A 56,423-nucleotide genomic window follows, 5' to 3' on the forward strand; every position below is an offset into this window, starting at 1 on the left:
GCACTCCTTCCTGCGCTTCGCCAACTTCGAGTCCCGCGGCTACGACCTGGGCATCTTCGACCAGGCGGCCCGGCAGTACGCCATGTTCAAGGCGCCGATCGTGCCGATCAAGGGCGTGGACTTCAACCTGCTGGGCGACCACTTCCACCCCATCCTGGTGTTGCTGGCCCCGTTCTACTGGATCTGGAACGACCCGCGGATGCTGGGCATCGTCCTGACGCTGCTGCTGGTGTCCACCGCGATCCCCGTCTACCTGTTCACCCGCACGCGCTTCGGGCACCTCGGCGCCCTGCTCACCGCCAGCGCGATGCTGCTGTGGTGGCCCTTCCAGGCGATCGTCAACTGGGAATTCCACGAGGTGGCCTTCGGCGTGCCGATCATGGCGTGGATCATCTGGGCGTTTGACCGCTCCCGCCACTGGCTGGTCGTCGGGCTCTCGGCGGTGCTCCTGCTGGTCCGCGAGGACATGGGCATCACCCTCGTGGCGGTGGGCATCGTGATGCTCTTCCACAGGCAGTGGGCCAAGGCCGCGCTGCTGGCGGTCTTGGGCCTGGGCGGCTACGTCGTGGTCACCAGCTACCTGATCCCGCTCTTCTCACCCGCCGGCGAATTCACCTATTGGCAGTACACCGCCCTGGGCGCAAGTGCGGGGGCGGCCATCGTCTTCCTGCTCACCCACCCGTTCCAGTCGATCGCGATCCTCTTCGACCACCAGCTCAAGGTGGCGCTGTGGCTGCTGAGCTTCGTGCCGCTGGCGCTGCTGCCGCTGGCCTCGCCGTACGTGATCCTCGGCGCGCCGATGCTGCTGAGCCGGCTCTTCAACGACCGGCTGAACACCTGGGCACCGGTCTACCAGTACGACGCCATCATGGCCCCGATCCTCATTCTCTCCGCCGTGCACGTGCTGGGCAAGCTGATGGACCGCTTCGGCTGGGAAAAAATCCGCATCATCGGCCCGGCCTGGCTGCTGGCATTCGCACTCATCGGCACGCTGTTCTTCCATTCGGTGTTCCCGCTGGGGCGCACGCTCACCGGGGCGAATTGGGCGCCCGGCACGCTGGTCGCCGCCAAGGAGCGGGCCGTGGCGATGATCCCCGACGGCGTGTGCGTCGAGGCGGCCGACACCCTGGTGCCGCACCTGACCAAGCGGACCTACGTGGGCCTGCACGGCGACATCGGCACCGAGCTGTCCAGCTGGATGGTCATCGACTTCAACGAGCAGGAGCTCGGCGGCTGGGATCCGCTGAACCCGCCGCAGGCGCTGGAACGCGCCCACGCCCTGGGCTTCGATGAAGTCGCGCCGATCAAAGACGGCATCCTGGTGCTGCATCGCGACATACCCGTCGACCCCGTCTGCTCCGGCTACCTGCAGCGCTAGCTGGCGCCTCCGCCCAAGGCCGCCGCAGCCGCCGACGCTGCCCGGCAACAACCCGGAAGCCACCTGCCCGGCCGCCGGATGCGGGCCCCTGGCCCCGTGGCCTGCCCCCCCGGGGTCCGCTGCGCAGAAACTGACCCGCTTGGCGTTGACAGCACCCCTTGGGGAGCGGAAACTGGGGAGCAATGAGCCGCTCCGCGGGCCACCACCCCTCGTGCGACTCGGCCTGACAGGGGGGAAACGATGTCGGCGCGTGTTACTGACGTGGCACCGGGCATGGTCCGTGAGGTCACGGTCGTTGAGCGGCCGCCGACATGGCGGGGAACACCTTTTTCACTCTCCTATGTCCACCTCGATCGCGAGGTGTCGGGAACCGAGCTGCTGGAGATCCATCGCTGGGCCTCCCGGGCCCAACTGGAGAACCCCCGGGTCATCTCACCCTTCACCCTTGAATGGTCGTCGGTCTTCCACCCGCGTTTCTACCGCGCCGCCGCCCAGGCGGGCCTAGCCGCGCAGGGAGCCTGGGAACCGGTGGCGGTCAACGCCCGGGACGCCGGACTGCAGAGTCTCTGGCTGGAATCCGTGCTCTTTCTCTCGGCTGTCACCCTCTCGGCAGCCATCGTCCAATCCAGGTTCAGCGAGGGCACCCTGGCCAGCAAGTACGACAGGCTGTGGCAGGCCGGGAGGCTGGCAACGCGGGGGCTGGTTCCCGGCCTGCAGGGCGAACGCCTGATGCAGGACGTGGAGGCGATGGCCAGCGCCCCCGGAATCCCGGACCTCGAGCGACTGCTGGCCATCCGGCGGCGCTTCGAAGAGGTCATTGCCTGTTTTGAGCATCCGGCCCCGGTGACCGGGGTCAACATGGCGCAGACCGCGCTGCCGGCCGGGATGCGAGCCCGCTTCGCCTTCGTCGATGAGCTGAAGGAGCGCATCGGCGGCAAGCTGGTGTGCGTCATCGTCTACGGATCCAGCGTCAACAGCCGCCACTTTGCCGACTACGACCTGGTGCTCGTGGTCGAGGATCCGGAAGCCGTCCTGCGCAGGCTGTACGCGTCCTCGCCAGTTTTCCGCGGCAAGGAACTGAACGTCGGGGTCTATTCGCCCGACGAGCTGTGGCGGATGCAGTGCCTCTCGGGCGACAACCTGGCCGGCTACGGGCTGTGCATCTACGGGGAAGCCCGCGTTCCGGCCAAGCCCGTGGACGACCTGCTCTTGCGGAACCTGAGTTTCGGGATCGTGCGCCAGCGCCAGCAATTGGGAATGATCGCCGCCGCACTGGGCGACACCCCGGATCCGGCGGACGACCGCCGGAACCTGTACGAGTACTTCGCGAAGATTCCGGCCAACATCGCCAAGGGAACCTTCGGTGCCGCGGGCCAGCGCCTTACCAAGGAAGAGGCCCACCAATGGATCGAGTCGGTCTGCGGTTTCCAGACCCCTCGAATGCAACAGCTGGCGGGCACGGGTGAACCCGGACGTGCGCTGGCCGAATCCGCGGTCGCGACGGGTGCGGTGCTCCGTGCCCTGAACGAGCGCTTCAACATAGTCCGCCCGCTCCGGGCATCCAGTTAGGAGACCTCTCCAACCATGACAGCAACAACCCGCAGCACCGCAGCAAGCCTGATCCTCGACCAGTGCCTGGACGTGGAACTCGAGGTGGAACTGGTGGCAACAACGCCAAGCCACGTCGTCTTGAAGGGACAGCACGGGGAAGACATCGTCGTCGACCTCGCGCACCCCCGCTATTCGTTCGTAGAGCAGGTACTGCGACAGGTCGAGTTCGATTTCAAGCGGCTGCCGCTGCTGGTCCTGGGGGACAGCAAGGAGATTCGTCTCCTGACCCCCAAGATCGCCCTCGCGCGGCTGCTCCCGACGTTGTACTCCTTCACGTACAACAGATATGGAGAGGTCAAGGGCACGGAGGAAATTCGTGCGCGGTTCTCAGCGGAGATCTTCCGGAGGATGGCCCTCTCGCCGGGCCCCTACCGCCTCTCGTCGGCCTTTCTGGGCCTGGTGGAGTCGCCCGAAGGGCCGCTGTTGGCCGAACGCCGCGTCGACGTCTGCAACCTGGAGACCAGGGTCAAGCGCTACCACATCGGTTCGCCCATCCACAGGTACCTTTTCACCGAGGAGCATCCGACGGTTGCCGGCCCGGCGCTGCAGCGCTGGGAACGGTTTGCCGAACCGGTCGTCTGCTTCGACTGGCGGCACCCTCTCACCGACCGGGAGGGAAACCGGCTGGCGGACGAACCCCTGCCGGACGACTATGCGGCATTGTGGATTGCCGATGTGCAGCGGGCAAAGTACCTGGCCCGCGAGACCTTTGGCTGGTTGGAGGACTTTTTCCGGACCGGCAGTCTGAAGCTGATCGACATCTGCTTCTTCATCGATCAAGGCGGAGGAACGGTTTTCGGCGAAATCAGCCCCGACTGCATGCGCGTGAGGACCGAGGCATCCGATGACGCGGACGCCCTGGACAAGGACCAATGGCGCAGCGGCGGCGGTCCGGACGATGTCCTGGAACGTTACGCCAGGTTGTACTCCACGCTATTTGATCAGCACCAAACCCAACCCGCCCACATCGCAAAGGAGAAATGATCATGGGCACGTTGACCGTAAAGAACACTCGAACCAAGGTATCCCCCGGCGGCGTCATCACCCTGCCCGTATCCGCGCGCAGGGCCCTTGGCATGAAGCCGAAAGCCGGCGCCCGCGTCACCGTGGCCATCGAGGGAAAGGCAGTCGCCTTGCACCCGGCATCCAAGGACGGCGGGTTCCGGGTTTCGGCACAAGGCCAAATGGAGGTCCGCGGCGACGCGCTGCGCGTTCTCGAGGCGGGTAAGTCCCGGCACTTCTTCATGGAAATCGATGACGAGAAGCAGACCGTGATTCTGCGTCCATGGGACTGAATGCAGGCCTGTGGTCGTCGGTGCCCCACGTCGTGGGCATCGACGGCCACGACGGAACCGGAAAGACCACCATCGCCAAGAACGTCGCCCTGCGCCTGGGATACGCCTACCGGCGCCCGTTCGGCGCGGAACGAGGCCCGGAGCTGGCGCGGGCGGCCGCATCAGGGGACACGGAACTGGTGCTCGGGCTAGGTGCCCGGTTCCTGGCCCAGGCGATGGAGGGCGCAGGGAAGAACGCCCCGATCGTTTTGGACAGGTCCTGGATGACGGTTGCCTCGCTGCTGGACGACGAGGAATTCCGCGAGCACTGGACCCTGTGGATCCCGACGATCCTGTGCTGGGCAGACCTCCCCACGACGCTGGACCGGCTGGGACAGCGCGACGAGCCGGAGGAGTCGACCGGATACCATCTCCATTACATCCAGAGGTACAGGGACATTGCCCAGCTGCTCGGATGCCCCGTCGTTGACACCTCCCGCCAGGGCGAGGATGCCTCGACGGACCAGACGGAACGCCTGGTGCTCGAAATGCTCGGCCTGCCCGGAAGCTAGCGGCCGCCTGACGCGCAACGGCCGGATGGAACCCGGTTTCCCGGCGCCCCATCCGGCCGTTGAGGTGTCAGTCCCCGGCCTGCGCCGCCGCAGCTAGGACTTGGTCCTGGCGTTGTTCCCCAGCACGAAGGAATCCCCCAGACCCTCCAGCGGCCCGGCCAGCGGGTCGTCGACCCCCTCGGCGCGCACCACGTCGCGATCCGGGTTCCGGATGTCCCCGATGATCTTCACGCAAAGGTAGACAAGCATGCCCATGTGCGCGACGATGCCGATCCCGTAGAGGATCTCGATCGTCCAGCTGTCCCCGAAGTACTTCAGCCCGGAGACCCACTTGGCACTCCAGAGCCACACGAACACCCAGTGGAACACCTCGATGCCCTGCCAGATGAGGAACTCGCGCCACTTCGGGCGGGCCAGCACATAGAGCGGGATCAGCCACATCACGAACTGCGGCGAGTAGACCTTGCCCAGCAGCAGGAACGCGGCGACGATCAGGAACGCGAGCTGCGCCATGCGCGGGCGGCGCGTGGAGGTGAGCCCCAACCAGGCGATGCCCAGGCAGGCCAGCCCGAAGAGGCCGTTGGACAGGTAGGACATGGTCGAGCCATCCATCCCGGTCCACACGAACGCCAGCCACATCGAGGAGTTGCCTGCCGGGCGGTCCCCGGAGAAGGTGTAGAAACGGCTCCACTCGTCGAACGCGGTGAGCATGAAGGGAACGTTGACGGCCAGCCAGGCCGCTGCGCCGGAGGCCAGCGACACCCAAAAGTGGCGCATGCGCCCGGTGCGCAGGCACAGCACCAGGATCGCCCCGAAGAGGAAGAACGGGTAGAGCTTCGCGGCGGCTCCCAGGCCCAGCAGCACCCCGGCCAGCACGATGTGCTTGCGGGAGAAGGCCAGCAGACCGGTCATTGCCAGCATCACCGCCAGCAGGTCCCAGTTCAGCTGGCTGGTGAGGATGATGCCCGGGGCCAGCGCCACCATGATCGCGTCCCGGCTGCGGTGCCGCGCCGCATAGGCCACGGCCACCACCACGGCCGCCCAGCAGACGAAGGACACCGCCGAGTTCACGTCGAAGTAGGCCAGCTGGCGCTCGGGGGAAAAGCCGATGCCGGGGATCACCAGGGCGGTGAGCCCCGCCATGATGGCCAGCAGCACGGGGTATTCCAGCGCCTGCTCGGCCGGCAGACCGGTGAAGTACGGGAAGAGCTTGTCGGCCATCCCGCGGGTGCCGAAGAGCTGGGTGAAGTCCGAATAGCACAGGTGCAGGTGCTGTTCGGCGTCGGGCCACCCATTGCTCCTGCACCACTGCTTGGTCAGCACGGCGATGGATGCGCCGATCGCGGTCAGCACCAGCAGCCCGATGATGATCGGGCGCGTGGCCTCACGGGCGTTGAACAGGTTCTTGACCGGTTGCATCACGATCCGGTTGCCTCATTTCTAGGGGTCTTCGGGGGTTTTGGAGGGAGGAGGGGGGGCTATTTCTTGCCCGGCAGCAGCGGCCGGCGGCGGTCAGCGCCGAAGATCGACGCGGTCTTGGGGTCGATGAACACCAGGTAGCCCATGTAGGCCAGGCCGATGGCCGCGGCGAAGAGCCGCACCCAGAGCAGGGAGAACCACTGGCCGATGGACAGCTGGTCCACCACCCCGGAGAGCAGCACCAGCAGGCACAGGATGTACAGGGCCCGTTCCCAGTTCACCGGGTAGCGCCGGCTCAGGGCGAAGAACGGAATCAACCAGAGCAGGTACCAGGGCTGGATGATGGGCGCGAGCACGACGGCGGCGCCCAGCCCGTAGCCGGCGTAGAGCAGCGGGGGCCCGGCCGGGCGGCGGACCGCCAGCCAGAACACGATGGCCAGGGAGGCGAGGCGGAAGACCGAGAACACGATGCCGGCAATGAAGTCCAGGTCCCCGCCCACCAGCGAGCCGAGCCAGCCGGCGAGCATGCCCAGCAACCCGACCGGGGCGTAGGGGAACGCCGCTGATCCGGCGCCGGCCATCGCCGGGATCCAGCCGAACCAGAGCCCGGAGGCCGCCCCCAGCAGCGCCATCACCGCGGTGGCCACGGCCCCGGTGTAGGCCCAGGCGCGGATCTTGCTGCCCGTCCGCGCGTTGCGCGCCACCATCGCCAGGCCCAGGAAGGGCAGGACCAGCACCACGATGGGCTTGATGGCGATGGCCGCGGTGGCCGCGAGGATGCCGGCCAGGTGGCGCTTGCGGGCCACCAGCACGAAGGCCAGCAGGACCCCGCCGACCATCAGCCCGTCGTTGTGCACCCCGCCCACCATGTTCAGCAGGAACAACGGGTTGGCCACGGAGATCCACAGCGGCCACGCCGCATCCCGACCGCCGAGCCTGGCCAGGGCCACCACCGCGTAGGCGCACAGCGCGACCCCGGCCACCGCCACCAGGCGCATGAGCATGACCCCGTATTCGGGCACGCCGCCGGAGACGAAGTAGACGAACCGCGCGTACATCAGGAAGAGCGGGCCGTAGGGGGAGGTGGATTCGGCCCACAGGGAGTCCGAGCCCTGCGCGAACCATCCCGGGAGCTGGGAGACCCAGTCGGTGTAGGGCGAGAGCCCCGCATGCATCAGCCGGCCCTGGCCCAGGTAGGAGTAGACGTCCTTGGAGAGGATCGGGAAAGAAAAGAGCAGCGGGATGGACCAGACCCAGATGGCCTTGGCGATCGAGGCCACCGGGTCGGTGCCCGGCTCCGCGGTGCGCTGGCGCAGCCGCAGCCAGGCACGGAAGAGCAGCATCGAGCCCAGGGCCAGCAGGAGCGTGCAGATGATCACCCCGAGCATCTCCACGCGCAGCGGCAGCAGGTACTTCGAGCGGGCCAGCAGTGATTCCTGCGAACTGGGGATCCACCCCACCCCCCAGGACCCCGCCATGACCATCAGCGAGGCCATCAGCCCCTGGGCGATGGCGATGTCGGGGGTGTTCTCCCCGCCGCCGGTGAGGTGGCGCAGGAACGGGACGCGGGCGCCGCGCTGGCGCAGGGCCTCCAGCGCGCGGGTGGTGCCGGCAAAGCGGCGGCCCACCGCGGCGTCGGGGGAATCCGGGTGTCCGGGGGCGTTGCTCACGGGCCGGGCACCTCGGGGTCGGCCCGCTGACCGGGCTTGGGACTCGGCTTGCCAGGGGTGCCGGGCCTGGTCCGCAGCGGACCGGCACCGCCTCCCAGCCGCGTCGGCAGCGTCGCGACGAAGAGTTTCCTGGTCCGCGGGTCAAGGAACGCCAGATAGGCCATCGCCACCCAGGAGATCCCGGTGGACAGGTGCTTGACCCACGGGTCCAGGTCGGAAAGGAACTGCCAAATGAAGATCTGGTCCGCGGCCCCGAAGGCGATGAAGAAGGCCGTGGTCACGTACACCCACAACAGCTGCCAGTCGTCCCGGATGCCGGTGATGGCGAAGAAGGGCAACAGCCACAGGATGTACCAGGGCTGGATGATCGGCGAGAGTACCACCAGCGCGGAGAAGGCAAGGGCCATGCGCTGGATCAGGTGCGAGGGCTTGCCCTTGAAGATCAACAGCAGCACCAGCGCCACCGAGGAGAGCCGGCCGATGAGCTTGAGGGCCGGCAACAGCCAGTCCGTGGGCAGCCCGATGGTCGACAATGCCCCGGAAAGCAGGGCGTTCAGCGCCCCCACCGGCGCGAAGATGACGGCGCCGGTACCGGTTCCCAGCATGACCGAGAGCCAGCCGAAGCCATAGCCGTTGGCCCAGCCGATGATCGCCATGATGACGGCGACCAGCGAGGCCGTGTAGGCCCAGTAGCGGATCTTGCGTCCCCAGCCGGCATCCGGCCCTGCCCAGAGCAGGCCGATGAACGGCAGCAGGACAATGGTGATGGGCTTGACGCCGATGGACGCGGCAATCAGCACCACGCCGAGCACGCCACGGCGCGTGGCCGCGTAGTAGGTGCCGGCCAGGGCCAGGCCGATCATCAGCGAGTCGTTGTGTGCGGAGGCCACGAAGCTGATCAGGAACAGCGGGTTCGCCACCGAGATCCAGGTGGCCTTGGCGCCGGAGACCTTGTGCAGCGCGGCGAGCTTCGGCACGTAGACCATGCACAGGATCACTCCGGCGAACGCGACCAGGCGGAAGAGCAGCACGGAGGCATCGGGGCTGGTGCCCACCAGCCGGTTCACCCAGTACTCGACGTTCAGGTAGAGCGGGCCGTAGGGCGTCTCGGATTCGGCCCAGGTGATGTCGGCCCCGAGCTGGAACCAGTTGTTCAGGGTGGAGATGCCGTCGACATAGGGATCCTGCCCGGCGGCCACCAGCCGGCCCTGCCCGATGTAGGCGAAGACGTCGCGGGAGAAGATCGGCAGGGCCAGCAGCATCGGGACGCTCCAGGCCCACACTGCCTTCTTTACCGTCCGCAGCGATCCCTCGGGCCAGCCGGCCAGCTGCTGGCCCAGGCGCAGCCAGGCGCGGAACAGGATCCAGCAGCCCAGGGTCAGCACCACGGTCCCGGCAACCACGCCCCAGTAGTCGGTGCGGATGGCGATCAGCAGCGGGTACCGGTTCAGCGGGGAGACGCTGGCAAGCCAGCCGACGCCAAAGGATCCCAGCAGGATCATGATCGATCCGACGGTGCCCTGGATCAACGGGGACAGGTGCGGCCCGCGGCCCGCCCGGCTTGTGGCTCCGGCCGAGGATCGCACTGCTTTCATCTGCGCCCCGCTCCTGATTCGTCGTACCTTGGCTGGATCCACCAGGTGTGTGTTTTCGGCATCTGCGCCGGCCGTGCGGCCGCGCACCGGCGGCGCCCGCAGGCGCGGCCATGCGCGTAAAAATCAAGTCCGATCCTAACACCGCACGCTGGGTTTGCCCGGGAGGCGGGCCCTGGTGCGCGCGAGCTCACATGCAAGGCAGGCCCCAACCGGGAGACCGGTCCCCCGGACTTGCCGCGTGCCGTGAGCCGTGAGCCGGCACCATGGGGCAGGACGCTGTAGCCGCCTTCGCACCGGGCGTGGCTAACGGGTCGCCGCGCCCGGAACTTGCATAGGCTGGGAGCCGGTACATCGAACGAATCCAGAAGTGAGGCAACACCCGTGGGCAGGCGTGCAAAAAGTGTCCGGAATCCGGTGCGCAACCATTCCCTGCTGGGCTGGGGCGTGTTCCTTTCCCTCCTGTTGGGGGTGGCCTGCCCGTTAATGGGCATGAGCACCGTCGCCTCGGTCGCCTTGGCCGGGACCGGGCTGGTCGTCTTCGTGATGTTGTGGCTGCTCAGCTCGTCACGGGACTCCTCCCGGACCTGATCCGCCCCACCCGTCGCCCCCTGGCGTCGCACCGCACGACGCGGTGAACCCGAGAACAATTCCCGCGGTCTCCAGGCGCTGCATTGGGCCGTGCCCGGCGGCGGAGCCGCGGTCGGGCCGGGCGCCATCGGGTAAATTGGGGTCCGTGCCTATTTCAGCTGAAAAAATTGTGTGGATCGACTGCGAGATGACGGGCCTGAGCCTGGAACACGACGCGTTGATCGAAGTTGCGGTCCTGGTGACGGACGCCGAGCTCAACATCCTGGGCGACGGGGTCGACGTGGTGATCAAGCCGCCGGCCGCCGCCCTGGAGCAAATGGGCGACTTCGTGCGCACCATGCACACCGCCAGCGGGCTGATCACCGAGCTTGACGCCGGGCTGGAGATGGCCGACGCGCAAAAGCTCGTCATGGACTACATCCGCTCCCACGCCCCGGAACCCAACAAGGCGCTGCTCGCCGGAAACTCCGTGGGCACCGACAAGAACTTCCTGGCCCGGGACATGCCCGAGGTCACCGAGCACCTGCACTACCGCATCCTGGACGTGTCCACCATCAAGGAGCTGGCCCGCCGCTGGTACCCGCGCGCCTTCTTCCAGGCCCCCGCGAAGACCGGCAACCACCGCGCGCTGGGAGACATCCGCGATTCCATCGACGAACTGAAGTACTACCGGGCCACCGTCATGGTCCCCGCCCCGGGCCCGGATTCCGCATCAGCGAAGGCCACCGCGGCCCGAATCGTCGCGCAAAGGCCAGCTGATTAGGCACTGTGGTGCACAACACATGCAAAAGGGACGCTTTCGAGTTGGCGTTGGACCTCAAAGTATGTGTAAGATAGTTCTCGTTGCCCAGCAGTTCGGAAGTGATTCGGAGCGGCAGGACAGCTAGCCTCAGGGCGAACTTGGTGGGTATAGCTCAGTCGGCAGAGCGTCTGGTTGTGGTCCAGAAGGTCGCGGGTTCAATCCCCGTTACTCACCCCAATGAAGCCGCTCCGGAAGAGATTCCGGAGCGGCTTTTGTCATTCCACGACGCACCACGTCGTTGCACGCAGAGAGGTCCGTACCGGCAGATGGAGCGCAGGATCCCGGACGCAGACCACGGTCATTTCCACAAAATGGCCGGGGATTTCGGCGACCGGGCACTGCAAATCCGCGGCGGGTGCGGCTACATTTTGGAGCATGGAGTTGCGCAGCCGATCCCGGCCACGCATCCCCCGCCGGTCTTCGGCGGAAGCGGCGGGACCAGATGTGAAGACATCACCTCGTCGCTGCCGGCCAGCGCCTGACAGGGCCCCTCCCGGGCCATCCCGCTCCCCCACCCAACAACTCCCACCTGAAAGCCCTAGGAGAAGTCTTGAGCATTCGTCCGGTCACCATATACGGCGAACCCGTGCTGCATACTCGCGCGAAGGAAGTCACCGAGTTCAACGACGAGCTGCGCGAACTGATCGCCGACATGTACGACACCATGGACGCCGCCCACGGCGTGGGGCTGGCTGCCCCGCAGATAGGCGTGGGCCTGCGCATCTTCACGTACGAGTACGAGAATGAGGACGGCGTGGCGCCACGCGGGGTGGTCGTCAACCCGCGTCTGACGCTGTCCAAGGTGTCGCAGTCCAATCCGGACCCGGACGATGACATCGAGGGCTGCCTCTCGGCCCCCGCCCTGAACTTCCCGCTCAAGCGCGCCGAGTTCGCCCGGGTAGACGGTTTCGACGGTGACGGGAACGCCGTCTCCTTCGACGCGACCGGCTGGTTCGCGCGGATCATGCAGCACGAATACGACCACCTGGACGGCTACCTCTACGTCGACAAGCTCAACGACAAGTGGGCCAGGCGCTGGAAGAAGGCCAAGAAGTCCCTCGAATGGGGAGTCCCGGGGCTGACCTGGATGCCCGGCACCGACGAGGACCCGTTCGGCCACTGACGAGCCGGCTCCCGCTTCCTCGGCGCACCCGAGGAAGCGGGAGCCACGCACCAAAAAAGCGTGCCCTGCCTTCCGGAAATCCGGAGGACAGGGCACGCTTTGTGGTTCCCCTGGCGGGGGTCCGTATTAGACGGAGGCAGGCTCGGTCACGGCGATCGCCGGAACTGCCAGTGGGTGGGTGCCGGCCATGGTTTCGATGACACGCACCACCTGGCAGGAGTAGCCGAATTCGTTGTCGTACCAAACGTAGACGACGGCGTTCTTGCCCGTGACGATGGTGGCCAGGCCGTCAACGATGCCGGCACGGCGCGAGCCGACGAAGTCGGACGAGACCACCTCGGGCGAATCGATGTAGTCGATCTGCTTGTGCAGTTCCGAACCCAGCGAGGTCTCACGCAGGAAGTCGTTCAGTTCTTCCTTGGTGGTCGCCGTTTCCAGGTTCAGGTTCAGGATCGCCATGGAAACGTCCGGGGTTGGAACGCGGATGGCGTTGCCGGTCAGCTTGCCCTCGAGTTCCGGGAGCGCCTTGGCGACTGCCTTGGCGGCACCGGTCTCGGTGATGACCATGTTCAGCGCAGCCGAACGCCCGCGGCGCTCTCCCTTGTGGAAGTTGTCGATGAGGTTCTGGTCGTTGGTGAACGAGTGGACCGTCTCGACGTGGCCGTGGATGACGCCGAAGCGGTCGTTCAGGGCCTTGAGCACCGGGGTGATGGCGTTGGTGGTGCAGGATGCGGCGGTGACGATCTTGTCCTCGGCCGTGATGTCCTTGTGGTTGATGCCGTGAACCACGTTCTTCAGGTCGCCCTTGCCCGGTGCGGTGAGCAGCACGCGGGAGACGCCCTTGGCCTGCAGGTGCTGGGACAGCCCTGCCTCGTCGCGCCAGCGGCCGGTGTTGTCCACCACGATGGCGTTGTTGATGCCGAAGGCGGTGTAGTCGACGGTGGTCGGGTCGTTGGAGTAGATGACCTGGATCAGCGTGCCATTGGCGAGGATCGTGTTGTTTTCCTCGTCGACGGTGATCGAGCCGTCGAACTTGCCGTGGACCGAGTCTCGGCGCAACAGGGAGGCGCGCTTGACGATGTCGTCGTCAGAGCCCTTGCGGACAACGATGGCGCGCAGGCGCAGGCCGTAGCCGCCGCGTTCGATGAGGATGCGGGCCAACAGGCGTCCGATGCGACCGAAGCCGTAGAGGACCACATCGGTGGGCTCTGCGTCGGTGGCGCCGGCCTTGCCGACCTTCTCGCCCAGTTCCCCGGTGAGGAAGGCGGTGAGGTCGGTGGAGCCGGATTCGGTGAACTTCTTGTTCAGGCGGCCCAGGTCGATGGCGACGGCCCCGAGGTCCAGGGCCTCAATGGCCTGAAGCAGCGGCATGGTCTGCTCCAGCGGCAGCTCCGCGCCCTCAATGCGGCGCACCACGCGGTGGGCCTTGAGGATGTTGATGGCCGACTGGTTGATCAGCTTGCGGCCATAGATGGAGGTCACCACGTTGTTGTTGCGGTACAGGCGCCCGATCAACGGGATCATGGCCTCGGCGAGCTCTTCGCGCCCGCTCCATTCCTGTAGGGCTTCGACAGACTGCTGGGTCACTGAAAATCCTTCCAAATCAGCCGGCTGGTGATCCTCAAGCCGGTTGTTACCGTAAAAGCACCTTTGCAGAAACGGTTGTTCAGGGGTACCAGGATCTTTCCCCCGTGGAGCACTAGTGCCCGCATCCCATTCTAGTATGCGTCCGCTGGGATCCGCGGCGCAGGCCGGTGAGGTCCCTCACACCCCGCCGCCCGGCGCCCCATCGGGGACCGGGGATACTGCCGGCACGCTTGTATTGCCTTCAACGGGCCTCGCGCCACCATCCCAGGGGTCGACGCCATGTTCGAGCCACGCCAGGGTCTGCCGCCAGAAGTCGTCCCGGTGCCTCTCGTGAAAGAGGCCGAAATGGCCGATGCCTATTTTCCCGTAGGTATGGGGTTCCAGGAAACGGACGGTCATCGGCGCATTCGGCGTGTAGGCCAGGGACCGGGCAACCGCCCGCGGGGAGGCAAAGGGGTCGTCGGTCGGTGCGACCGCAAGGATGGGCGCCCGCAATCGGCGCTGCGCGGCGCGCATCTGCTCCCGTTGGGATGGCGGGGCGTTCATCGTGAAGTCCTTGCGACCGCGCGCCCAATCAAGGGCGACACCCCGGGGCAAGTCCTCAAGCCAGCGCCGGGTCTTCCCCGGGAAGAATCCGCGGCCCAGCGTCAGCAGGGGCATGGCTACATGCCATCGGGCAACGAACCGGGTGCGGTGGCCCTTCGCGTAGTCGCGCCAATGCGCATGCTGCGCACCGACGGTCAGGATGCGGGTGAGGTGGCGGGATTCGGCGGTAAGGCCAACGCCGAATCCGCCGAAGCTGTGGCCGACGAAGTGCAGCGGGAGGTCGGCGTGGCGTTCGCGTGCCCAGGCCAGCGCCGCCTCGATATCCAGCTGGCCCCAGTCGTGCCACCGTGCCCGAAATCCCCGCAGCGACTCGGGGGCGGAGGCGCCGATGCCGCGGTAGTCAAAGGTGACGGCGTTCAAACCGTGCCCGGCCAGAAATGCGGCGTATCGGCGATAGTAGCTCGCGCGAACACCCGTGGCGCAGGCAATGACCACCATGGCCTTGGGCGTGCCGGCGGGAGGGTCGTTCGCTTCGAATAGGTTTCCGTGCAGCACCTGCCCGTCACTGCAGGTGAACTGGATGGGGGTGACCGGCGACGTTGACGTTCGTTTCCGGCCCGGTTCTAGCGCGGGGTCCATGGTTCCTCGGGCGCGTCATCGGATCCGTCGGGCGCTTCGGTACGGGGGTCGGGCGCGTGGTGTGGGAATCCTGCGAGCGGATCCTCGTCTTGACCCTGGGCGGATTCGTGGACCTGACGTTTTTGTTCCTCGCGGGCCTGTTGGGCGGCCGTGCCGGATGGCTGGTAGAAGGAGTTCAAGGCGTCAAAGACTCCCGAGGCTCCGCCGCCGCCTTCGGTGGGGAAGCTGAACTTCGAGGCGGCCCACAGCAAGCCGATGCCCAGCACCGGGATCCCGATCAGCCAGAAAAGCCACTCCATGCCCACAGTCTAGCCGTGGGGGCCATCCTCGCGGCGACGCGAAGACCCCTGCAACTACGGGCTGGTCAGGCGACGAGCAGTCCGCCGGCCGACACCGTCCCTTCCTCGGTTTCGGACGGCATTGCAGCCTCGGCTGCCTCGGCCACCTTGGCAGCGGGGATGTCATGGTCCAGTGCGGTTGCGACGATGGCGTCGAGCGCCTCGATTCGCTCCTTCAAGAGAATGCGGGCCGAAGCCACATCTTCTGCGGCGGCACGAATCAAGTCCAGCTGGTGCATGGCGGTTTCCTTTCGCACGCGTCGAATTCTGCAGGAATGAGTGTATCCAGCCCGTTTCTCGCGATCAACCCGACAGGCGGGTGACATGGCCCTTTTACATCTGGGGGCACGACGCGAAAAAGCCGCTAGTTCCCTGTGGTGGCAAGGGAAGCTGCGGCTTGTGGTGGACGGGATGGCGCGTACGCCGGGTTTTGTGCCGCGGTCGGTTACCCGAATCGCGGTGACGATCATCTATCTAGGAGTGCCGTTGCCGACACCCTCAAGCGGTCCACCCGACTACATTGAGCGAACAACCCAGTAGTCTGTCTGACCTTGCTCCGGGTGGGGTTTACCTAGCCGCTCCGGTCACCCGGAGCGCTGGTGGTCTCTTACACCACCGTTTCACCCTTACCCGCACAAGTGCGGGCGGTCTATTTTCTGTGGCACTGGCCTGCGGGTTACCCCGAGTGGGCGTTACCCACCACCCTGTTCTGTGGAGCCCGGACGTTCCTCGGGCCACTTGCGTGGCACGCGATCGTCTGGCCATCCCGTCCAGCATTCAAGTCTAGTCGCTATTGAACCGTGCTTTGCACCTGACAGGCAGTGAAGTACCGGCTGGTGGACGGTGGCGTAGTCGAATCACGGAATGGCCCGCAGAAAGACTAGGCTAAACCGGTGCTGATTTTGCTTCCGCCCTCCGAGGGCAAAGAACCCGCCGGCAATGGCGACCCCTTCGACGCCGACGCGCTGCAGTTCCCTGAGCTGAACGTGCATCGCCACGAATTGCTGGAGACGCTGGCGCAAGTTTCCCGCGCCGAGGACGCGCTCGAGGTGCTCGGCGTGGGCAAGTCGTTGGTTGCCGAGGTGACGCGCAATATCGAATTGCATACGGAACCCGCGGCCGCGGCGCACACCGTCTACACCGGCGTGCTTTTTGAGGCGCTGGGCTATGAACGACTAGATGCCGCAGCCCGTGTGCGCGCGGATGCAAGCATCCTGGTGATCTCCGCGCTGTGGGGGGCCGTGGGCTTTGCCGATAGGATCCCCGCATACCGACTGTCCATGTCGGTGAAATTGCCCGAGATCGGAAAACTTGCCAGCTGGTGGAAGCCGAAGCTGACGCCGGTGCTCAATGCGCGGGCCGGTGATGCATTGGTGGTGGACTGCCGTTCCAGCACCTATGCCGCTGCCTGGGTCCCACCTGCCACGAACACGGTCAGTGTCTCAGTGTTCCAGCTGCGCGGCGGCGTGCGCAAGGTTGTTTCGCACTTTGCCAAGCACACCCGCGGGGAGTTGGCAGCGCACCTGCTGACCCGTGGTTCCGCGGTGGCGACGCCTGCCGAACTGCTCGAGGCTGCACGGGAACGTTGGGAAGCCGAGCTGGTGGCGGGCACCGCGAAGAAGCCGCACCAGTTGAACATTATCCTGCCCGAGGACCACGCGTTCCGGGCCGTGGGCAGTTAGCCCGTTTCCGGCGCTTGCCGGGCGCATGGGGTCCCACGGGCCGCGGAGGGACCGTGGGCGGCTGACCCGCGCTTCCTAGACGGAGGCGCTGGGCGCCCCCTCGTCGGAGTGGCCCGCGTCGTCTGCCACCATCTCGATTTCAAACCCGGCGTCGTCCTCGAGGTAGGAGGCGTAGTGATCCGGGCCCCCGGCATGGGGGTGGGCATCGGTGAAGAGCAGGGTGAAGCCACGGTCCACGGCGGCGGCCGTGAGCTCATCGACGCGCGTCCGCGAACCCGCGACGAACGCCAGATGATTCATTCCCGGTGCGCGGCGCCGGTGCGCACCGGCGAGTACGTCCGGTCCGGACTCGATGACGATGTAGTCGTGTGCCCCGACGTAGCTGGTGCCCTGCGGCCAGGATTCACCCGCTGTGTAACCAAGTTCCTGGAACAGCCAGCCGAGCGTCTCCCGGGATGCGGCAAGGTCCCGAACCCAGATCTCCACATGGTGAAGGCGGCCGGAACGCGGGTCTGTCACCACGTCGGGAACGCTCTCGGGGACTAGGCTCCCCATTCGGCGCTGCGCACCAAGATGGCGCCGGTGTCGGGACAGAAGACGATTTCATCGGCCGGTGCCGCCTTTATTTCAGCGAGGTCCCCGGCTGCCAGTGCCATGCCGCTGGCTTCCGAGGTGCCGTGGAAGAGGCGGGCGGCACCGATGCCGTTGCGCGTGCGCAGGCGCTCGTAGGTGGAGATGAGCGGTTCGTCGAATGTCGCGGCCAGTTCGGCTCGGGCGCTGCGGGTGCCGGCCAGTTGCTCCTGGAGCTCGGCGACCGCGGCATCGCGCCGGGCCAGGTGCTCGCCGTGTTCCCCGGTTCGGGTGGCTGTGAGCTCCCCGGCGGCTTCGGCCTGGGTCTGGAGTTCCTCCAGCGTGCCCATCAGCTCCAGCTCGGCGTCTTCGAGGCCGTTGCGTCGCACGGTGAGCGAATCGATCTCGTGGGACAAGGCCATCATGTCGCTGGCCGTGCCTGCGTTGGCGTTGATGCGGGCCTGGTCCTTGGCGATGTGGGCGGCGACCTTTTCCACGGCCAGTTCCGAGTCCTTCAGCGCCGCGGCGGCAGCCTCGACCTCCTGCTGGATCTGGACCTGCGCCGCACGGGCCTCCTGCAGGGCGGCCTCCGCGGCGGCAAGCTGGGCGTCGGCGGTGGCCTCGGAGACCTGGCGGGTGAGTTTGGTGATCTCCGAATCGAGCGCGGCCAATTCCAAGAGTCGAAGTTGTTCCGCCGGTGCTGCCTTTGCCATGCTGACCTCCGCTGTGCGCGCCGTGGCGCGGCCGTTCCCAATGTCATTTTCGGCGATCAGTGATCGCCTAGCCACAACAGTAGTCAGTGGCGGAACGGTGCGGTGAATGTGACCCGCCGGAATCGGCCGGCGCTGCGGAAAGGCCACGCCTCCCGCAGCGTCACGGGTGCCAGGCGGGATGCAGTTTCTGGTGCTACGCGGCTGCGGCTTCCGGATGGAAGACCCAGTTCCGCCTGGGTCTTTGCAGTGGATCACGTGACTTGGGTAGCACAACCTGTGGAATCCCGTCCAAGACGCGAATGGTGAAGTGACCCGCGTGCAGGGCGGTGTGGCAGCGAACGCAGAGCAGCAGCCCCTGGCTGACGTCGGTCTTTCCGCCGAGGGAAAACGGCACCACGTGGTGGACCTCGCAGCGGTGGGTGGGCATTGAACAGCCAGGGTTGGCGCACCCGCGGTCGCGTGCCGCGATGGCACGCTTCTGCCCCTTCGTGAAGAAACGGCGCCTCCGGCCCAGGTCCAGGGGCTGGCCCTTGCCACCCATGACCAGGGGCAGGATGCCGCCGTTGCACGCCATGCGGCGCGCTGCGGCCGCTGACACGTACTCGCCGTGCGGCGTCAGGCCCGGCTTTTCCACGGCTCCGGTGAGCGATGCGTAGTCGATCATCACCAGCAGTTCGATGCGCGAGGCCATCGGCATGTCCGGGCCTGCCGGGGCCGCGGGATCCTGCCAGATGCGGATGGCATCCATCAGTGCCTGGGACAGCCGCTGCGCGCGGCGACGGGCGTTGGCTTCGGAGACGGACTCCCCCGGGTACTGGACGCCTGGGAACCCGAAGTCGATTCCGTCGGCTTCGATCCTCGGATCCGTGAACCCGGCCCGCGGGCGCTGCTCCGGCGGCGTGTCCGGGCTGACCGCCCAGTCGGGGATCGGCGGCGCCTCGTATCCGGCCGACGTGTCCTCGGGCGATTGAACGGGATTGCCGATGGCCGATATCGCGGGGCTACCGGCGGATGTGCGGGGATTGTTCAGGTCATCGGCCAGGGTGCTGAGCATTTCGTGGCCCTCGGCATCGGTGGTCAACTCCCACACATAGCCCTTGGGCTTGTGGCCCTGGAAGCGCAGGCCCATGTACCGGGCCGTCTCGGCCTCCTCGCGCTCGACGACGGTGGCCTCCAACTCGATGGCGGCCTGCTTGAGGAACTTGCCCAGCGTGGCCTCGTCGCCCGTCTGCGAGGTTTGGGCGACCCGCTCTTCCAGCAGTTCGCGTGCAGCCTTGGGGTCCGGCAGGGCGTCCAAATCAGGTTGCAGGGCCTCAAGCTTGGCCGCCGCGTTGGCCAGCAGCCGGGGATCCGCGGTGCCACCGGTCAGGACGGCGGCAAGATGCGGGAAACGGGGCGGGAGCGCGGTTCCGTCGGGCCCTCGGTGGTCCATGAGCCGTTGGTTGGTGGTGATGCGGTGCCGGGCCTGGAAATAGCCCAGGTGCAGCTGGGACTTCAGGAATTCAGCCGGATCGTGGTGCAGGGGCTTGCGGTCCGGTCCGGTGACCTGGTCGGCAGGCAGGTTTGCGGCGCCCGCGGCAAAGTCCCCGGGATCCGCCAGCAGCTGGTTGAGTGCGGCCAGCGGCGCCTCGGTAAGGGTGTGGGCCTCGGTGTCCACGCAGGAACCGGCCGCCAGGACCTGGGCGTAGGAACCGGTGCGGTAAATCCGTTCGGAGAGGTGCGCCAACGCGGCGGCGCGCACCGGGGAATTGCCCACCGAGGCCGCGGCATCGTCGACCGCCTTCCGCGTGGCCATTTCCAGGGCGGCCAGCAGGCGCAGCGGATCAACATGCGGTTGCCTGCCCGGGGTGCCCCCGGAAGCTTCCGCCGGTGTCCCGCCAACCGCGCGGAGAACCGTGTCGATGATGCCCTCTGCCGTGTCCATGCCACCATGGTGCGCCGAACCGGACCCGGCCCGCGACCTTCTGCCGCATACCTGTGGACAACGCCGGGACAGACAAAAAACGCGGTGCGCGGCCCCCGCCCCGGTGGATCGGGGAGAAGCTGCACGCACCGCGTTTGATTGGCCTGGCACCGGCGGAACTAGGGGGTGAGAATGAAGTCCCAGGGGTCGGTGTTGATCGCCGAGACGGCGACCTCGACGTCGTGCCCCAGATCATGCAGCACGTTCTTCAGCGCATCGGCGGCGGTGGGCAGCCACAGCCACTCGGAGGCGAAGTGGGAGACGTCAATGAGGTACGGCTTGCCGTTCAGCGCCGCCTCGCGGGCCTCGGAGGCGGGATGGTGGCGCAGGTCGGCGGTGACATAGACGTCGGCCTCGGAGGCGCGGACCGCGTCGAAGAGGGAATCCCCCGCACCGCCGCAGACGGCGACCTTGCGCACGATCCCGGCGCGGTCCCCCGCCACGCGCACTCCCCCGGCCACGGCGGGCATTGCGGAGAAGACGCGGGAGGCGAACTCGTGCAGCTGCAGCGGCTCGGGCAGCATGCCGACCCGGCCGATGCCTTCCTCGGGCAACCCGTCCTTCGAGGGAGCCAGCGGCTGCGTGTCGGTGAGCCCGAAGATGTCCGCCAGCACGTCGGAGACCCCGCCGATGGCGGAGTCGGCGTTGGTGTGGGCGGTGACCAGCGCGCAGCCGGATTCGATGAGCAGGTGCACGGCCTCGCCCTTGAATCCGGTGGCAGCCACGGAGTTCACCGGTCGCAGCAGCAGCGGGTGGTGGGTGATCAGCAGGTCGGTGCCGCGGGCCACGGCGTCGGCGACAACCTCCAGGGTGGGGTCGACGGCGAACATGATGCGCTTGACCTCGCGCTGGGGGCGGCCGACCACCGGTCCCACGGTGTCCCATTCCTCGGCCAGCGAGGCGGGCCAGAGTTCCTCGACGGCAACCAGCACCTGGCCGAGGGTGGGCGTCGAAAGCGCGGCTTCGGCCTGGTCCGCTTCGGGATCCGCGGAACCGGACGGGACAGCTAGCGAGGCGGTGTCGGCGGCCTCGCCCGGGGCGCCGGGAGCGGCGGTCGCGGAAGCGGCGGGGGAATCGTGGCCCGGCGTGCCGGCCGGCGCGTTGGCGCCCGCTGCGGGGACGGCCCCCGCGTCAGGTGCGGCGGGGGTTGCCGCCGCGGTTGCTGTGTCGGCGGAGTCCTGGTCGGCCGAGCCCGGCCCGGAGACGATACGCATGCCGTGGGGCTGCTGCTTGTTGCTCTGCATGCATCTACCGTATCCGCAGCGGCGGGGAATGCCCGCATGCGCGGGAGATGGATTGCGCGCGCGTGCCGCCGGCAGGTCCGGCGCGGCGCGCGGGAATGAAATGGAGGCGGGCGTGCTTGAGTGTAGATGTGAACGACTTCTCAATTTCCAGCACCCCGATCCGCTTTTCGCCCACCGCCCAGGGGCCCGAGGGCCAGGAGCTGAGCACGTTTGTGCTGGCCGGCGGCTGTTTTTGGTGCCTTGATGCGGTCTACCAGCGCACGCGCGGGGTCCATGCGGTGGTCTCGGGCTACACCGGCGGCACAGATCCGGCACCGAACTACCGCAGCGTGTGCGGCGGCAATACCGGACATGCCGAGGCGGTTGCCGTAACATTCGACCCCGCAGTCGTCCCGGCCGAGGTCATACTCGACATGTTCTTCACCACCCACGACCCCACCACGCTCAACCGCCAGGGCTACGACGTGGGCACCCAGTACCGCTCCGCGTTCTTCCCCCTGGATGCCGCGCAGGAGGCGCTTTTCCGCGAAAGCGCGCGGAAGTTCGGCGAGCTGTACCCCGATCCGCTGGTGACCTCCTTCGAGGCCCCGGGCGACTTCTTCGTGGCCGAGGGAATCCACCAGGACTACTACAACCGCTTCCCGGACGAGGGCTACTGCCGGGTCATCATCGACCCGAAACTGGCCAAGGCCAGGAAATATTACGCAACATGGCTCGAGGAACCCGCCGCCGAGCGGTCCTGACTAGGCTTGTACACGAAGCTTCCGGCGCGCCATGGCCTGCCGGGAGAGCGCCGAAACGGCCCCATCCCGCTCCCACACCCAAGGACAAAGGACACCATGTCGAAGATCTACAACGACGTCACGCAAATTGTTGGCCGCACCCCGCTGGTGCGCCTGAACCGACTGGGTGCCGGACTGCCGGGCAACATCGCGGTGAAGCTGGAGTTCTACAACCCGGCCAATTCGGTCAAGGACCGCATCGGCGTGGCCATCGTTGACGCCGCCGAGGCCTCCGGGGACCTGCGCCCGGGCGGCACCATCGTCGAGGGCACCTCCGGCAACACCGGCATCGCGCTGGCCATGGTGGGGGCCGCGCGCGGCTACAAGGTCGTGCTGACCATGCCCGAGACCATGAGCACCGAGCGCCGCGTGATGCTGCGCGCCTTCGGCGCCGAGATCGTGCTGACCCCGGGCTCCGAGGGCATGCGCGGCGCGGTGGAGAAGGCCAAGGAAATCGTCGCCACCACCGACAACGCCATCTGGGCCCAGCAGTTCGCCAACGTCGCGAACCCCGAGGTGCACGCCGCGACCACCGGCCCGGAGATCTGGAACGACACCGAGGGCGAGATCGACATCTTCGTCGCCGGCATCGGCACCGGCGGCACCATCACCGGCGCCGGCCGCTACCTCAAGGAGCAGAAGGCGGGCCTGCAGGTCATCGCGGTGGAGCCGAAGGACTCGGCGATCCTCAACGGCGGCAAGCCCGGCCCGCACAAGATCCAGGGCCTGGGCGCGAACTTCATCCCCGAGGTGCTGGACACCGAGCTCTACGACGAGGTGCTTGACGCCTCGATCGACGACTCGGTCGCCATCGCCCGCGCGCTGGGGACGCAGGAAGGCATCCTCGGCGGCATCTCCGGCGGCGCCGCCGTCTGGGGCGCGCTGGAAGTCGCCAAGCGCGAGGAGAACGCCGGCAAGCTCATCGTCGCCGTGATCCCCGACTTCGGCGAACGCTACATCTCCACGCTGCTCTTCGACGACATCCGTGGCTAAGACAGCAGATCCGTTCGGTGCCGGGCGCGGCGCGCGGGAAACCGCCCCGCCCGCCGGCACCGAGGCGGGCTTCACCCGCGGCACGCCGGCCAGGCGCCGGAATGCCGCACAAACAAAGGCCAAGGTTTGAGATTCCTTTCCCGACTAGCCGAAGACCTGCGCGGGGCCAGTGCACATGACCCCGCAGCCCGCGGCCAGGCCGAGAACTTCCTGGCGTACTCCGGCCTGCATGCGATCTGGATCCACCGGCTGACCCACCGGCTCTGGCAGAACCCCAGGACGCGCTTCCCGGCGCGCCTGATCTCCCAGGCCGGGCGTTTCCTGACCGGGATCGAGATCCACCCGGGGGCGACCATCGGCCGGCGCTTCTTCATCGACCACGGCATGGGCGTGGTCATCGGGGAAACCGCCGAGATCGGCGACGACGTGATGATCTACCACGGGGTGACCCTGGGCGGGCGCTCGCTGGCCAAGGTCAAGCGACACCCGACCATCGGTGACCGCGTGGTCATCGGTGCCGGGGCGAAGGTGCTGGGCCCGATCGTGATCGGTGCCGACTCGGCCATCGGCGCGAACGCCGTGGTGGTCAAGGACGCGCCGGCGGATTCGATCATCACCGGGATCCCGGCGAAGAACCGCCCGCGCACCGCCGAGGAGCACAAGCCCGCGGTGGACCCGGCCGAGTACATCGACCCGGCCATGTGGATCTAGGTCGTTCCGACCAGCAGTTTGCGGCGTCGGTCCCGTTCCCGATTGCGGGGACAGGACCGGCGCTTTTCGTTGAAGGCCCCGACGTTTTTCCGTTTCCGGAGATTCGTTCAGGAACAGGCAAGTCTGCCGTCCCAGTCGCCTGTGCCTATACTGGCCAAAACAACAAGTGACTAGTCGGTTCCGGAAGATCGCTCTACGGGCCTTGGGGGGAAGGAAGCACTATGGGTTTCAGGATGCGCAAATCGTTCAAGATTGCGCCAGGGGTCAGGATGACCGTCACGCCCAAGAGTCTCGGGCTAAGTGCTGGGGTGCGAGGGGCTCGAATCTCCGCGAACTCCTCGGGGCGTGTCACTCGCACAGTGGGGATCCCCGGATCCGGGCTTTCTCATGTGAGCTCTTCTTCGACCGCCGCAGGTCGTAAGCGCGCCGCACCGGGCTCTACGTCAGGCCGCAGCAACATCTCGCCCGAGCCCGCCCGTCCTCCAGCACCTGGGCTCTTCGCACCTAAATGGGAGAAGCTGCTTTTCAGGGCCGTGGCTTCGCGGCCGGATCCTGGCCGTCTTCCAGACATCGGCACCGAATTCGAGCGGGCCCGCCACACTGCCGCATTCTTTGAAGTGCTCGACTTGGCTTGGCCTGCTGGCGACATTGAGCGCGCTTCGGAACTTCTCGGACTGCTGCTGGCCGGAAACTACGATGCCACGTCCGACCCGTTCATTACCAAGTACCTTCCGGGGAGGACCCACTCCGAGATCGCGATCGCAGAAGGCATCACTGTTGAACTGCCCACCAATTCGGAGTTCATCGGACTGTTGCTCGCCGAGACACTACAGCTGCAAGGCATGCTCCAGCGGGCTGTCAACGTTGTCGAAGGACTCGTTCCAAGCACCATCGCAGCGGTCTCGCTCGCCGAGTTGTACATTGAGTTGGGAAGCTGGGACCAAGTAGTCGAGCTGACTGACGGCGTGACCAATCTTGACGAGGCATCCACCTATCTACTGATCCAGCGCGGAATTGCCTTGCGCCATCTGGGGTATGTGGATGCATCCCGTGAGGCATTCAAGGAGGCGCTACGCATGCGTTCACGTCCGGCGGGTCTGCGGCACAGGGCCTTGGTTGAACGTGCCCAATTGCAGCTCACAGCGGGCAAACGCGCCATGGCCCGCAAGGACCTGGAACGCGTTCTTGCCGAGGACAGCAGATACCCGGGACTGGTTGAGCGGTTGGCGGAGCTGGACAGCTGATTCAGCCACAAGGGAGAAGGCAAGGAGCCTCCATCCCGGCATCAATTCCTGCAGCCGGCGTCCGATCACCGGGCAGGGCCGACAGAGTCCAATTGCAGGTGCCGAAGCACGCCCTTGGCGTCTTCCAGATTATGCTTGCGAGCCACCGGTGTTGTTGTGCCCCTGGGTCCCACGGGCCAATACATCGTGGCTCGGACTTCCATGGATCCGCGGCACCGAATGATCAGCCGGCCAGGGCAAGGTACTGGTGGGTGTAGGCGATGGCCATGCCGCCCTCCCCGACCCCTGCGGTCACGCGCTTCACGGAGCCGGAACGCACATCGCCGATCGCGAAGATCCCCGGAACGCTGGTCTCCAGCGCGAACGGGCGCCGCGCCTGATCCCAGCCCGGGGCGTCGGCGGCGTCGGGACCGGTGAGTAGGAAGCCGTGGCGGTCGCGCGCGAGGCGCGCCGGCATCCACCCGGTCACGGCGTCGGCCCCGATCATCACGAACACCGCCGGGGCCTGGCGCATCGTGCTGGTGCCGGTGGCGGAATCCAAGACCACGATCGAATGCAGGGACTTCTCCCCCTGCAGCGCGGTGATCCGGCAATTGGGCTGAACGTGGATGGCGGCGGTGACCTCAATCTGCTCGATCAGGTAGCTGGACATCCGGGCGGCCAGCGAGGGACCGCGCAGCAGCATGGTGACGGTGCGGGCGTACCGGGAGAAGAAGATCGCCGCCTGCCCGGCCGAGTTTCCCGCCCCGACGATGCAGATGTCCTGCCCCTGGGCCAGCGGCGCATCGCTGTGCGCGGCCCCGTAGTACAGCCCGTTGCCCAGGAAGCGCTCGGCACCGGGAAGCTCCAGGGTCCGCCAGGCCACGCCGGTGGCGACGATGAGCGCCCGGGCGGCCAGCACGTCGCCCCCGTCGAGCTCGACCCGGCGGGACTCCGCGTCGATGCCGCAGGCGGTGCGGGTGACCACGATCTCGGCACCCAGCCGGGTGGCCTGGGTCAGCGCGCGCGAGGCCAGGTCGTCCCCGGAGATCCCGTAGGGGAAGCCGGTGTAGTTCTCGATCCGGGTGGAGGTCCCGGCCTGACCGCCGGGGGCCAGCTGCTCAATCACCACGGTTCGCAGGCCCTCGGCCGCGGCGTTGACGGCGGCGGTCAGCTCCGCCGGACCCCCGCCGAGGATCACCACGTCGTAGTCGCTCGCCGCAGGAACCACGTCAAGCCCGACCGCCCGGGCCGGGACGCGCATCGCCGGATCCACGTAGCTGGTGCCGTCGCGCAGCTCGAGCACCGGATAGGCCTGCCCGTCCTCGGGCGCCTCGAGCGTGGTGGTCTCGTAGGCGACGTGGTTGCGGGTCAGGAACGTGGACAGCTCGCGCACCTTTGCATGGCGCCGCGGGCCAATCACGCGGGCCACCGCATCGGGTTTCTCGGCGGCCAGCTGCTGCAGCGAGTCGAGGTAGCGCCGGGCCAGCGAGCCGATCTTCTCCGGGACCGCCGGTGCCATCGCGGCCAGGGTGTAGTAGCCGGCCACGTCGAGCCTGATAATGCGCGTGGGCCCCGCGGCGCGACCGCTGGCAGGGAAGTTGGTGCTCAGGGTCAGCGGGACTTCGCCGAAGAACTGGCCGGGCTTGCGGGTGCCGATGACCCGTTCGATGCCGGCGACGACCTTGGTGACTTCCACCAGGCCCTCGATGACCACGGTCAGGGCGCGTTCGTCGCCCTCGTGCAGGAAGTATTCACCGTCCAGCAGGTGGATGTCCTCCACGGCGCCAGCCAGGTACCCGAGCACCTCGGGGCCCAGCGCGGCAAAGGTCTTGACGGTGCGCAGCTCCTCGATGCCGATCATCGGGAACCGGCCCAGGGAACGCATGCGGGTGCGGTCATTGCGGGTGTTGCGTGTTGCCGGCTTCGGCGCATGCCCCGAATCTATGCCCGCCGAGGAGCGGGGTCAATGAATGGGTGGGCGTCGCTTCCTGCCGGGTGCCTTTAGCACCCGATCCACCCTTGGAGACCAGCTGCCTGCGTGCCGGGGGCCCGGTCCTAGGTGCGGCAGAGGGATACATCCCCCGAGTCGGGGATCGTCGGCAATCGAAACGTGGCCGCGAGCATTGTGTCGTGCCGTGGATGCCGGGAATTTCGGCAGACCGGCGACTGGCCTGATATCGGGGTTGGCAAATGTGCCCCGGGCGGTTCTCCGCAGGCACACCGCGCTGAAGCCACATCGAAGCGGAAGAAGCGCCCACCGAGGACGGTTGGCCGGTGACGGTCGAATCGCGATCAGCGGGATGAAGGGTCAGCTCCGTTGGGGCTTGGTGCGGAAGTGACCGGGCACGAGTCTTTCGCCCCGGTAGTGCGGGCCAATCCAGATTCGCTCGCCGGTGGTCGGGCCCGTCACGGACCGAGTCCCTTTCCCCGGGGCGAGGTCGATCACGGTCGGTTCCGCACCAGCCTCAAGCTCATGGACCCGTCCCCGGTTTGCGCCTTCGAACGCCAGCTTCATCGATTCGATCTCATCCGGTTCGGCGCCGAGCTCCAATGCGTCCTGTGCCCAGTGTGAAACGGCTGCGTTGATTGCACGAAGCCGGTCCACGGCCGCGGCACGCGTGAGCCGAAAAGAGTCCAGGTGATCAAGGAGCTCCAGGACATTTCGGTCAGACACATCCCCGTCGGGAACCAACGGCGTTTCCGATGTCCCGCTTCTGGTGGGGTTGACGTCGAATGAGGGAGACAGGCGCCAACCGCTCTTGTGCCGCAGCAGGCCATGGTTGCGCATGTGGTCGTCGATGTTGTTCACCATGGCCCCGAATGCGGCCCTGCTGAACATTTCGTTGGCATCCTCGGTCGGCGACGCGGATATCAGGGTGATTTCCCGTGCCAGCTTGACATAGTTGGGGTGCTCATAGGTATCCAGTTGAAGCGCTGTCCTGGCACTCATGTAGGGGATCCTGGTTTCCCCCACTCGGTCGAACCGCTCGGTGAGGAATATCTGGCTGTGGGAATTCAGCCGCATCAGCCGGGATGGCTGTACCCGGATGCCGGCTCGTTGCTGCAGCACCATGGCAACCATTTCCCAGAGTTGGACATTGCCACGGTCCGATGTCTTGGGAAACTTGGCCAGCAGCATCGTTCCGTCATCATCACGAATCCAGGCCTTTGGCTGGGCACCTCCAGGAGAGGAACCGGCACCGATGAGCAAACTGTTTCGCTCGTCAATGACGCCGGTCTCTTCGTAGGTTGTTGCTTCGGCAGCCAATTCCGTGACATCACGGATCCCCGCCGATTCACCCCAGGTGGAAAGGAACTTTCCGTTCTCGCGAAACCGCAGTGCCCCCTGTCTGGTCTTGTCGTTGACCATGAGCAGCCTTGAGACCGCGGTGTTGCTTGGCAAGGGGGTTTTCGTGGCTCTTGCCCGAAGCCTGGCCTGTTCATGGAGTAGCCGCTGCCCCCATGCATCCGGGGCGGCGTCCATGAACGAACCAAAGATCTCCCGCCCCATGGTGGGCCGCTGTTCGCCTCGGAGCAACGGCAATTCCGGAGAGATTTCGAAGGAGGACCCCTCTCCGAGCCATGCATCGGCGTAGCTGAACGCTATGTGTTCCAGCGGCGAATGGAGATCGGATTCCACCGCCATGGAGCCGGCCTTGGTGTCGTTGACAAGGACATCGATGGTTCGGATTTCCCTTCGGGAACGACTGGCCATCAGTTTCTCCTAGGAGCTCGTTGACGGCTGAGCATGTAGGCCCGCGCGCGGCCCAGATCCGTATTCAGCGGGTCGACCGCCGCATCGATCCGGTCATTGACACCAAGCACCTTGGCCACCGTCAGAAAGTTTTCCAACTTGCCGCCCGTGCCCTGCTCCAGCTTGATCAAGGTGGAGCGGGAGATGTTGGCCCGTTCGGCGACCAGCTCCTGGGAAAGACCAAGGATGATGCGCCAATCGCGCAGATGCACACCGAGCCGTTCCATTTCCATCATCTTGTCCACCTAACGTAGCTATTTACCAACTCTAGCATTGATAGCGTCTACATATAGCTACATTATTGCGTCAATTCAACTGCCCTACAGGGATGCAGTGCAGAGCCGTGTTTCCTTCAAGACGCCGTGCGGACTGGGAAACCAGAAGGGGCGGAGCTTCCGGAAATACCGGAGGCGCCGCCCCTGTGGGATGGGAACCGAAGACTAGTGGGTGTCTTCGGCTTCGATTTCGGTCTTGTCGCCGCTCCACTGGGTGTGGAACGAGCCCTCGGTGTCAACGCGGTTGTAGGTGTGCGCACCGAAGAGGTCGCGCAGGCCCTGGGTCAGCGCTGCCGGCAGGCGCTTGCGGCGCAGGCCGTCGTAGTAGGCCAGCGAGGAGGAGAACACCGGAACCGGCACGCCGAGCTGGACGGCGGTGGAGACCACGCGGCGCCAGGCCGGAAGCGCGGCGGCGATGGCCTCGGAGAACGCCGGGGCGAAGAGCAGGTTGGCCGGCTTTTCCTCGGCCGCGTAGGCCTTGGTGATGTCGGCAAGCAGCGCGGCGCGGATGATGCAGCCCTCGCGCCACAGGGAGGCGATCTCGTCGAGCTTCAGCTCCCAGTTGTATTCCTTGCCGGCGCTGGTGAGCATGTCCAGGCCCTGGGCGTAGGAGACCAGCTTGGAGGCGAAGAGCGCCTGGCGCACGTCCTCGACGAAGTTCTCGCCGAGCTCGACGGCGACCTCGTGGCCGGCCAGGACCTCCTGGCCGATGGCACGCTGATCGCGCTGCGAGGACAGGCCGCGGGCGAAGACGGACTCGGCGATGGCCGAGGTCGGGGATCCGAGGTCAAGGGCCGACTGCACGGTCCAGCGGCCGGTGCCCTTCTGGCCAGCGGAGTCGACGATGACATCGACCAGCGGCTTGCCGGTCTTGGGGTCAACGTGTGCCAGCACCTCGGCGGTGATCTCGATGAGGAAGGAGGCGAGCTCGCCCTTGTTCCATTCCTCGAAGATCTGCGCCTGGGCGGCCGGCTCGATGCCGGCGCCGGTGCGCAGCAGGTCGTAGGCCTCGCCAATGACCTGCATGTCCGCGTACTCGATGCCGTTGTGGACCATCTTCACGAAGTGGCCGGCACCGTCGGTGGAGATCCAGGCACAGCAGGGCGCGCCGTCGATGGCCTTGGCGGAGATCTTCTCGAGCATCGGGCCCAGGGCGTCGTAGGACTCCCTGGAGCCGCCGGGCATGATCGAGGGGCCGAGCAGTGCGCCCTCCTCGCCGCCGGAAACGCCGACGCCCACGAAGTGCAGGCCCTTGGCCGCCAGGTCTGCCTCGCGGCGGCGGGTGTCAACGAAGTTGGAGTTGCCGCCGTCGATGATGATGTCGCCCTCATCGAGCAGCGGGACCAGGGAGTCGATGACCGAGTCGACGGGGCCGCCGGCCTTGACCATGATCAGCACGCGCCGCGGGGTCTCAAGGTTCTGGACCAGTTCTTCCAGGGTCTCGGTGCGGATGAAGTCGCCCTCCTCGCCGTGCGCCGCCAGCAGTGCGTCGGTCTTGGCAACCGAGCGGTTGTGCAGCGCGACGGTGTATCCGTTGCGGGCGAAGTTCCGGGCGAGGTTTGCGCCCATGACGGCTAGGCCGGTGACGCCAATCTGTGCAGGCATGAAGTCTCCATCGTTGCGATTTTGCTGGGCCGGGCGGATACCGGCACGAAGGAGCGCCGGGCACGGCTCCGTGACTTCTACCCACTTTAGTTTGTCAGGCGTGCCCATTGCCAGAAGAACACGCTTCGTTGCCATAAGTTGCCCCGGAAACACGTGCCTTTTTGCGTGTTCACTGGGGAATTTGCGCACTCGATTGCCGATAGGATTGCCTCATGCCCAATAGCCTGCACCAACAAGCCGTCGACCATCTCGGAAGCCGGATTGTCGACGGATCCCTGCCCGCCGGGGAAGTGATCCTGGCCTCCGAGCTGGAGGGCGAACTGGGTGTCTCCCGCTCGGTGGTCCGCGAGGCCGTCCGGGTGCTGGCCTCGGCCGGGCTGGTGGTTTCCACCAAGCGCGTCGGGATCCGGGTGTTGGCCGCGGAGCATTGGAACCCCTTTGACCCCCTGGTGATCCGCTGGCGCCTGGCCGGCGACGGGCAGGGCGCGCAATTGCGTTCCCTCACCGAGCTGCGCGTGGCCGTCGAGCCCATGGCCGCCGAGCTGGCGGCCGAGCACGCGCCCCCGGAATTCTGCGGAGAGCTGCTGAATGTGGCCGCCCGGATGCGCCATGCCGGCCGCTCCGGGGACCTGGAGGCGTTCCTGGAACTGGACATCCGCTTCCATGCCCTGGTGCTTGCAGCCTCGGGCAACGAGATGTTTGCGAACCTGGCCAATCCAATCGGCGAGACGCTGCGCGGCCGCACCGAACTCGGTTTGATGCCCGAGCACCCCCACGAGGAGGCGCTCACCTGGCACCAGGCCGTCGCCGACGCGATTTCCGCCCACGAGCCGCACCGGGCGCGGGAATCCATGGAACTGATCATGCGCCGCACCAACCAGGAAATCTGCGGCGTCTGGGCCGATCGGCCGCGGCTCTTCCCGCAGCCGCGCCCCTAGCCGAAGCGTGCCATCGACCGATAGGATCCGGGTCTCAAGGGTCGGACTTATCGCGGAGGCAATGTCGTGGAGGGAACCATGCAGAGCGCCCCGGAAGGGGATGGGCTCGCGCATCTTGTCGATTTGATCGGTGCCTTGCGCTCAGCCAGGACGGACTCAAGCCTGCACGCAACGGTGGAAGAGCTTGATGCCGAAGGCCGCAGCATGCGCAGCTACGAGGTGAGGGCCGGGACCGAGCAGGGCACCCACGAGTTCGACTGTACGGGCCGGCGCCCCTCGGACAAGTTTTCCTTTGTATATTCCCCTGGCGAGTCAACGTTGGTCGTCACCGAGGCAGTGGGCGCACCGCACCGCCGCATCAATGTCTTCCGCTTGCCCTCGAGTCCTCCGGTGCTGGGCATGCTCAGCCCGTTGGACCTGCCGATATGGGGCGGACAGTACGACGGGGCACGGGTTACTGAATCCGCAGCTGCCTCGGCCGGGGTGATCCGCCTGGAATTCGGCAACAAGGATGCACCGCGCGAGGCCAGCCAGCGTGGGCATACACTGATCGACTTGGAGCTTGGCGTGGTTGTGGAGTTGGGCTACTTCGGGTCGCGCTTCGTGGCCGGCAATGTACGAACCATCCCGTATCTGCGCGGTCTCTGGCAGTAGGCGTCGAACGGCCCGGGCCGGCACCCGCCGGGCCCGGACATCACGAGGGGAAAAGCCAAGGCGCTGCCCCGGACCCCCTTTCGGGGACCTGGGCAGCGCCTTGGCTTCTTGCGGGTGTTGTGCGATTTCTTGTCGCCCGGATTCCTGCGCCTAGAACCTCAGCAGGACCTTGCCCGATTCCGCGGAGTTCTTCGCCACGGCGAAGGCCTCCAGCGCATCATCGACGCCGAATTCGTGGGTGACGATGGCCGAGACATCGAGCGTGCCGTCGGCGAGGGCCCAGAGCACGTCATCGATCTCGTCGTTGAAGCGGAAGGAACCGACCAGCTCCAGTTCCCGGGTGATCGCCAGGGAGATCAGCGCGGGCTGCTCGCCCGAGGGCAAGAGCCCGACCATGACGATGCGCCCGCCGCGCACCGCGCCGCGGACCGCCGAGGCCAGGCCTCGGTAATTGCCGCTGGCCTCGATGACCACGTCGGCCTCGACGGCGGCGATGGCCTCCACGTCGTCGGCCTTCAGGGTCTCGGTCGCCCCGGCGGCCGCGGCGATTTCCAGCGGACGGTCGAACATGTCGACCGCGATGATCTCGGCGGCGCCGGCGCGCCTGAGCACGGCGACCGCCAGGGCGCCGATGGGTCCGGCGCCGATGACCATGACGCGCTTGCCGGCGACCTCGCCGGCCCGGGAGACCGCGTGCCAGGCGACCGCCGCGGGTTCGGCCAGGGCCGCATCGCGCAGCGAGAGCCCCGCGGGCAGCTCGCGCAGCATGCGCCCCGGCAGGTTCACGGTGCTGGCAAACGCGCCCTCGGTGTGCGGGAAGCGCGCCGCCGAGCCCAGGTAGGTGCAGCCCGGGGACAGGTTGGGCCGGTCCAGCGGGTAGCGTGCGCCGGTGCCGCCCGGGGTGGCCGGGTGCACGGCGACGGAGGTGCCGGCCGCCGGGCCGCTGCCATCGGCCGCGGCCACCGTGACGGTGCCGACGATCTCGTGGCCCAGCACCATGGGTGCCTTGAGGATTGACTCCCCCGCGGCGCCGTGGCTCCAGTAGTGCAGGTCCGAACCGCAGATGCCGCCGTAGGCGATGGCGACCTGGGCTTCGTCCGAAGCCGGGGCGGCCACCGGGATGGTCTCGACGCGCAGGTCGTTTGCCGCGTGGGCGACGACGGCGGTCGCGGTGCTGGTGTTAGACGACAACTGTCATTCCCCCGTCGATGAAGATGGTCTGGCCGTTGACGTAGTTCGAGCCGTCGGAGGCCAGCCAGACTGCAGGTCCGGCCAGGTCGGCCACGGTGCCCCAGCGCCCGGCCGGGGTCCGGCCCAGGATCCAGGAGTTGAACTTCTGGTCGTCCACCAGGTTCTGGGTCATTTCGGTGTGGATGTAGCCCGGGGCGATGCCGTTGACCTGCAGCCCGCCGGAGGCCCACTCGGCGGTCATGGCCCGGGTCAGGTTGCGCAACCCGCCTTTGGCCGCGGTGTAGGCGGCGATGGTGGGCCGGGCCAGGTCGGTCTGCACGGAGCAGATGTTGATGATCTTGCCTTCCCCGCGCTCCAGCATGCCCCTGGCGGCCTCGCGGCCCACCAGGAAGGCGCTGGTCAGGTTGGTGTCCAGCACGCGCTGCCAGTCCGCGACCTCCAGTTCCAGCAAGGGGACGCGGTGCTGGATCCCGGCGTTGTTCACCAGGATACGCAGCGGGCCGACCTCGGCCTCGATGGCGGCGATGCTTCCCGCCACCGCGGCCGCGTCGGTCACGTCGAACGCGTAGGAGAAAACGCGCTCCGCCCCGTAGCGGGCCTCGAACTCGGCGGCCGTGGCCGCCAGGGTCTCGGCGTTGCGGGCGTGGAGCACGATCGTGGCCCCGGCGTCGGCCAGGCCGGCGGCAAGTTCCCGCCCGATGCCGCGCGAGGATCCGGTGACCAGCGCAATGCGCCCGGTGAGGTCAAAGAGGTTGCTGCCCATGGGCTGTCCTAACCTTGGTGTTGTTCGTTGGGGTTGCTGGCTAGAACGCCGCGGCGACGGCGTAGATCAGGTACGCGATGGCGAAGCCGATGACGCCGACCAGTGCCTGTCCCACGGTCCAGACCTTCAGCGTGGTCTTGACGTCCATGCCGAAGAACCGGCTGACCAGCCAGAAGCCGGAGTCGTTGACGTGGCCGGCGAAGACGGAGCCGGCGGCCAGGGCGAGCACGATGGCCACGACCTCGATCTGGTTCAGGTCGGCGTTGCCCACCACGACGGGCTGGATGATGGCGGCCGCGGTGGTCAGGGCGACGGTGGCCGAACCCTGGGCGACGCGCACCACGGCGGCGATGATGAAGCCCGCGACGATGACCGGCAGGCCGAGGGTGTCCAGGGAGTCGGCCACGGCGTCGCCGATGCCGCTGGCGCGCAGCACCGCACCGAACATTCCGCCGGCGCCGGTGATCAGGATGATCGAGCAGACCGGGCCCAGGGCCGAGTCGACCACTGTCTCGATGAGGGTCTTGTCCTTGTTCTGCTTGTAGCCCAGCAGGTACATGCCCAGCAGCACGGTGATCAGCAGGGCTACGGGGGTTTCCCCGACCAGGCGCAGGATCTGGACCCACTGGGCCTGCTTGTCAACGATCCCGGCGGAGGCAAGGGTGTTCAGACCGGTGTTCATGAAGATCAGGACCAGCGGCAGCAGCAGCAGCGTCACGACGGTGCCCAGCTTGGGCTTGGAGGCGAAGTCGTGCTTTTCGGCCTCGGTGCCGGCCAGGATGTCGGGGATGGCGATGTTGAACTTGCGGCCCACGTACTTGCCGTAGAGGTGGCCGGCGAAGAACCAGGTCGGAAGGGCCACGACGAGGCCCAGCAGCAGGACCAGGCCGACGTTCGCCTCGAGCAGGCCGGAGGCGGCAACCGGTCCGGGGTGCGGCGGGACAAAGATGTGCATGACGGAGAAGGCGGTGGCCGCCGGGAAGGCGTAGCCCAGGAACGATCCGCCCAGGCGGCGTGCGACGGTGAAGATGATCGGCAGCATGACGACCAGGCCTGCGTCGAAGAAGATCGGGAAGCCGAAGAGCAGCGACGCGATGGACAGCGCCAGCGGTGCGCGCTTCTCGCCGAACTTGTTGATCAACGCATTGGTGAGCACCTCTGCCCCGCCACTGGTTTCGAGCATGCGCCCGAGCATGGCGCCCAGGCCGACCAGCAGGGCAACGGAGGCCAGCGTGCCGCCGAAGCCGCCGGTGAGGGTCGGGATCACCGACGCCACCGGAATGCCCGTGGCGACCGCGGTCAGCAGGGAGATGACGACCAGGGCCACGAATGCGTGGATGCGCCATTTGATTATGAACAGGAGCAGCAGCAGGATCGCGCCCACGGCAATGGAAAGGAGCGCGGGTGTGCCCAGCGTCCAGTTCATGACTAGCTCTTCGGTCATCATTGTCCTTCGGAGGTGTAAGGATGTCGGGTGGTGGGGATGGAACCTGACGGTTCCGGGTGCTAGCGGTTTTTCAGGGTCGTGGCCACGAGGGCCACAATGTCTGCGGGGCTCTGGCTGACGTCCACCTCGATGGCGGGTTCGTCCTCCTCGATGGCCTCGAGCGTGTTCAGCTGCGAGGCGAGCAGGGTCGAGGGCATGTATTCGTGGTTGCGCTCGTCGAGGCGGTGCTGGATGAGGTCTGCAGCACCGCGGAGGTGAATGAAGAGGGTCGCCGGTTCGTGCGCGCGCAGCGCGTCACGGTAATTGCGCTTGAGTGCGGAACACGCGATGACCGCCGGAGTGCCGCTTTCCGTGCTCCTGTGCAGCGCCTCTCCAATGGTGGCCAGCCATGGCTCGCGGTCGGTGTCGTCCAGCGGCTGGCCGGCTGCCATCTTTTCCTTGTTGGACACCGGATGGAGATCGTCGCCGTCGATGAACGTCGAGCCCAGCTCCAGGGCCAGCATATTGCCCACCGTGGATTTCCCGCATCCGGAAACGCCCATAACGACCATAGGCGGGTTGGCAAGGCTGTTCATCGTCACTCCATCGTGGATCCGAAAGTAATGTCCGACATAACAACGTGATGTCCAACATAAATCTGATTTATACAGACTAGATCTGCGCAGACGAAGTGTCAACACGACCTTTCACCAGGATCTTTTGGACGGGTTCGGCAACGTCGGGATCGCCGTCGGCATGCGGATCCAGCCGCCTCCCTTGCGGAAATCCCAGCGGCTCCTCCGGCGGTTTTGCCGCGGCTCCCAGCTAGTGCCAAGGTTCTGTTCCTAGCGTGGGAATCGTTCATGCAAGATCAACGAAGGGAAAACCCGCCATGGGACTCGGAGACAAGATCAGCAACAAGGCACAGGAAGTATCCGGCGAGGCCAAGGAAAGGCTCGGCGACGCCACGAACAACGAACAACTTCAGGCCGAGGGCCTCAAGGAGCAGGCGGAGGCAAAGGCGAAGCAGGCCGGTGAACACGTGAAGGACGCGGCCAAGGACATTACCGGCAACTAGCCGCCACCGCCAAAGGACCGCTCAGCGCTCCGGCCCCCGTTCGCGGCCCACGGCTTAACGAAAAGATCCCTCGGGATAATCGACTTTTGTCGACTATCCCGAGGGATCTTGCATGTGGGCCCTACCGGGATCGAACCGATGACATTCACGGTGTAAACGTGACGCTCTACCAGCTGAGCTAAAGGCCCCTGAAACAACGTCTTTCCTGGAAGAATTCCGATCCAGTGCGTTGCAACAAGAAGATAATCTAATACAGACTTCACTGACTTGGCAAATCGCCCTCGAGGGCGGTCCGTCCGATCCGGTCCACACCGCCCTCGAGGGCCGAGATACTTCCTAGGGCAGCAGGTAGCGCTTCCGCACGAAGTACAGTCCCACCAGCGAGATGACCGCGATGGCCATGTAGTACAGGCTGGGCGCGTTCAACGACCCGGTAACGCTCAGGAGCCACGTCAGTACCAGCGGGGCGATGCCGCCAAGCAGGGTGACGCCGACGTTGTAGGTGACGGCAAGTCCGGTCCCGCGGATGGCGGCCGGGAACAGGGACGAGAGCAGTGCGGGCATCGGGCCGAAGTAGAACGCCATGATGACGCCGAGCAGCGCAATGACGACCACCATCACCGGCACCGTCGGCGTGCTCACCATGAGCTGGAACAACGGCCAGGCCAAGAGCAAGGCGCCGACGGCCGCATAGGTCATGACCTTGGCCGGGCCGACGCGGTCGGCCAGGTGGCCGACGAACGGAACACCGACCAGCACGATCAAGCCTGCAACGACGCCGCCGAGGAATGCCGCGGTCGCCGGGATGCCCAGGTTCGTCACGGCAAAGGTCGGCATGTACAGGATCATGTAGACCGAGATGGTGGCAACGCCGATGACCGCCGCGCCAGCCAGCAGCCGCCCGTAGTGGTGGACCACCAAGGCCTTCAGCGGCGCCTTCTCCTTCTCGCTCTGGATGAACTCCTCGGTCTCGTCGAGCTTGGCACGGATGTACAGGCCGACCGGGCCGATGAGCAGGCCGACAAAGAACGGCACGCGCCAACCCCAGCTGTACAGGTCCTCCTCGGAGAGCCACTGGGTCAGCCCGTAGCCGAAGGCCGAGGCCAGCAGCATGGACGCACCCTGGCTGGCAACCTGCCACGAGGAGTAGAAGGCCTTCTTGTGCGGCGCGGTCTCGATCAGGAAGGCCGTCGCGGTGCCGAACTCGCCGCCGGCGGAGAACCCCTGGATCAAGCGCGAGAGCAGGATGATCACCGCTCCCCAGACGCCGACCTGGGCATAGGTCGGCGCCAACGCCATGATGAGCGTACCGACCATCATCAGCATCAGGGTCAGGGTCAGGGCGTTCTTCCGGCCCTTGCGGTCGGCGTAGCTGCCCAGGATCACTCCGCCGAGCGGACGGATCACGTAGGAAAGCGCGAAGGTCGCGAAGGTGAGCACGAGACCGAAGGTGCCGTTTGACTCCGGGTAGAAGTTCTCGGCGATGACCACCGCGAAGGTGGCGTAGACGATGATGTCGAACCACTCCAGGGCGGCACCGATCGAGCTACTGACCACTGCCTTTCTGGCGGCCGAGAGCTGCGCCGGGGTGACCGCTTGGGTGCTGGCCATGATTCTCTCCTTGGGGAAGGTGGATGGGTGGGTCGTGGTGCTGCGGCGCACTCAGGCGCGCAGGGCCGCGATCAGGTTGTCGATGAAGTCCTCGCACTGGACGATCTGGTCCAGCTCGATGAACTCGTCGGGTGCGTGGGCCTGCGCGATGTCGCCGGGGCCGCAGACCACGGTGGGGATTCCCGCATTGAAGAACAGCCCCGCCTCGGTGCCGTAGGTGGCCTTGTCCGGGCTGGGAGTGCCGCCCAGTTCCGCGGCCAGTGCCACGATGCCGGCGTCTTCGGGGGTGTCCAGGCCCGGCGTCTTGGCCAGGACCTCGAACGTGACCTGGGCGTCGGCATTGCGCTGCTTCATCAGGGATTCAATGCGCTGTGCCTCGGCGCGGAAGCGTTCAATCAGGGCCGCCGGATCGTCTTCGGCGATCGAGCGGAACTCGAAGTGCAAGGTGCAGTCGGCCGGGATCGTGTTGACCGCGATCCCGCCCTCGATCTTGTTCACCGTGGTGGTGGTGTGCGGAACAATGAACGCCTCGTCGAACGGGCCGTCCTGGGTGAACCCGCGGGCCGCGGAGTCGACGAATGCGGTGAACTCGGCCGCGGCCGAGATCGCGTTGACGCCCTGCGTGGTCAGCGACGAGTGGGCGGCAACCCCGTGGAAGTCGACGCGGATGACGTTGACCGACTTGTGTCCGCGCACGACGCGCATGCTGGTGGGCTCCCCCACGATGCAGCCGCGCGGCTCCAGTCCCGCCTCGGTGATGGCAGTGACGAGGTCCACGGCGCCAATGCACCCGACTTCCTCGTCGTAGGAGAACGCCAGGTGGATCGGTTCGCCCAGCTTGGCCTCGGCGATCGTCTCCAGCTTGGCCATGATCACGGCAATGAAGGACTTCATGTCGCTGGTGCCGCGGGCGTACAGCTTCCCGTCGCGGATCTCGGGGATGAACGGGTCGCTGCTCCACACCTGGCCGTCAACCGGGACCACGTCGGTATGTCCGGACAGCACAATGCCGCCGGTGCGCGTGCCGTCGGCGGCCGGGATCGTTGCCAAGAGGTTGGCCTTGGTTCCCTCGGCGTTGTGGATCAGGGTCGATGCAATGCCGAGTGCCTCCACCCTGCCAACGACGTAGTCAATCAAGGGCAGGTTGCTGTCCCGGCTTGTGGTGTCGAAGCCAATCAGCTTCGTGATTTCAGCCATGGTCGCTTCGCTGGGGGCGTGTGACATTGCTACTCCTCGTGGTCATGGGGCGGCCGTATTCCCACTATCAAATCTGAAAAGGGCCGCGATGAGTCTCTCATCGCCGGGGTCCGGTGGCACGGAGGATGAATGGATCTCGTAACACAGCGGCCCGATTTGACGGGAATCTGCAAAAATTTGTTACGTGCATCACTGGGAGTCCACCCGGGGGGTTCGGTGCAGGCCCATGGCGGCAAGAACGCCGACGGCACCGTCCGGCAGTGCGGCGCCGGGGTGATGGGGACCGTCCTTGACTCGGCCATTTCCACGGGCGATGGGCGCGCGCTTGACGGGCAGGGGGAACTGCGTGTGGGAAGCCATCACTTGATCGCGAATTCACTTCGGCCGCGATGCGGCGCACGGCCTAGTGCCCTGTCGGGGCTCGCGGCTTGCCAAAGCCACGCGAAGGGACCCGGGCGTTGGCGCCGGGGACTGCGGACGGCGCCGTCGGTACAGGTGATCCGCGATTTGGCGGACCGGGCACCAGGCGTGCGCGGCCTGATGAGGTGTTGGTGGGCCCTACCGGGATCGAACCGATGACATTCACGGTGTAAACGTGACGCTCTACCAGCTGAGCTAAAGGCCCTTGGCACTACTGAATTCGTTTGGTTGGAAATCCGCCGGAAGTGTTCGTGACAAGAATGTGGCTGTGGCAACGTACCCGCCCGAGCTGTCGAATAGACGCAAAGATTCTTCGACAGCTATGAAGTGAGTAGGTCCATCGCCTCTCGGTAGCGCGCGATGGCGCGCGCCTGATGGATGGGTGAACTAAACGAATCCACCACATGTCCCTTTTGGATGAGGAACGTGTGCCGCGTTGCCGCGCCGGACTCGCTATTGAATGCGCCATAGCTCTTCGCTACGGCACCGTGCGGCCAGAAATCGGCCAGCAGATCAAACCCGAAATGGGCCTGGTCCGCGTAGGTGCGCAGTGCGTATTTGTGATCCACCGAAACACCCATGATGCGGGTATCCAGTGCTGCAAATTCCTCGCGAACCTTTTCCAACTCTTCAAGCTCCGACCCGCAGACCGCGGAAAACGCGAACGGGTAGAAAACCAGGAAGTAGGCCTGCTCCCCCAAGGCCCGGGACTCAATGAGTTCACCGTGCTGGTTGGGAAGGGCGAAGCCCGGAGCCGTTTGACCGGCCCGAGGCACCGGGGATGTGCTCCCCGCTGCCGAATGTGATGATTCCACGCGCTAGTTCTTGCGGCGCGCAACAAGTCGAGTGGCCGACCAATCCTCCGAAACACCCTCGGTGTTTGTGACATGGAGGCCTGCGGTGGGCGCATCGGCCTGGATTGAGGCGGGCGACACATGGCCGTCTCGTCCCGGTTTCGGGGTCAATAGCCATACGACCCCCTTTTCATCCAGATTGACCAGCGAATCGACCAGGGCATCAATGAGATCCCCGTCGTCGGCGCGCCACCAATAGACGATTCCGTCCACAACCTCGTGGTCTTCCTCTGTCAATAGTTCGGAACCCACTGCTTCCTCAAGGGAATCGCGCAGATCAAAGTCCACATCGTCGTCGTACCCGAGTTCCTGGATCAGGTCCCCGTCTTTGAAGCCCATTTTGTGTGCGGCTTCGTGCTTTGCCGGTGCGGCGTCGCTCACGTCACTCCTCCTGCTGCTGTAAAGCGTCTGGTTACAACCAAACACCCTTTTTGCGCTCCCATCAAGCGCAGAGGCTCCAACACGCCGAAATAGTGACGACTTCGACCTACTTTCGGCTCTCGGCGCATTGCCTGTTAACTCCAAATCATTGCATGTGTAGGGCCCAGATACGTTTTGGGTCCCCATGCGCATTAGAGTGTAATCGGCGGTCCGCGACCAACCACCCTTGGGGAACGGGCCACAACTTTGGCGCTTGCACCGCCACTGCGGTTCGAGGCATGCAAAATAGCGCTCGCCCCGCAGTCCCCGCTGTACCCCATAACGAGGAGAAGATGGACGTGGCTGTAGAGGAACACATTTCTCACATCCGTAGCGGCTTGACTAGCCAGTTGCCGGACCGGGATCCGGAGGAGACCGCCGAATGGATTGAGTCCTTCGATGATCTGGTCGAAACCCAGGGCACCGAGCGTGCCCAGTACATTGTTCGTTCATTGCTCCAGCGCGCCGGCGCCAAGAGCGTGGGCGTCCCCATGGTCACCACGACCGACTACGTGAACACCATTCCGGTGGATCAGGAACCAGAATTCCCGGGCGACGAGCAGGTTGAACGTCGTTACCGTGCCTACATGCGCTGGAACGCGGCGGTCATGGTGCACCGCGGCCAACGCCCCGGAGTCGGAGTCGGTGGACACATTTCCACCTACGCCGGCGCAGCGACCCTTTATGAAGTGGGCTTCAACCACTTCTTCCGCGGCAAGTCCCACCCGGGTGGCGGAGACCAGGTCTTTTTCCAGGGCCACGCCTCCCCCGGCATGTACGCTCGCGCCTTCCTCGAGGGCCGCTTGAGCGAAGATGACATGGACGGCTTCCGCCAGGAAAAGTCCCGCGAGGGACACGCACTTCCGTCCTACCCGCACCCGCGCTCGCTGCCGGACTTCTGGGAATTCCCGACGGTGTCCATGGGCATCGGCCCGATGAACGCGATCTACCAGGCGCAGTCAAACCGCTACCTGCAGAACCGCGGCATCAAGGACACCTCGGACCAGCACGTGTGGGCATTCCTCGGCGACGGCGAAATGGATGAGCCGGAATCGCGCGGCCTGTTGCAGCTTGCTGCCAACGAGAAGCTCGACAACCTCACCTTCGTGGTCAACTGCAACCTGCAGCGCCTCGACGGCCCGGTTCGCGGCAACGGCAAGATCATGCAGGAACTTGAGGCATTCTTCCGCGGCGCGGGCTGGAACGTCATCAAGGTCGTTTGGGGCCGCGAGTGGGATGCCCTGCTCGATGCCGATACCGACAACTCGCTGGTCGACATCATGAACCAGACCCCGGACGGCGACTACCAGACCTACAAGGCCGAAAACGGCGCCTTCGTCCGCGAGCACTTCTTCGGAAAGTCCCCGCAGACCAAGGAACTGGTTGCCAACCTGACGGACGAGGAAATCTGGAACCTCAAGCGAGGTGGCCACGATTACCACAAGGTCTATGCGGCCTACAAGGCAGCCACCGAGTTCAAGGGCAAGCCGACGGTCATCCTGACCAAGACCGTCAAGGGCTACGGACTGGGCCCGCACTTCGAGGCGCGCAACGCCACGCACCAGATGAAGAAGATGACGCTCGGGGACCTCAAGGCCTTCCGCGACCACCTGCGCATCCCGATCACCGACGAGCAGCTCGAAGCCGATCCGTACCTGCCGCCGTACTACCGTCCGGAGCAGGACTCCGCCGAGTACAAGTACATGATGGAGCGCCGCGAGGCCCTGGGCGGTGCGGTGCCTTCGCGCCGGACCGAATCCAAGGAAATCCATCTGCCGGAGGACAAGGCCTACGAGGTCGCTGCCCGCGGCTCGGGCAAGCAGCAGGCGGCCACCACAATGGCCTTCGTCCGCCTGCTCAAGGACCTGATGCGCGACAAGGACTTCGGCAAGCGCGTGGTCCCGATCGTTCCCGACGAGTCCCGCACCTTCGGCATGGACTCGTTCTTCCCGACCGCGAAGATCTACAACCCGGATGGCCAGAACTACCTGTCGGTGGACCGCGAACTGGTCCTTGCCTACAAGGAGTCCCCGGTTGGGCAGCTGATCCACCCGGGCATCAATGAGGCCGGCGCCGTTGCAGCATTCACCGCCGCGGGAACCTCTTACGCCACGCACGACGAACCGTTGATCCCGATCTACGTGTTCTACTCGATGTTCGGCTTCCAGCGCACCGGCGACGCCTTCTGGGCGGCAGGTGACCAGATGGCCCGCGGGTTCATCATGGGCGCCACGGCAGGTCGCACCACGCTGACCGGCGAGGGCCTGCAGCACGCCGACGGGCACTCCCCGATCCTCGCCTCCACCAATCCGGCGGTCATCACCTATGACCCGGCCTACGGATACGAGATCGGCCACATCATGAAGGCCGGCCTGGAGCGCATGTACGGCGGCAAGCACGAGGACCCGAACGTGATGTACTACATCACGATCTACAACGAGCCGTACCAGCAGCCCAAGGAGCCGGAGAACCTCGATGTTCCCGGCATCCTCGGCGGCATCTACCAGGTCTCCCCGGCCACCGTCGACGGACCGCGGGCCCAGCTGCTCGCTTCCGGCGTCGCGGTGCCGTGGGCCATCGATGCCCAGCGCATCCTTGCCGAGGACTGGGGGGTGTCGGCCGACGTCTGGTCGGTGACTTCCTGGAATGAGCTGCGACGCGACGGCCTGGAGTGCGAGGAGCAGACGTTCCTCGATCCGACCGCCGAGCCGCGCGTGCCGTTCGTTGCCCAGCAGCTGGCCGGTGCCACCGGTCCGATCGTTGCGGTGACCGACTACATGAAGGCCGTGCCGGACCAGATCCGCCAGTTCGTGCCCAACGAGTTCGCCACCCTGGGCGCCGACGGGTTCGGGTTCTCCGACACCCGCGCCGCCGCACGTCGCTTCTACAAGATCGACGCGCACTCGGTGGTGGTCCGCACCCTGCAGATGCTGGCAAAGCGCGGAGAGGTCGACGCCTCGGCACCGGCCGCCGCCTTCGCCAAGTACAAGCTCGACGACGTCACCGCCGGCACCAGCGGCAACGCAGGTGGAGACGCCTAACCGGTTGAGCACCGGCTGACAGCGGTGGCGCGGATTCCCCCCAGGGGGTCCGCGCCACCGCTGTTTTGCGTTGGGCGGCTCGAATTGTGATCGCCACGGGTGCCGCACGTCGCCCCCCACTGCGGATCGTCGCCCTGCCGCGCACAGCGGATGTCGTTGTGAGAAACATACAAAATAGTTCACGGGCATGATGATGCGTATGCTCGTTCTATGAGTGATGAGCAAACGTCGAATCCGGCGCAGCGGATCCGGCCCTTCCGGCAAGCCAAGGCCAGCCCGGAAACCCTCAAACGGCTCAAGCAGCACCTGGGCGTGCTGTCCACCGTGGCACTGAAGCACCTGGACCAATCTCTTCCCTGGTATCGCGGCCTGCGTCCCGAGGAACGTGCGGCCCTGGGCCTGGTTGCGCAAAAGGGCATCGCCTCGTTCGTCTCCTGGTATGAGCGGCCCACCACCTCGCCCCAGTGGGTGCTCAACGACGTCTTTGGCGCGGCACCCACCGAGTTGACGCGATCCATCAGCCTGCAAAAGGCCCTCCAACTGATCCGCACCATCGTGGAGGTCGTCGAGTCCCAGGTGCCCGACATTGCCCCGGAATCCGAACATACCCAATTGCGCGAGGCGGTCCTGCGCTATTCGCGGGAGGTCGCCTTCGCCGCGGCCGACGTGTACGCCCGGGCGGCGGAGACCCGCGGTGCCTGGGATTCGCGGCTCGAGGCCCTGGTCGTGGACGCGGTGATGCGCGGGGAGTCCCAGGACTCCCTCCGCTCCAGGATTGCCGCGGTGGGCTGGAAATCGCACGAGAACATCTTGGTGATGATCGGCGCGACCCCTGAATCCTCCCAGGTCGGGTTCGTCAGCGAACTCCGGCGGGCGGCCGCCCGCTACGCCCGCGACTCGCTGGTCGGCGTCCACGGGGAACGGGCCATCCTGATGCTCGGAGGCGTCGAGGCCGATCGAACCGGACTGGACCGGCTGGCCTCCTTCTTCGGCGACGGCCCGGTGGTCTACAGCCCCCTGGCCCCCACGCTCAAGGAGGCGTCAGCCAGCGCCAAGGCCGCCTTTGCAGCCATCGCCGCGGCCCGCGCCTGGCCGCTGGCCCCGCGGCCGGTGGACGCCGATGACCTGTGGCCAGAGCGGGTCATGAACAACGACTCCGAGGCCCGCGAGGCGCTGGTGTCCGGGATCTACAACCCGCTGATCAAGGCAGGAAACGGGCTGATTGAGACGTTATCGAGCTACCTCTCGCTGGGGCACTCGCTAGAAGGAACGGCCCGGGAGCTGTTCGTTCATGCAAACACGGTGCGCTATAGACTTAAAAGGGTGTGCGACGTGACGGGGTGGGATCCGCTGGTTCCCCGCGAGGCGTTCGTGCTGCAAACCGCGCTGGTGGTGGGTAGGCTGGACGCCGAAACTACGGAAAACTTGCCCGAAACACGGCAACCGGTGCCGCGCAAGGGCCCTGCGGCCTTGTAGGATTCATACAAAAGCATGCCGACAAGTCGGTGTGCGAAAACAGCCGTCGTGATCGACTTCTTTGGAAAGCTGGAGTAGTGCTAGCAATCGTGTGCCCTGGACAGGGCTCCCAGACCCCCGGATTCCTTTCCCCGTGGCTCGAGGTTCCGGGTGTTTCCGAACACCTCGCCGAACTTTCAGCCATCACGGAACGCGACCTCACCGCCCACGGGACGGTGTCGGACGAAGAAACCATCAAGGACACCGCGGTGGCCCAGCCACTGATCGTGGCGGCCGGCCTCATTGCCGCACGCGCGCTCTTCGGCGGCACGCTCCCGGCGAACGCGATCCTGGCCGGGCACTCCGTCGGCGAAATCACCGCCACCGCGCTGGCGGGTGCCCTCTCGGAGCAGGACGCCATGGTTTTCGTGCGTGAGCGCGCAAACGCCATGGCACTGGCGGCCGCGGCCACCCCGACCGGCATGGCCGCTGTCCTGGGCGGGGACGCGGACGAAGTCAACGCCGCAATCCTCGCCGCCGGGCTGACCCCGGCCAACGCCAACGGCGGCGGCCAGATCGTTGCCGCGGGCACCCTGGAGCAGATCGAGGGCTTTGCAGCCAATCCCCCGGCCAAGGCCCGCGTGATTCCGCTCAAGGTCGCCGGAGCCTTCCACACCCACCACATGGCCCCGGCGGTGAACGTGCTCCAGGAGCTCTCCGCGACGCTGGAAGCCAAGGACCCGGCCACCACGCTGTTGTCCAACTACGACGGCCAGTCCGTGGCCGGAGGCGAAGAGAACCTGGCCTCGCTGGTTGCCCAGGTTTCCCGCCCGGTTCGCTGGGACCTGTGCATGGAGCAGCTTGCCGCGCAGGGAGTCACCGGGATCATCGAGCTTCCGCCGGCGGGAACGCTGGTGGGCCTGGCCCGCCGCGGCCTCAAGGGCATCCCGACCCTGGCATTGAAGTCCCCCGAAGACCTCGAAGCGGCACGCGCCTTCGTACTTGAACACACCCAAGCATAGGAAGTTCCCGAATCATGACTGCAGTGATGAACCAAACCACCGCGCGCGAATTCAGCCGCATCCATGGCGTGGGCTCATTCCGCCCCGACGTCATCGTCACCAACGAAGATGTCTGCCAGTGGATCGACTCCTCGGACGAGTGGATCCAGCAGCGCACCGGCATCGTGACCCGCGCCCGCGCCGGAGCGGACACCTCGCTGCTGGACATGGCCGAAGGGGCTGCGCGCGAAGCCCTGAAGTCGGCAGGCATCGAGGCCAGCCAGCTTGGCGCGGTCATCGTCTCCACCGTGACCTTCCCGCATGCCACCCCGTCGGCAGCCGCCGCGTTGGCCGACCGCATCGGCGCCACCCCGGCCCCGGCGTTTGACATTTCCGCCGCCTGCGCCGGCTACTGCTACGGCGTGGCCCAGGGCGACGCACTGGTTCGCTCCGGCATGGCCGAGTACGTGCTGGTCATCGGTGCCGAGAAGCTGTCGGACTACATCGACAACCACGAGCGCACGATCTCCTTCCTGCTGGGCGACGGCGCCGGCGCCGTGGTCATCGGCCCGAGCGACATCCCCGGCATTTCTCCCTCGGTCTGGGGTTCGGACGGCTCGAAGTGGGGCGCCATCAGCATGACCCACTCCCAGCTTGACCTGCGCGATGCGGTCCTGCAGGCTGAGTCCTCCCCCGAAGGCGCCTCGTTGATGGCAGCCACCGAGGCACAGCTGTGGCCGACCCTGCGCCAGGACGGCCAGACCGTTTTCCGCTGGGCCGTCTGGGAGATGGCCAAGATGGCCAAGCTCGCGCTGGAGAAGGCAGGGATCACCTCGGAGGATTTGGTCGCGTTCATTCCCCACCAGGCCAACATGCGAATCATCGACGAGATGGTCAAGCAGCTCAAGCTTCCGGAAACCGTGGTCGTCGCCCGCGACATCGCCAATGCCGGAAACACCTCCGCGGCCTCGATCCCGATGGCCATGGACCGGATGCTCAAGGACAACCCCGAGCTTTCCGGCGGCCTCGCACTGCAAATTGGGTTTGGCGCCGGGCTTGTCTTTGGCGCACAGGTCGTTGTCCTGCCCTAGGCTTTACTCCCAGGGATACAACCCATCATTCGGACCGCACACCTGTGGTCTGCATAGTCGTCGGGCTTGATACCGGCAAACACAGAAAAGGAGCCATCATGGCTAGCAACGAAGAGATTCTGGCCGGCTTGGCCGAGATCGTCAACGAAGAGACCGGCCTGGAGACCGAGGCAGTCGAAATGGACAAGTCCTTCACCGAGGACCTGGACATCGACTCCATCTCGATGATGACCATTGTCGTCAACGCCGAAGAGAAGTTCGACGTGAAGATCCCGGACGAAGAGGTCAAGAACCTCAAGACCGTTGCCGATGCAGTGAACTTCATCGCCGGCGCACAGGTCTAGCCTGGCAATGATGCTCCCCTTGAAGCGGGTTCCCTCACGGGTTCGCGTTTCAAGGGGAGCATCGATTCCCCCTTCATGTTTACCGGCTGTCACCCACGCGCCAGCCGACCCGCTTTGCCGGTTTCGTAACCGATCCCCAGATTTTCGATTCAATCCGGATCCCGTCCATTTGGCCACGGCCCGACGCTTGGATCGCGTGCTAGCTTCGCTAGCCGTTTCGCCCCAACCAGTAGAGAGTTTCAACATGGCTCGCAAAGTTGTTATCACCGGCCTTGGTGCCACCACCCCCATCGGCGGCGACGTCCCGACCCTGTGGGCCAATGCCCTCAAGGGCGTCTCCGGGGCACATACCCTGACCGACGAGTGGGTTGAAACCTACAACCTGCCGGTGAAGTTTGCCGCCAAGGCCTCCACCCCGGCCTCCGAGGTCCTCTCCCGCATCGAAATGAAGCGCATGGACCCCTCCACCCAGTTCGCCGTGGTTGCCGCGCGCGAAGCCTGGAAGGACTCCGAAATTGAAACGGTCGATCACGACCGTCTTGCCGTCGCCTTCGCCACCGGCATCGGCGGCGTGTGGACCCTGCTTGACGCCTGGGACACGCTGAAGGAAAAGGGTCCGCGCCGCGTGCTGCCGATGACCGTTCCCATGCTGATGCCCAATGGCCCGGCCGCCGCAGTCTCCCTGGACCTTGGCGCCCGCGCCGGTGCCCACACCCCCGTGTCGGCCTGCGCCTCGGGCACCGAGGCCATGCACATCGGCCTGGAGCTGATTCGTTCGGGCAAGGCGGACGTCGTGGTGTGTGGCGGTGCCGAAGCCGCAATCCACCCGATGCCGATGGCCTCCTTTGCCGCCATGCAGGCGCTGTCCAAGCGCAACGACGACCCGGAGCACGCATCGCGTCCGTACGACGTCGACCGTGACGGCTTCGTCATGGGAGAGGGCGCAGGCGCCCTGGTCCTCGAGGCCGAGGAGCACGCCATTGCCCGCGGGGCCACGATCTACGCCGAGCTTGCCGGAACGTCGGTCACCGCGGATGCCTACCACATTACGGCTCCGGACCCGGAAGGCCTCGGCGCCACCCGTGCGTTGAAGGCTGCCATGTTCGACGGCCGCATCCAGCCCGAGGACGTTGTCCACGTCAACGCCCACGCAACGTCGACCCCCGTCGGCGACAAGCCGGAGTACACGGCACTGCGCGCGGCCCTGGGAAGCCACCTGGACAATGTCTGCGTATCCGCCACCAAGTCGCAGATGGGCCACCTGCTGGGTGCCTCGGGCGCCGTCGAGTCGGTGCTCTCGGTGCTGGCGGTCTACCACCGCAAGGCACCGGTGACGATCAACTTGGAGAACCAGGATCCGGAAATCCCGCTGGATGTCGTTGTTGGCAGCCCCCGCGAACTGCCCGAAGGCTCCATAGTTGCGCTGAACAACTCGTTCGGCTTCGGCGGGCACAACGCCGTGGTTGCCATTCGCAGCGTCTAGTCCGCCAGCAGGCACCGCCTGCAGCACCAAAGAGCCCGGGCCCGAAGTGAAACTTCGGGCCCGGGCTCTTTGCCGTCATGTCTGCGTCAATGTTCCGCGGAGGGTACGCAGCCGGTCGACACTCCTACGAGTTGTTTTCTCTACAGGTTGAAGTGTGCACCGGTCGGCTCATCGACCAGGAGGAATGGTCAGCCAACCGGCCCACACGAGACGCTGCCATCGCCCAAAGGCGCCGGAAGCGGTTAGATGACTTGGTGCAGCCAGCGCACGGGGGCGCCCTCGGCGGCGTAGCGGAAGGGTTCGAGCTCCTCGTCCCAGGCCTCGCCCAGCGCGATGGAGAGTTCCTGGTACACGATGGCAGGATCGCCGGCACCCTTTTCGTATGCCCAGCGGATGCGTTCCTCGCTGACCATGATGTTGCCGGCGGCGTCCGTGGTGGCGTGGAAGATCCCCAATTCCGGGGTGTGGGACCAGCGGCTCGAGTCGACACCGGGGCTGGCTTCCTCGGTGACCTCGTAGCGCAGGTGCGCCCAGCCGCGAAGAGCGGACGCCAAAAGAGCACCGGTGCCGGGCTTGCCGGTCCAGTTCACTTCGGCCCGGGACATGCCCGGGGCGGCGCTCTGCTCGGTCCAGTGCAATTCGGTCCGCTGGTCGACAACGGAACCGATCGCCCACTCGATGTGCGGGCACAGCGCTGAAGGGGCTGAGTGTACGAAAAGTACGCCCCTCGTCAGTGCGTCAGACATGCTTTCCTCCGATGTGCTGTTGGAACGTCTTCCCCAACGTCAACAGCCCTGATTCGAAGTCCAGTAGGTCCTGATTAGTATTGTGCACGATTATACGGCGTTCGGCCAGCGTCTTTCGACCATGACCTCGGATTATGCGCGGGGATGGGCATTTTGGTAGCTGTCCTTGAGCCGTTCGACCGAGACGTGGGTGTAGAGCTGCGTGGTCGCCAGGGAGGAATGCCCCAGGATCTCCTGCACGGCGCGCAAGTCTGCGCCGCGGTCCAGCAGGTGGGTCGCCGCACTGTGGCGCAGCGCGTGGGGCCCGCGGGCCGCGGTGTCCCCCAGCGCCGCCAGGGCGTCTGAGACGACCTGGCGCGCCTGGCGGGCATCGAGTCTCTTTCCGCGGCGGCCCAGGAGCAGAGCCCGTCCGGAGTCCTCGGTGCGCAATACCGGACGCGCACGGCGCAGCCAGTCATCGACCGCGTTCAGCGCGGGCTGGCCGAATGGCACCGTGCGCTCCTTGTTGCCCTTGCCGATGACCCGAAGGGTGCGCCGGTCCAGGTCGATGTCGTTGATGTCCAGCGACACCAGCTCCCCCACGCGGATGGCGGTGGCGTACAGCAATTCCAGGATGAGCCTGTCGCGGTCGGCGAGCGCGAGCTGTTCGCGGGTCGGCTCGGGCGCCTTGGCATCGGGCGTGCCCGGGGGGTCGGGCTGCGGTTGGAAGATTCGTTCGATTTGGTTGCTTTGCAGGATGTGAGGGAGGCGTTGTTGGCGCTTGGGAGACTTTAGCCGGATGGCGGGATTGGCGGCGATGAGGTTTTCGCGTACCGCCCACGTCAGGAAACTGCGTATGGTTGCAGATCGGCGCGCCAGGGTGGCGCGGGCGAGTCCCGATTCCTGCAGGGTCATGAGCCAGGCGCGCAGGAGGGTGAGGTCGAGTCCTGAAAGGGTGGTGGCGCCGCGCGGGATGGCGTAGGCATACAGGTTCTTGATGTCGCTGCCGTAGGCGCGCAGGGTGTGTTCACTGCGTTCGCGTTCCAGCCCCATGTATCGCAGGAAGCCGTCGTGGGCTTTTTGTAGCTCGACGGGCACGGACGGGGGTTCGGTTCTTTGTTCGATTGGCGCTGGCACGTCTCTACTGTCTCCCGTGTTGCGGCTTGGGGCAACGGTGCCACGCCGGATGATGCGCACCGGCGTCCTTCAGTGCAGGCTTGGGGCACCGCGTTGCTGTTCCCTGCCGTTGGGGAAACGGCGTATCCATCCGTTGCCCGTGCGTTCGGCAAGTCCCCGGGTGGCCAGGCGCGAGAGTCCGCCGAGGATGGATCCCATGCCCAGTCCCGCGAGCGCGGCAAGTTGGTCCGGGGTCCGCGGGGAGCGCACGGGGAGGGCGTCGAGGAGCAACAGGTCCTGGATGGCCAGTCCATCGTAGTCGCGTGGTTCTTCCGCCTTCTCGGAAGTGTCGGCCTGTGCGGGTTGCGGGCCAGCGGGGGCTCCGGGCGGGTGTTCAGTGATCTTGAGCAGTTCGAGCACCTCGGCGGCATCGGTCACGAGTGTTGCCGCTCCCTCACGGATGAGCCGATGGCAGCCCGCGGAGTTGGCGGAGAAGACTGACCCCGGGACCGCGCCTACCTCGCGGCCTATTTCCGCGGCGTGGCGTGCGGTGCTCAGGGCGCCGGAGCGCCAGCGCGCCTCGGCGACGATGGTTGCGGCACACAGGGCGGCGATCAACCTGTTGCGTTGGAGGAAGCGCCATCGGGTGGGCGTCGCCCCGGGGGCTACTTCGGCGATGAGGAGTCCCTGTCGGTGGACGGCCTTGAGCAGGTCGTCGTTGCCGACGGGGTAGAAGCGGTTCAGTCCCCCTGCCATGACGGCAATTGTGGCAGGCGGCGGGGGTACTCCCGGGCGGCCGCCGGTGGGCGGGTCTTCGGCGAGCGCGGCCTGGTGGGCCTGGGCGTCAATGCCGTAGGCTCCCCCGGAGACGATGCAGATCCCCCGTGCCCGCAGGCCATGAACCAGTTCGGCGGTTATGGTGCGTCCGTATTCGGTGGCGTCGCGTGATCCGACGATGGCTGCGAGGTTTGCCGGGTCGCGCAGGATGCCCCGGTCAGCGGTGCCGCGGTACCAGAGGGCGAGGGGTGCGGCCAGCCCGAGGGCGTCGAAGCCCTGCGGCCAGTTCCGATCTGCCGGGTGGATGATCCCTCCCCCGAGTGCTGACATGAGCTTGAGGTCGGCTTCCGGGTCGGCGAGCGCCGCCCGGGGGCGCCAGCGTTCTAGTCCGGCATCCAGGCGCAGGCTCGCGCGGCTGGCGCCGAGGGCATCGAGCAGTTCGGCGACCTGTTGCTGTTCGTGTGCCGGCGCTGGTCCGTTGTGCTGGCGGATGAGGCGGTAGGCTTCCACCGCCCCGGCGACCTTCACGAGTGCAGACCCGGTTTGGTCGTTGGGTTCGATGATGTGGGTGAGGCCAGCGCGTGCCAGGACCTCGGGGTCTGCGTTGCTCATGTGTCTGTCGCTTCCGGCTGGTTTGGTTCCGTGGTATCGGCGCTTGGGTCGGTACCACGGTGCCGCTCCTGCGTAAGTTGTGCCAGTACCGGTGGGGATGCTTCTGGTGCTCCCCCCATCGTGCCTTTCGCCCACGACGCCGAAAGGAACGGATCCACGTGCTGGGGACACCCGCGGCAAACGTGGGCGCTGTGGGTTCTGTTGTGTGGGCAAGTGGTGCCGACGCCGGTGGAAACGGTCGGCGCATGGACCTTGCGGGAACTCCGCGGGTGCAACACCGCATGTCGGGCGCTTATGTATGTTGCTTGTGGGGCTCCAAATAGGCAACGATGGATTCAGCCCGCCTGCCGACGGCAACGAGCATCCGGAGCGTTTCGCCGGTGGGAACAACTGACACGAAACTAGGCATCACACATGAATAAAATGAAGCTTCCTTTTATCGCAGCCCTCTCCGTGGTGGCCGGTTCGTTGATCCTTAGCGGATGCTCCAACCCCACGGCGGCTCCGGCGCCTGGTGCATCGTCCGCGGCCGGCGGAACCGTGACCGTGTCTTCGGCGGATTTCACCGAATCCGAGATCATCGGCAACCTCTACGCCGAGGCGTTGAAGGACAAGGGGTACACGGTTGAGACGAAGTTCCGCATCGGCAGCCGCGAGGCCTACATTCCGGCGCTGGCGGACGGGTCCATCGACCTGATCCCCGACTACACCGGCAACCTGCTGCTGGCCCTGGACGCGAAGGCCGATGTCAGCTCGCCCGAATCAATCGTCTCGGCGCTGCCGGCGGCGCTGGAGTCCAAGAAGTTGACCATGCTCACCCCGGCCGCGGCCGAGGACAAGGATGCGGTGGTGGTCACCCGGGCCACCGCGGACAAATGGTCGCTGAAGTCCATCGAGGACCTGGCGGCACACAACGACGAGGTGGTCATGGCCGGTCCCCCCGAATTCAACAAGCGCCCGGTGGGCCTGCCGGGGTTGGAGAAGAACTACGGATTCGTGCCCTCCAAGTTCGAGCCAATTTCCGATGGCGGCGGCCCTGCAACCGTGAAGGCGCTGCTGGACGGCAAGGTCACCGCCGCGAACATCTTCACCACGAGCACGGCCATCCCCGCCAACGACCTGGTGGTGCTGGAGGATCCCAAGAACAATTTCCCGGCGCAACAGGTGGTTCCGGTGGCCGCCGCCGACAAGCTCGACGCGAATGCAGTACAGGCTCTTGATGCCATTTCCGCGAAGTTGAGCACCGAGGAGCTGATCAAGCTCAACGAGCAGGTCTCCGGCAGCGCCAAGGTCGAACCGAAGCAGGCGGCGATCACCTGGCTCACGGAGCAGGGCCTGCTGGGCAACTAGCGCAGGATTCCGCCCCCGGATCGACAATATTAGAAAACTTGTTCGATTCGGGGGCGCTTGCTCTCACCCGCCGGTGGGAGCCACCCATTTTCCGCACTCTTTTCCCGCCGAACCGCCACCGATAGGACCCAAGAACCCGCGATGATCACCTTCGAATCAGTGTCCAAGTCATATCCAGGCGGCACCCGGGCGGTCACCGACCTTGACCTGGAGATCCCCACCGGCTCATTCACCGTCCTGGTCGGGCCCAGCGGTTGCGGCAAGACCACCTCGATGCGCATGATCAACCGCATGGTTGCCCCCAGCAGCGGTTGCGTCCGCATCGACGGGCAGGACGTCGCCGACATCCGTGCCGTCACGCTCCGGTTGGGCATCGGCTACGTGCTGCAAAACGCCGGCCTGTTCCCGCACCGCACCGTGCTGGACAACGTCGCCACCGTCCAGCGCCTGCTGGGACTGTCCAAGGCCCAGGCGCGCTCCAAGGCGTACGAGGCGATGGAACGGGTGGGACTCGATGCCTCCATGGCCACACGGTATCCGGCTCAGCTTTCCGGCGGGCAGCAGCAGCGCGTCGGTGTCGCCCGCGCCCTGGCCGCCGATCCGCCAATCCTGCTCATGGACGAGCCCTTTTCCGCGGTTGACCCGATCGTGCGCCTCGAGCTGCAGCAGGAAGTCCAGCACCTGCAATCCGTGATCAAGAAGACCATCGTGATGGTCACCCACGACATCGACGAGGCGCTCACCCTGGGCGACAGGATCGCCGTGCTGGCCCCCGGCGGCGTGCTGCACCAATATGCATCGCCGCTGGAGATCCTCACGCGCCCGGCCACCGAGTTCGTCACCTCCATGGTGTCCAAGGACCGTGGCTTCCGCCAGCTCTCCTTCGCCACCCTTGAGGACGTCCGGGCCACCGCCCTTCCCGCCCCCGGCGCCGACGGGCTGATCGAGCTGGGGGCGCTGGCACCTGGCTGGAAGCTTCGGCTTGACCCCGCGGAGCTCAGGGCGGTGTGGCTGGACCCCTCCGGCGTGGAGTTTGCGGCCGGGCCCGCGGTCCGGCGCGGGGACACGGTGCGCTCGGCTCTCGATGCCGTGTTGGCCTCCCCGGTCTCGGCGGCGCTGTTGCTGAACGGTGACTCCGTGCCAAGCGCCTGCGTCACCATCGACGACCTGGCGCCCTACCTGCGCCACGGCGTCCGGGACCCGGCATGAGGTGGCTGCTGGACAATCCCGGGCAGGCCTGGGCCCTGACACTCGAACACCTGTTCCTCAGCATCGTCCCCACCGTGGTGGGCGTGGCGCTCGCGCTGGTGCTCGGGCTGGTCTTCGGCAACCGGCCGCGCGCGCGGGCCGTGATCACCGCGGTGGCCAGCGCGATCTTCACCATCCCCTCGCTGGCACTGTTCGTGGTGATTCCCTCGATCATCGGCACGCAGATCCTTGACCCGCTGAACGTGGTCATCGCGCTGAGCCTGTATGCGACCTCGCTGCTGGTGCGCACGGTGTTTGACGCCCTGGATGCCGTGGCGCCCGAGGTGCTGAACGCCGCCGAGGCGCTGGGCTACTCCCGCGCCCGGCGCAGGGTGTTCGTTGACCTGCCGCTGGCCGTGGCGCCGCTTGCGGCCGGAACCCGGGTCGCGGCGGTCACCAACGTGTCGCTGGTGTCGGTGGGCGCCGTGATCGGGGTGGGTGGCCTGGGCCAGCTCTTCGTGGCCGGCTACCAGCGCAACTACCCCGACCAGATCCTGGCGGGCATCATCGTCATCCTGGTCCTCGCCCTGGTCCTTGACCGGCTCATTGCCGGCGCCGCCCGCGTGCTGACTCCCTGGCTGCACCACGGGGCAGCCCCGGGCCAAGCGCCCGGCAGGCGGCGCCCCGCGATCGGGCGCGCTAAGGTTGCCACCATTCCAGTGCAGGACACCGCGAACCGGGAGGAGCCCAAGTGATCAACGAGATGCTCGCCTACTTTGCCGACGCGGCCAACTGGAGCGGATCCGCGGGGATCCCGGCCCGGCTGGGCGAACACCTCTGGTATTCGCTGCTTGCGGTGCTGGCAGCGGCCGTGATCGCCTTCCCGGTGGGCGTGTTCATCGGCCACACCGGCACCGGCAGGGTGTTACTGGTGTCGGCCTCCAATGTCCTGCGGGCCCTGCCGTCACTGGGCATCATGACGTTGCTGGTGCTCCTGATGGGAATCGGCCTGTTGCCGCCGCTGGCGG

53 protein-coding genes, 3 tRNA genes, 1 other RNA gene and 1 pseudogene (2 of these 58 running past the window's edge) are annotated in these 56,423 nt (G+C 66.2%); 29 read left to right on the top strand and 29 right to left on the bottom strand.

Features of this window, described 5'->3' with window-relative positions; translation table 11 throughout:
* The 5 genes from KRR55_RS05670 to KRR55_RS05690 form a co-directional block, all read left to right on the top strand.
* Positions 1 to 1,378, top strand: partial view of a DUF2079 domain-containing protein gene (locus tag KRR55_RS05670; protein ID WP_217388068.1) — the 3' portion only. 89 nt of this gene lie to the left of the window's left edge; 1,378 of the gene's 1,467 nt are visible here — the last part of the coding sequence; its start codon lies beyond the left edge, outside the window; its stop codon occupies positions 1,376 to 1,378.
* A 360-nt stretch (positions 1,379 to 1,738) separates the two neighbouring features.
* Positions 1,739 to 2,947, top strand: coding sequence for a hypothetical protein (locus tag KRR55_RS05675; protein ID WP_217388069.1), 1,209 nt, complete (start codon positions 1,739 to 1,741; stop codon positions 2,945 to 2,947).
* A gap of 15 nt (positions 2,948 to 2,962) precedes the next feature.
* The gene (locus tag KRR55_RS05680) at positions 2,963 to 3,973 is read left to right on the top strand and encodes a phosphoribosylaminoimidazolesuccinocarboxamide synthase (protein WP_217388070.1); all 1,011 of its coding nucleotides are present in this window, start codon (positions 2,963 to 2,965) and stop codon (positions 3,971 to 3,973) included.
* 2 nt (positions 3,974 to 3,975) lie between these two features.
* A complete protein-coding gene (locus KRR55_RS05685; protein WP_217388071.1) occupies positions 3,976 to 4,284 on the top strand; it encodes an AbrB/MazE/SpoVT family DNA-binding domain-containing protein in 309 nt (102 codons plus the stop codon).
* Positions 4,275 to 4,835, top strand: coding sequence for a nucleoside/nucleotide kinase family protein (locus tag KRR55_RS05690; RefSeq protein WP_217388072.1), 561 nt, complete (start codon positions 4,275 to 4,277; stop codon positions 4,833 to 4,835). The genes KRR55_RS05685 and KRR55_RS05690 overlap by 10 nt, the downstream gene beginning before the upstream one ends.
* A 93-nt stretch (positions 4,836 to 4,928) precedes the next feature.
* On the opposite strand, the gene KRR55_RS05695 is transcribed toward KRR55_RS05690, so the two are convergent.
* The 3 genes from KRR55_RS05695 to mptB (KRR55_RS05705) are packed head-to-tail and all read right to left on the bottom strand — an operon-like array spanning position 4,929 to position 9,519.
* Positions 4,929 to 6,254, bottom strand: a complete 1,326-nt coding sequence (locus KRR55_RS05695) for a glycosyltransferase family 87 protein (protein ID WP_217388295.1) — start codon at positions 6,252 to 6,254, stop codon at positions 4,929 to 4,931.
* A 59-nt stretch (positions 6,255 to 6,313) separates the two neighbouring features.
* On the bottom strand, positions 6,314 to 7,924 hold the full coding sequence (gene mptB / locus KRR55_RS05700) for a polyprenol phosphomannose-dependent alpha 1,6 mannosyltransferase MptB (RefSeq protein WP_217388073.1): 1,611 nt from the start codon (positions 7,922 to 7,924) through the stop codon (positions 6,314 to 6,316).
* The gene (mptB, locus tag KRR55_RS05705) at positions 7,921 to 9,519 is read right to left on the bottom strand and encodes a polyprenol phosphomannose-dependent alpha 1,6 mannosyltransferase MptB (protein WP_217388074.1); all 1,599 of its coding nucleotides are present in this window, start codon (positions 9,517 to 9,519) and stop codon (positions 7,921 to 7,923) included. The genes mptB (KRR55_RS05700) and mptB (KRR55_RS05705) overlap by 4 nt, the downstream gene beginning before the upstream one ends.
* Positions 9,520 to 9,933: 414 nt before the next feature.
* Between mptB (KRR55_RS05705) and KRR55_RS05710 the strand changes: the two genes are divergently transcribed.
* From KRR55_RS05710 to def, 4 genes are all read left to right on the top strand, one after another.
* Complete coding sequence (locus KRR55_RS05710; protein ID WP_217388075.1) at positions 9,934 to 10,107, top strand: hypothetical protein; 174 nt, start codon at positions 9,934 to 9,936, stop codon at positions 10,105 to 10,107.
* A gap of 145 nt (positions 10,108 to 10,252) precedes the next feature.
* Positions 10,253 to 10,870, top strand: a complete 618-nt coding sequence (gene orn / locus KRR55_RS05715; RefSeq protein ID WP_217388076.1) for an oligoribonuclease — start codon at positions 10,253 to 10,255, stop codon at positions 10,868 to 10,870.
* Positions 10,871 to 11,010: 140 nt separating this feature from the next.
* A tRNA-His gene (locus KRR55_RS05720) sits at positions 11,011 to 11,086 on the top strand.
* A 373-nt stretch (positions 11,087 to 11,459) separates the two neighbouring features.
* Positions 11,460 to 12,032: a peptide deformylase gene (gene def, locus KRR55_RS05725; protein WP_217388077.1), complete on the top strand. Its 573-nt coding sequence runs from the start codon at positions 11,460 to 11,462 to the stop codon at positions 12,030 to 12,032.
* A 126-nt stretch (positions 12,033 to 12,158) separates the two neighbouring features.
* On the opposite strand, the gene KRR55_RS05730 is transcribed toward def, so the two are convergent.
* The 5 genes from KRR55_RS05730 to rnpB all read right to left on the bottom strand — a co-directional run bounded on the left by KRR55_RS05730 (position 12,159) and on the right by rnpB (position 15,911).
* Positions 12,159 to 13,619: a glyceraldehyde-3-phosphate dehydrogenase gene (locus KRR55_RS05730; RefSeq protein WP_217388078.1), complete on the bottom strand. Its 1,461-nt coding sequence runs from the start codon at positions 13,617 to 13,619 to the stop codon at positions 12,159 to 12,161.
* A 177-nt stretch (positions 13,620 to 13,796) separates the two neighbouring features.
* The gene (locus KRR55_RS05735; RefSeq protein ID WP_217388079.1) at positions 13,797 to 14,804 is read right to left on the bottom strand and encodes an alpha/beta hydrolase family protein; all 1,008 of its coding nucleotides are present in this window, start codon (positions 14,802 to 14,804) and stop codon (positions 13,797 to 13,799) included.
* A complete protein-coding gene (locus KRR55_RS05740) occupies positions 14,789 to 15,103 on the bottom strand; it encodes a hypothetical protein (protein ID WP_217388080.1) in 315 nt (104 codons plus the stop codon). The genes KRR55_RS05735 and KRR55_RS05740 overlap by 16 nt, the downstream gene beginning before the upstream one ends.
* Before the next feature lie 65 nt (positions 15,104 to 15,168).
* A complete protein-coding gene (locus KRR55_RS05745; protein WP_217388081.1) occupies positions 15,169 to 15,381 on the bottom strand; it encodes a hypothetical protein in 213 nt (70 codons plus the stop codon).
* 164 nt (positions 15,382 to 15,545) lie between these two features.
* Positions 15,546 to 15,911: RNase P RNA component class A (gene rnpB / locus KRR55_RS05750), an RNA gene on the bottom strand.
* Positions 15,912 to 16,035: 124 nt separating this feature from the next.
* On the opposite strand from rnpB, the gene KRR55_RS05755 reads away from it, so the two are divergent.
* A complete protein-coding gene (locus KRR55_RS05755) occupies positions 16,036 to 16,824 on the top strand; it encodes a YaaA family protein (protein WP_217388082.1) in 789 nt (262 codons plus the stop codon).
* A 75-nt stretch (positions 16,825 to 16,899) separates the two neighbouring features.
* On the opposite strand, the gene KRR55_RS05760 is transcribed toward KRR55_RS05755, so the two are convergent.
* From KRR55_RS05760 to KRR55_RS05775, 4 genes are all read right to left on the bottom strand, one after another.
* A complete protein-coding gene (locus KRR55_RS05760; RefSeq protein ID WP_217388083.1) occupies positions 16,900 to 17,379 on the bottom strand; it encodes a VOC family protein in 480 nt (159 codons plus the stop codon).
* Positions 17,367 to 18,107 (bottom strand): zinc ribbon domain-containing protein, encoded by a 741-nt coding sequence (locus KRR55_RS05765; RefSeq protein WP_217388084.1) that lies wholly within the window; start codon positions 18,105 to 18,107, stop codon positions 17,367 to 17,369. Before KRR55_RS05765 ends, KRR55_RS05760 begins: the two co-directional genes overlap by 13 nt.
* Before the next feature lie 193 nt (positions 18,108 to 18,300).
* Positions 18,301 to 20,031 (bottom strand): HNH endonuclease signature motif containing protein, encoded by a 1,731-nt coding sequence (locus KRR55_RS05770; RefSeq protein ID WP_217388085.1) that lies wholly within the window; start codon positions 20,029 to 20,031, stop codon positions 18,301 to 18,303.
* A 158-nt stretch (positions 20,032 to 20,189) separates the two neighbouring features.
* Positions 20,190 to 21,314, bottom strand: a complete 1,125-nt coding sequence (locus KRR55_RS05775) for a Nif3-like dinuclear metal center hexameric protein (protein WP_254455854.1) — start codon at positions 21,312 to 21,314, stop codon at positions 20,190 to 20,192.
* Between the two features lie 200 nt (positions 21,315 to 21,514).
* Between KRR55_RS05775 and msrA the strand changes: the two genes are divergently transcribed.
* The 6 genes and pseudogenes from msrA (at position 21,515) to KRR55_RS05800 (ending at position 25,044) form a co-directional block, all read left to right on the top strand.
* On the top strand, positions 21,515 to 22,057 hold the full coding sequence (msrA, locus tag KRR55_RS05780) for a peptide-methionine (S)-S-oxide reductase MsrA (RefSeq protein WP_217388297.1): 543 nt from the start codon (positions 21,515 to 21,517) through the stop codon (positions 22,055 to 22,057).
* A gap of 96 nt (positions 22,058 to 22,153) precedes the next feature.
* Positions 22,154 to 23,089: a cysteine synthase A gene (gene cysK, locus KRR55_RS05785; RefSeq protein ID WP_217388086.1), complete on the top strand. Its 936-nt coding sequence runs from the start codon at positions 22,154 to 22,156 to the stop codon at positions 23,087 to 23,089.
* Positions 23,082 to 23,219, top strand: coding sequence for a hypothetical protein (locus tag KRR55_RS05790; RefSeq protein ID WP_217388087.1), 138 nt, complete (start codon positions 23,082 to 23,084; stop codon positions 23,217 to 23,219). Before cysK ends, KRR55_RS05790 begins: the two co-directional genes overlap by 8 nt.
* The gene (gene epsC, locus KRR55_RS05795) at positions 23,216 to 23,800 is read left to right on the top strand and encodes a serine O-acetyltransferase EpsC (RefSeq protein ID WP_217388088.1); all 585 of its coding nucleotides are present in this window, start codon (positions 23,216 to 23,218) and stop codon (positions 23,798 to 23,800) included. Before KRR55_RS05790 ends, epsC begins: the two co-directional genes overlap by 4 nt.
* A 233-nt stretch (positions 23,801 to 24,033) precedes the next feature.
* Positions 24,034 to 24,174 (top strand): annotated as a pseudogene (locus tag KRR55_RS20735) (DUF4236 domain-containing protein); the annotation flags it as partial.
* Positions 24,175 to 24,333: 159 nt separating this feature from the next.
* Positions 24,334 to 25,044 (top strand): tetratricopeptide repeat protein, encoded by a 711-nt coding sequence (locus KRR55_RS05800; protein ID WP_254455855.1) that lies wholly within the window; start codon positions 24,334 to 24,336, stop codon positions 25,042 to 25,044.
* 223 nt (positions 25,045 to 25,267) lie between these two features.
* Here the strand turns inward: KRR55_RS05800 and KRR55_RS05805 are convergent, their stop codons facing one another.
* From KRR55_RS05805 to gndA, 4 genes are all read right to left on the bottom strand, one after another.
* Positions 25,268 to 26,911 carry an FAD-dependent oxidoreductase gene (locus KRR55_RS05805; protein ID WP_254455856.1) on the bottom strand — a complete coding sequence of 548 codons (1,644 nt, stop codon included), beginning with the start codon at positions 26,909 to 26,911 and terminating at the stop codon, positions 25,268 to 25,270.
* A 423-nt stretch (positions 26,912 to 27,334) separates the two neighbouring features.
* Positions 27,335 to 28,741, bottom strand: coding sequence for a type II toxin-antitoxin system HipA family toxin (locus KRR55_RS05810; RefSeq protein ID WP_217388090.1), 1,407 nt, complete (start codon positions 28,739 to 28,741; stop codon positions 27,335 to 27,337).
* Positions 28,741 to 29,016: a helix-turn-helix domain-containing protein gene (locus KRR55_RS05815; RefSeq protein ID WP_209911882.1), complete on the bottom strand. Its 276-nt coding sequence runs from the start codon at positions 29,014 to 29,016 to the stop codon at positions 28,741 to 28,743. The genes KRR55_RS05810 and KRR55_RS05815 overlap by 1 nt, the downstream gene beginning before the upstream one ends.
* A 204-nt stretch (positions 29,017 to 29,220) precedes the next feature.
* Positions 29,221 to 30,660: an NADP-dependent phosphogluconate dehydrogenase gene (gene gndA, locus KRR55_RS05820; RefSeq protein ID WP_217388091.1), complete on the bottom strand. Its 1,440-nt coding sequence runs from the start codon at positions 30,658 to 30,660 to the stop codon at positions 29,221 to 29,223.
* A gap of 212 nt (positions 30,661 to 30,872) precedes the next feature.
* Here gndA and KRR55_RS05825 point away from each other — a divergent pair, with 212 nt between their 5' ends.
* Positions 30,873 to 31,598, top strand: a complete 726-nt coding sequence (locus KRR55_RS05825; RefSeq protein ID WP_217388092.1) for a FadR/GntR family transcriptional regulator — start codon at positions 30,873 to 30,875, stop codon at positions 31,596 to 31,598.
* A gap of 78 nt (positions 31,599 to 31,676) precedes the next feature.
* On the top strand, positions 31,677 to 32,252 hold the full coding sequence (locus tag KRR55_RS05830; RefSeq protein WP_217388093.1) for a hypothetical protein: 576 nt from the start codon (positions 31,677 to 31,679) through the stop codon (positions 32,250 to 32,252).
* A gap of 150 nt (positions 32,253 to 32,402) precedes the next feature.
* Here KRR55_RS05830 and KRR55_RS05835 read toward each other — a convergent pair whose 3' ends face one another.
* From KRR55_RS05835 to KRR55_RS05850, 4 genes are all read right to left on the bottom strand, one after another.
* Entirely contained in the window at positions 32,403 to 33,443 is a 1,041-nt protein-coding gene (locus KRR55_RS05835) for an L-idonate 5-dehydrogenase (RefSeq protein ID WP_217388094.1), read from the bottom strand.
* Complete coding sequence (locus KRR55_RS05840) at positions 33,433 to 34,206, bottom strand: SDR family oxidoreductase (protein WP_217388095.1); 774 nt, start codon at positions 34,204 to 34,206, stop codon at positions 33,433 to 33,435. The genes KRR55_RS05835 and KRR55_RS05840 overlap by 11 nt, the downstream gene beginning before the upstream one ends.
* A gap of 40 nt (positions 34,207 to 34,246) precedes the next feature.
* The gene (locus KRR55_RS05845) at positions 34,247 to 35,650 is read right to left on the bottom strand and encodes a GntP family permease (protein ID WP_217388096.1); all 1,404 of its coding nucleotides are present in this window, start codon (positions 35,648 to 35,650) and stop codon (positions 34,247 to 34,249) included.
* Positions 35,651 to 35,712: 62 nt separating this feature from the next.
* Positions 35,713 to 36,228, bottom strand: a complete 516-nt coding sequence (locus tag KRR55_RS05850) for a gluconokinase (protein ID WP_217388097.1) — start codon at positions 36,226 to 36,228, stop codon at positions 35,713 to 35,715.
* Between the two features lie 296 nt (positions 36,229 to 36,524).
* Here KRR55_RS05850 and KRR55_RS05855 point away from each other — a divergent pair, with 296 nt between their 5' ends.
* On the top strand, positions 36,525 to 36,710 hold the full coding sequence (locus KRR55_RS05855; protein ID WP_217388098.1) for a CsbD family protein: 186 nt from the start codon (positions 36,525 to 36,527) through the stop codon (positions 36,708 to 36,710).
* Between the two features lie 115 nt (positions 36,711 to 36,825).
* Here the strand turns inward: KRR55_RS05855 and KRR55_RS05860 are convergent.
* The 6 genes from KRR55_RS05860 to KRR55_RS05885 all read right to left on the bottom strand — a co-directional run bounded on the left by KRR55_RS05860 (position 36,826) and on the right by KRR55_RS05885 (position 41,173).
* A tRNA-Val gene (locus KRR55_RS05860) sits at positions 36,826 to 36,898 on the bottom strand.
* 148 nt (positions 36,899 to 37,046) lie between these two features.
* Positions 37,047 to 38,321, bottom strand: a complete 1,275-nt coding sequence (locus tag KRR55_RS05865) for an MFS transporter (protein ID WP_217388099.1) — start codon at positions 38,319 to 38,321, stop codon at positions 37,047 to 37,049.
* 51 nt (positions 38,322 to 38,372) lie between these two features.
* Positions 38,373 to 39,545, bottom strand: a complete 1,173-nt coding sequence (gene argE, locus KRR55_RS05870; protein WP_254455857.1) for an acetylornithine deacetylase — start codon at positions 39,543 to 39,545, stop codon at positions 38,373 to 38,375.
* A gap of 522 nt (positions 39,546 to 40,067) precedes the next feature.
* Positions 40,068 to 40,143 (bottom strand) — tRNA-Val (locus KRR55_RS05875).
* A gap of 115 nt (positions 40,144 to 40,258) precedes the next feature.
* Positions 40,259 to 40,753 carry a redoxin domain-containing protein gene (locus KRR55_RS05880; RefSeq protein WP_336245043.1) on the bottom strand — a complete coding sequence of 165 codons (495 nt, stop codon included), beginning with the start codon at positions 40,751 to 40,753 and terminating at the stop codon, positions 40,259 to 40,261.
* A gap of 3 nt (positions 40,754 to 40,756) precedes the next feature.
* Complete coding sequence (locus KRR55_RS05885) at positions 40,757 to 41,173, bottom strand: DUF3052 domain-containing protein (RefSeq protein WP_372342892.1); 417 nt, start codon at positions 41,171 to 41,173, stop codon at positions 40,757 to 40,759.
* Between the two features lie 332 nt (positions 41,174 to 41,505).
* On the opposite strand from KRR55_RS05885, the gene aceE reads away from it, so the two are divergent.
* The 6 genes from aceE to fabF all read left to right on the top strand — a co-directional run bounded on the left by aceE (position 41,506) and on the right by fabF (position 49,627).
* Entirely contained in the window at positions 41,506 to 44,253 is a 2,748-nt protein-coding gene (aceE, locus tag KRR55_RS05890) for a pyruvate dehydrogenase (acetyl-transferring), homodimeric type (RefSeq protein ID WP_217388100.1), read from the top strand.
* 210 nt (positions 44,254 to 44,463) lie between these two features.
* The gene (locus KRR55_RS05895) at positions 44,464 to 45,729 is read left to right on the top strand and encodes a PucR family transcriptional regulator (protein ID WP_217388101.1); all 1,266 of its coding nucleotides are present in this window, start codon (positions 44,464 to 44,466) and stop codon (positions 45,727 to 45,729) included.
* Between the two features lie 77 nt (positions 45,730 to 45,806).
* On the top strand, positions 45,807 to 46,730 hold the full coding sequence (locus KRR55_RS05900) for an ACP S-malonyltransferase (protein WP_217388102.1): 924 nt from the start codon (positions 45,807 to 45,809) through the stop codon (positions 46,728 to 46,730).
* 14 nt (positions 46,731 to 46,744) lie between these two features.
* Positions 46,745 to 47,800 (top strand): beta-ketoacyl-ACP synthase III, encoded by a 1,056-nt coding sequence (locus KRR55_RS05905; protein WP_217388103.1) that lies wholly within the window; start codon positions 46,745 to 46,747, stop codon positions 47,798 to 47,800.
* A 98-nt stretch (positions 47,801 to 47,898) separates the two neighbouring features.
* The gene (locus KRR55_RS05910) at positions 47,899 to 48,144 is read left to right on the top strand and encodes an acyl carrier protein (protein ID WP_217388104.1); all 246 of its coding nucleotides are present in this window, start codon (positions 47,899 to 47,901) and stop codon (positions 48,142 to 48,144) included.
* Positions 48,145 to 48,388: 244 nt separating this feature from the next.
* Entirely contained in the window at positions 48,389 to 49,627 is a 1,239-nt protein-coding gene (fabF, locus tag KRR55_RS05915) for a beta-ketoacyl-ACP synthase II (RefSeq protein ID WP_217388105.1), read from the top strand.
* 242 nt (positions 49,628 to 49,869) lie between these two features.
* Here the strand turns inward: fabF and KRR55_RS05920 are convergent, their stop codons facing one another.
* The 3 genes from KRR55_RS05920 to KRR55_RS05930 form a co-directional block, all read right to left on the bottom strand.
* Positions 49,870 to 50,373 (bottom strand): DUF3145 domain-containing protein, encoded by a 504-nt coding sequence (locus KRR55_RS05920; RefSeq protein WP_217388106.1) that lies wholly within the window; start codon positions 50,371 to 50,373, stop codon positions 49,870 to 49,872.
* Positions 50,374 to 50,505: 132 nt separating this feature from the next.
* Positions 50,506 to 51,450 carry a tyrosine recombinase XerC gene (locus tag KRR55_RS05925; protein ID WP_336245044.1) on the bottom strand — a complete coding sequence of 315 codons (945 nt, stop codon included), beginning with the start codon at positions 51,448 to 51,450 and terminating at the stop codon, positions 50,506 to 50,508.
* Between the two features lie 108 nt (positions 51,451 to 51,558).
* Positions 51,559 to 52,857, bottom strand: a complete 1,299-nt coding sequence (locus KRR55_RS05930; RefSeq protein ID WP_217388108.1) for a DNA-processing protein DprA — start codon at positions 52,855 to 52,857, stop codon at positions 51,559 to 51,561.
* Positions 52,858 to 53,271: 414 nt separating this feature from the next.
* Between KRR55_RS05930 and KRR55_RS05935 the strand changes: the two genes are divergently transcribed.
* From KRR55_RS05935 to KRR55_RS05950, 4 genes are all read left to right on the top strand, one after another.
* The gene (locus KRR55_RS05935; RefSeq protein ID WP_217388109.1) at positions 53,272 to 54,207 is read left to right on the top strand and encodes an ABC transporter substrate-binding protein; all 936 of its coding nucleotides are present in this window, start codon (positions 53,272 to 53,274) and stop codon (positions 54,205 to 54,207) included.
* A 141-nt stretch (positions 54,208 to 54,348) separates the two neighbouring features.
* On the top strand, positions 54,349 to 55,416 hold the full coding sequence (locus KRR55_RS05940; protein WP_217388110.1) for an ABC transporter ATP-binding protein: 1,068 nt from the start codon (positions 54,349 to 54,351) through the stop codon (positions 55,414 to 55,416).
* Positions 55,413 to 56,150: an ABC transporter permease gene (locus KRR55_RS05945; RefSeq protein ID WP_217388111.1), complete on the top strand. Its 738-nt coding sequence runs from the start codon at positions 55,413 to 55,415 to the stop codon at positions 56,148 to 56,150. The genes KRR55_RS05940 and KRR55_RS05945 overlap by 4 nt, the downstream gene beginning before the upstream one ends.
* Positions 56,147 to 56,423: the beginning of an ABC transporter permease gene (locus KRR55_RS05950; protein WP_336245045.1), read on the top strand. 386 nt of this gene lie beyond the right edge of the window; only the first 277 of its 663 coding nucleotides appear in the window; its start codon is at positions 56,147 to 56,149; its stop codon lies beyond the right edge, outside the window. The genes KRR55_RS05945 and KRR55_RS05950 overlap by 4 nt, the downstream gene beginning before the upstream one ends.

This window comes from Paeniglutamicibacter quisquiliarum, from assembly GCF_019084045.1.
Classification (GTDB): Bacteria; Actinomycetota; Actinomycetes; order Actinomycetales; family Micrococcaceae; genus Paeniglutamicibacter; species Paeniglutamicibacter quisquiliarum.

Bases quoted from the DNA above. Each gene is read 5' to 3' on its own strand.
- KRR55_RS05680 (WP_217388070.1), top strand. From the start codon at position 2,963: ATGACAGCAACAACCCGCAGCACCGCAGCAAGCCTGATCCTCGACCAG.
- KRR55_RS05685 (WP_217388071.1), top strand. From the start codon at position 3,976: ATGGGCACGTTGACCGTAAAGAACACTCGAACCAAGGTATCCCCCGGC.
- KRR55_RS05690 (WP_217388072.1), top strand. From the start codon at position 4,275: ATGGGACTGAATGCAGGCCTGTGGTCGTCGGTGCCCCACGTCGTGGGC.
- KRR55_RS05695 (WP_217388295.1), bottom strand. From the start codon at position 6,254: ATGCAACCGGTCAAGAACCTGTTCAACGCCCGTGAGGCCACGCGCCCG.
- mptB (WP_217388074.1), bottom strand. From the start codon at position 9,519: ATGAAAGCAGTGCGATCCTCGGCCGGAGCCACAAGCCGGGCGGGCCGC.
- KRR55_RS05735 (WP_217388079.1), bottom strand. From the start codon at position 14,804: ATGGACCCCGCGCTAGAACCGGGCCGGAAACGAACGTCAACGTCGCCG.
- KRR55_RS05740 (WP_217388080.1), bottom strand. From the start codon at position 15,103: ATGGAGTGGCTTTTCTGGCTGATCGGGATCCCGGTGCTGGGCATCGGC.
- KRR55_RS05745 (WP_217388081.1), bottom strand. From the start codon at position 15,381: ATGCACCAGCTGGACTTGATTCGTGCCGCCGCAGAAGATGTGGCTTCG.
- KRR55_RS05760 (WP_217388083.1), bottom strand. From the start codon at position 17,379: ATGGGGAGCCTAGTCCCCGAGAGCGTTCCCGACGTGGTGACAGACCCG.
- KRR55_RS05765 (WP_217388084.1), bottom strand. From the start codon at position 18,107: ATGGCAAAGGCAGCACCGGCGGAACAACTTCGACTCTTGGAATTGGCC.
- KRR55_RS05770 (WP_217388085.1), bottom strand. From the start codon at position 20,031: ATGGACACGGCAGAGGGCATCATCGACACGGTTCTCCGCGCGGTTGGC.
- KRR55_RS05775 (WP_254455854.1), bottom strand. From the start codon at position 21,314: ATGCAGAGCAACAAGCAGCAGCCCCACGGCATGCGTATCGTCTCCGGG.
- cysK (WP_217388086.1), top strand. From the start codon at position 22,154: ATGTCGAAGATCTACAACGACGTCACGCAAATTGTTGGCCGCACCCCG.
- KRR55_RS05805 (WP_254455856.1), bottom strand. From the start codon at position 26,911: ATGCGTTCCCTGGGCCGGTTCCCGATGATCGGCATCGAGGAGCTGCGC.
- KRR55_RS05810 (WP_217388090.1), bottom strand. From the start codon at position 28,741: ATGGCCAGTCGTTCCCGAAGGGAAATCCGAACCATCGATGTCCTTGTC.
- KRR55_RS05815 (WP_209911882.1), bottom strand. From the start codon at position 29,016: ATGATGGAAATGGAACGGCTCGGTGTGCATCTGCGCGATTGGCGCATC.
- gndA (WP_217388091.1), bottom strand. From the start codon at position 30,660: ATGCCTGCACAGATTGGCGTCACCGGCCTAGCCGTCATGGGCGCAAAC.
- KRR55_RS05825 (WP_217388092.1), top strand. From the start codon at position 30,873: ATGCCCAATAGCCTGCACCAACAAGCCGTCGACCATCTCGGAAGCCGG.
- KRR55_RS05830 (WP_217388093.1), top strand. From the start codon at position 31,677: ATGCAGAGCGCCCCGGAAGGGGATGGGCTCGCGCATCTTGTCGATTTG.
- KRR55_RS05840 (WP_217388095.1), bottom strand. From the start codon at position 34,206: ATGGGCAGCAACCTCTTTGACCTCACCGGGCGCATTGCGCTGGTCACC.
- KRR55_RS05845 (WP_217388096.1), bottom strand. From the start codon at position 35,650: ATGACCGAAGAGCTAGTCATGAACTGGACGCTGGGCACACCCGCGCTC.
- KRR55_RS05850 (WP_217388097.1), bottom strand. From the start codon at position 36,228: ATGAACAGCCTTGCCAACCCGCCTATGGTCGTTATGGGCGTTTCCGGA.
- KRR55_RS05855 (WP_217388098.1), top strand. From the start codon at position 36,525: ATGGGACTCGGAGACAAGATCAGCAACAAGGCACAGGAAGTATCCGGC.
- KRR55_RS05865 (WP_217388099.1), bottom strand. From the start codon at position 38,321: ATGGCCAGCACCCAAGCGGTCACCCCGGCGCAGCTCTCGGCCGCCAGA.
- argE (WP_254455857.1), bottom strand. From the start codon at position 39,545: ATGTCACACGCCCCCAGCGAAGCGACCATGGCTGAAATCACGAAGCTG.
- aceE (WP_217388100.1), top strand. From the start codon at position 41,506: ATGGACGTGGCTGTAGAGGAACACATTTCTCACATCCGTAGCGGCTTG.
- KRR55_RS05895 (WP_217388101.1), top strand. From the start codon at position 44,464: ATGAGTGATGAGCAAACGTCGAATCCGGCGCAGCGGATCCGGCCCTTC.
- KRR55_RS05905 (WP_217388103.1), top strand. From the start codon at position 46,745: ATGACTGCAGTGATGAACCAAACCACCGCGCGCGAATTCAGCCGCATC.
- KRR55_RS05910 (WP_217388104.1), top strand. From the start codon at position 47,899: ATGGCTAGCAACGAAGAGATTCTGGCCGGCTTGGCCGAGATCGTCAAC.
- fabF (WP_217388105.1), top strand. From the start codon at position 48,389: ATGGCTCGCAAAGTTGTTATCACCGGCCTTGGTGCCACCACCCCCATC.
- KRR55_RS05920 (WP_217388106.1), bottom strand. From the start codon at position 50,373: ATGTCTGACGCACTGACGAGGGGCGTACTTTTCGTACACTCAGCCCCT.
- KRR55_RS05930 (WP_217388108.1), bottom strand. From the start codon at position 52,857: ATGAGCAACGCAGACCCCGAGGTCCTGGCACGCGCTGGCCTCACCCAC.
- KRR55_RS05935 (WP_217388109.1), top strand. From the start codon at position 53,272: ATGAATAAAATGAAGCTTCCTTTTATCGCAGCCCTCTCCGTGGTGGCC.
- KRR55_RS05940 (WP_217388110.1), top strand. From the start codon at position 54,349: ATGATCACCTTCGAATCAGTGTCCAAGTCATATCCAGGCGGCACCCGG.
- KRR55_RS05945 (WP_217388111.1), top strand. From the start codon at position 55,413: ATGAGGTGGCTGCTGGACAATCCCGGGCAGGCCTGGGCCCTGACACTC.